This is a genomic window from Roseovarius sp. M141 (genome assembly GCF_024355225.1).
In the GTDB taxonomy this organism is placed as follows: domain Bacteria; phylum Pseudomonadota; class Alphaproteobacteria; order Rhodobacterales; family Rhodobacteraceae; genus Roseovarius.
Window position 1 is genome coordinate 166,646 of record NZ_VCNH01000001.1, and the last position, 57,081, is coordinate 223,726.

Sequence of the window (57,081 nt, forward strand, 5' to 3'; positions counted from 1 at the left end):
AGCTTTGACCGCAGGTCGATATGGGCAGTTTGAAAAATGGAAATAAACTGATGGATGCCGATATGAAGCAAGCTCAGCCGCGGGTGCGCCTTCCTGTGTTCACTTGGCTGTTTCTGGCTCTTGGGCTGATCTTGCCTATGCAGGGGGTAGGGGCTGCAAGTTCCGACATTTTCTCCAGCACATCCGTTTCCGCCCAACTTATCTCGGCCGAGAATGGGGTCGGACCGGATACAGGCTCGATCTCGGCTGGGTTGCATCTCAAGCTCGGGAAGGGTTGGAAAACCTACTGGAAATCACCGGGCGAGGTGGGCATTCCGCCATCGATCGACTGGACTGGGTCGGAAAACATTGAGGATGTCGATTTTCTCTGGCCCGCGCCCGAAAGATTTGACGCGTTCGGGATCGAGAATTTCGGCTATCACGACGAGGTAGTGTTTCCGCTGCGGATCACGCTTGCGCAGCCTGGTGAGCCGGTAGGATTGGCGGCAAGTGTGAACGTGTTGGTTTGCTCCACGGTGTGCATTCCGCAGGATTTCAAACTGCAATTGAAGCTACCCCGGGCCAGCGGAATCGATAAGAACGCCGCAACCCTGATTTCCGCCTATGCAGACAAGGTGCCCGACAACGGCGCGACCAGCGGTATCTCGGTCGAAACGGCCCATCTGAGCCGCGACATGACCGCGCTGACTGTAACCGCCCGCAGCGTTCGCCCTTTCAACCGTCCGGACGTGTTTCCCATATTGGGCGATGGCACGGCCTTCGGTCAGCCAGATATCCGACTGGGTGACGGTGGCCGTTTGCTATGGGCCCGCCTGCCTATACTGGCGGCAGCCGACGATCCGCAGCAGTTGAGCGTTACGGTGACAGATGGCGATCGCGCAGCAACCTTCGCACCTGTTTTGACAGACGCCGCCGTCCCACCACCCTTCACTCTGGAGCGCGCGGGGCCCGGGTTGGCCGATCTTGCCTGGATCGCTGCGATCGCCTTTCTGGGCGGTCTCATCCTCAACGTGATGCCTTGTGTCCTTCCGGTGTTGTCGATCAAACTTGCCTCTGCGATGCAGGCGCGTGAACAGTCGCGTGTCCGCGTTCGGGCGGGATTTGCCGTCTCAGCCCTCGGAGTACTGGCGTTCATGTGGGTTCTTGCGGCCGGAACGCTGGTCGCGCGGGGATTTGGCTTGACCGTGGGCTGGGGGCTGCAATTCCAGAACCCCGCTTTTCTGACGCTCATGGCCGTCATTCTGGTTGTATTTTCTGCAAACCTTTTCGGCGCGTTCGAGATTGCCCTTCCCTCGTCGATGCAGACGCGGCTGGCCAGGGCGGGCGGCGGGCGCGGCTATGGCGGGGATTTCGCCACAGGAGCTTTTGCGGCCATTCTTGCCACGCCCTGTTCGGCACCGTTTCTGGGCACGGCCGTTGCCTTTGCGCTGGCTGGGCGGCCCGTCGATATAGCGGTGATTTTCACGGCGCTCGGGCTTGGGCTGGCGTTGCCGTATCTCATCGTCGCGACCTTTCCCGGCATGATCGGACGGCTTCCAAGGCCGGGCCGATGGATGATCTGGCTGAAACTGGTGCTAGGGCTTGCTCTGGCGGCGACGGCTGTCTGGCTCTTTTGGGTGCTAAATGGCGTGGCCGGCATATGGTCGGCGTCATCAGGTGCGGGGGTGAGTGCAATCATCGTCGCACTTCTGTCCTTGCGCCGCGGGTCTGTGGTTTTGCGGGGATCAGCGGTGATGATCTTGGCTGGGGTCGCTCTGGTGCTTACCAGCTTTCTATCGCAAAGCGATGTGCCGACAAACCGCGTCGCCACAGACTGGACCGCCTTCGAAAGATCCGCGATCGCCAGACACGTCTCGCGAGGCGAGGTGGTATTCGTCGACGTAACCGCCGATTGGTGCCTGACCTGCAAGGCCAACAAGGCGCTGGTGCTGGACCGCGAGCCTGTCGTCTCGGCCCTGCGCGCGCCGGGTGTGATCGCGATGCAGGCGGACTGGACGCGGCCAGACGAGGCCATTTCTCGCTACCTCGAGAGCTTTGGCCGCTACGGGATTCCATTCAACGCAATCTATGGGCCGGGCGCGCCGGAAGGTATCGTCCTGCCTGAGTTGCTGACAGCACAGGGGGTGTTGGAGGCCTTGCAGGACGCGGCGAGGGTGCGCGTAGAGGCAAAGCGATGAGCCACTTCAATCACTCTTTGCACGACCTGACAATCTGGCTTTTGGGTGGGCGAATCGATGTAGGCAAACGTCTTGCAATACCTCTCGCCGAGGACGTTTCCCGACCCTTCGTCATCTGCAGTCGGAACGAGATGGCCGCTGTGACAACTGCCCGCCAGATCGGACCCTCGGCTACGGCACTTGGGATCGACACATCCGCCACCTGCGCTGCGACAAGGATTACCATTCCTGTCGGTTTTTGAGCGCTGGCGCTTGGGCTCGTTTCGACCAGTTTTGCTTATTTCGGTATCTCGATCGCACTCAAGGCCCTGAATGAAAATGCTTATCCTCTGGTGGACAGCATCGTATGTCACCCATCGTTGCGAGTACGCTGGGAATTTAGACTTTCGGAGAAATGTCGGCGAAGGGCGTAATCTATGGCGGCGGTCTGTTGCTGGCAGCCGGGTTTCTGCTGACGCCGGTGAGTATCATGTACCTGCCGCCAGCGCGGTCACGGCGAACACTATCGCTCCCCATTTTGTCCTCTGATATTCTTCACTCTCGATTAATTGGGCTTTTCCCATGGCGGTGGTCGAAGGGAGCGCGCCGATCCGCATCGCCGCGCCCCATGTTGCGTCACTTCATCTGGGTCACTGTCAGCTTGCCGTCGATGCGATCCGCGACAAATTCGATCTCCTGACCTTCCGACATGCCAGCAATCATCGCCTCATCGGCGCGGAACACCATTGTCATCGCGGGCATGTCGAGGCCGACCAGCGGGCCATGAATGATGGTCACCTTGCCCGCCTTGGCGTCTATCTTCTTGATCGTGCCAGTGGTGTATTCCACATCCGCCTGCGCCATTTTATCGCCCACGATGATCGGCCCTTGCATGCCGGATTCGTAATGGCCGGGGATCAGGCAGGCGAATTCGAATGTGCCTGCGTTGGCAAAGGTCCAGACCACTTCGCCGGACGCGCCCGCGTCCAGACGGACGGAATTGGGATCGTCATGCTCCATGTCCATCCTGGCCATGAGTTCCTTGTGCTTGGCATTGCCGTCAGCCGTGTCGAGCACGAATTCATGCTCAAGCGCGCCCTCATTCGTGATGTTGAAGCGGATCGTTTCGCCCTTGACAAACGTCATCTCGCGGGGGGCAAACAGCATTTCGCCGTCGTCGGTCTCGCTCATCGTCACGTCGATGGTCCGGTCGATCGATGCCGCATCGCCCGGCATCCCGATCGGCATTGCAGGCATGTCGCCATCGTGGCCACCGTCGTGGCTGCCCGACGCGAACGCCGGAGCGGTGAGAGTGAATGCCAGTGCAGTTGTCAGAAGGAGGTTTTTCATCAGTTTTTCCTGTGATTTCAAAATGGAAGAGAGCAGAAGAGCAGATCAGCCCTTCGAGGTTGGCTTGGGGGTAATCACGGTTTTCGGGCTGTTGTTGGAGGCAAATTCGGGCAACTCGCCCGTCCATTCATAGGCCTGCTCACCCGGAGGGTTCTCATACCAGCCGGGGTCGGAATAATCGTCCGCATCGATGCCGTCCCGGACCTTTACGACCGAAAACATGCCGCCCATCTCGATCGGGCCATAAGGCCCCCAGCCGGTCATCATCGGGACGGTATTGTCGGGCAGCGGCATTTCCATCTTGCCCATGTCGGCCATTCCAGCCGTGCCCATCGGCATGTATTCGGGCTGGAACTGGCGGATCTTCCGGGTCAGCGGCTTCTTGTCGACGCCGATGAAAGTCGGCACATCGTGGCCCATCGCATTCATCGTGTGGTGCGATTTGTGGCAATGGATCGCCCAGTCGCCGAGATGGTCGGCGGTGAACTCGTAGGCGCGCATGGCGCCCACGGGGATGTCGATGCTGACCTCGGGCCATTGCGCGGCCTCCGGCACCCAGCCGCCATCGGTGCAGGTGACCTTGAAGTCGTAGCCGTGCATGTGGATCGGGTGGTTCGTCATCGTCAGGTTGCCGACGCGCACGCGCACCCGGTCGCCCTTGTTCACGACCAGAGGGTCGATGTCGGGGAAGATCCGGCTGTTCCAGGTCCACAGATTGAAATCCGTCATCGTCATGATGCGCGGCACATATGTCCCGGGATCAATGTCGAAGGCGTTCAGCATGATCAGGAAATCGCGGTCCACCGGCATGAAGGTCGGGTCCTTCGGATGGACCACGAACATGCCCATCATTCCCATCGCCATCTGCACCATCTCATCGGCGTGCGGGTGATACATGAAGGTGCCGGATTTGATCAGGTCGAACTCGTAGACATAGGTTTTGCCCGGTGGGATGCCCGGATGGCTGAGCCCGCCGACACCGTCCATGCCAGACGGCAGGATCATGCCATGCCAGTGAACGGTCGTGTGTTCAGGCAGCCTGTTGGTCACATAGATGCGCACCCGGTCGCCTTCGACCGCCTCGATCGTCGGCCCGGTCGACTGGCCGTTATAACCCCACAGATGCGCGATCATGCCATCGGCCAGCTCGCGTTCTACGGGTTCGGCAACGAGGTGGAATTCCTTGATGCCGTTGTTCATCCGGTGCGGCAGGGTCCAGCCGTTGAGCGTGACGACCGGATTATAATCCGGCCCAGAGGATGGGCGCGGCGTGATCGCCGTGGCGGCGCTGTCCATCTGGGCGGCTTCGGGCAGGCCCATATTCGTGGTCTTGCCCCATGCCTGCGAGGACACCAGTGCGGCCCCTGCGGCGCCGGCCCCGAGTAGTTGACGTCTGTTCATCATGTCATCGTCCTTTCAGTGTCCTGCGCCGCCACCGGCGGCAAGTGTCGCACCCTCTCCAACGGCACCGCCGCTGCCTGCGCCGCCGCCATAGATCGCGGCGGTCAGATCAGCCTGAGCCATGAAGAATTCACGTCTTGCATTGGCAGATTCCAGCGATGCGGCGAGCTTCTCGCGAACGTCCGCCAGCAGCTCGAACGTGCTGGTGATCATGCCGTTGTAGGACAGCAGGCCCTCCTCCTCGACGGTGTTGCGCAGTGGCACCAGAACGTCGCGGTAGTGCCGCGCGATCTTGTAGGAGGCGTGATAGGCAGCCTCTGCGCCGCGTGCTTCGGAGCGCACATTGACGGCCTTTTCGGCAAGGACGTTGGCCGCCTGCAGATAGGCCAGCTCTGCCTTGCGCATCCGCGCCTCGCCGGTGTCGTAGATCGGAATGGCGAACTCCAATTCCAGCTGCGGGGTGGTTTCGGTGCTCGTCCCGCCATCCTCTGCCTCGCGCTCGGCCTCAAAGCCGGCGATGAGTTCGAGGTCTGTCACCAGCCGGGTCTGGTCAGTCAGTCCGAACGCCGCCGCCTGCGCCTCAAGACCCAGCTTTGCCACGCGCAGATCGAACCGATTTTGCAATGCCTTGGCCTCGACATTGGTGATCCGACGGGCAGAACGCGGCAATGCGGGCAAGGCATCGGGCACGTAGTAGTCCACGTCGGCCCCCCAAAGCCCCATCAGCCGCGTCAGGTCTTCCTTGGCGCGTATCGCATTCAGCCGCGCCTGCGCCAGTTGCCCCGCCAATTCGGCGTTGAAAGCCTGCTCTCGCGCCTGCCCGGCCTTGTTCAGTGCGCCGGTTTCCCCCAGCTTGCGCGCCAGTTCGGACCCCGCATCCGAGGTCGCTTTGGCGCGCTTGAGATAGCTGACCGTCTCAAAGGCGGCGACGGCATTGATCCATGCCTGCCGTGTCTGGTTGGCCAGCGTCAGCGTGTCATTCGCCGCCGTCAATTGCGCGGTGCGGAAATTCACATCCGCCAAGGCGACCCGCTGCTTGCGCGTTGTTGCGTCCAGAATGTTCGCGCGGAACAGTCCTTCGATCGCCCGGTAAGCACCGAGTTCAGGCGCACCGATCCCCAGGACGCCGATCGACACAATGGGGTTCACTGGCGTCGCCTGCTGCCATGCTTCGGCGGCGGACAGGCCCACATTCGCATAGGACGCCTGCAGTCCTTTGTTGTTGAGAAGGGCGGCCTGAACGGCGGTATCGGCCGAAATCGTCTTGCCCTGCACCATGCCCTGCACCTCACGGGCCAATGCGTCGTTCTGGGCCTGTGTTTGCGCGAACGCGGTGCGCTTGCCGATGGCGGCCGAGGTCTGGCCCGACACTGTGGCAAAGCCTGCGTTGGGATCGGTGTAGGCGCCCGGAATGGCGGTGGCGCAGGCGCCGAGGACCAACGGGAAACCAAAAATAACTGGGAGGCTCTTGAAGCGCATCAATTGCCCTCCGACTGTTCTTGGTTGACGGATCGCCAATCGCGCGGGCCGGTGGGGCCGCGATAAATGTATCCTGCCAGCGGGTCCTGATATTTGACTGGCGAGGATACTGCCGTGTTGGTGACCGCCTGCTGCGCCGTCACGTCAGGCAGCGGTGCAGGCGCGTTGGCACATGCGCCAAGCGCGAGGGCCGAAGCCCCCATAGATAAAAGGATTTTCATGATGATAACCTGATGATGGACGTCGAGTTCACGCACGGTCATGCGCAAAGCGAAAAACCCGCTAAGGGCTTTGGGTCAGATCAGGTATAATGGGGGCCGCAAAAAACCGGTCGGTTCAATCGAGTCCGGCTGGGCGAGTACCATCAGGTATTTGTCACGCGTAGCCTGTTTAACGAAAGGGATATCGGTATCGTCAAGGACAACCGAAACGCAGAGTCCATTGCAACACTGGCCAGACGCCTGGTCCTTTTGATCCGCTTGGGAAGCAGACCCGCTGGCACCATGCATAGATTCTGACGAAGCGGCCTCATGCGCATGTTTCGGAACGGCTTGATCGGAACTGACGGACGCGGCGTGGTGATCGCCGTGTATGCCAGAGGCAGCGTGGGTTGCAGAGGATGGCAAGAACATCAAAGCGCAGATGATCGCAAGGTACGAGAGGGCCTTGAGACATGCAGCAATGGTTTTTTTGGGCTTCATACGCTGCGTTTTGAGGGTAAAACGGGGCAGCTGTCAATTCATTTGAGGGCGGCGGCCACCAAACTTTTCGTGAGGCCATTTTGCCAAGCGGCCTTGTTCGGGACCGTCCTGTGAACGTGTCGGAGCGAACCGGCGCCTTAGCCCGATCCTGCTCAATGCGCGCCAGCACATCCAGAATGTTGGATTGATTGGTTCCTTGAGACATTGATGTTTCCATCTGCTGGCAAGCAATGGGACAGACGTAGGACAAACCAGACATTGCAGCGCATCTTTGTCGGTATGAATAACGCGGTCGCAACAACGGTTCATCTCAGCGCGGGATAGAGAACCACTTTCGTCATCAGCGGAACGCGCAGATAAAGCTCGACCATCTGATCGTTGATCAGCCTCGCGCATCCGTTCGAGACCCGGCGCCGCAAGGTTGAGGGATCATTGGTGCCGTGAATCCGCAGAAACGTGTCACCGCGTTCGGGCGTGAACAGATAAAGCGCCCGGGCGCCAAGCGGATTGTTCAGCCCTCCGGGCATTCCGTCCTTCCATTTGGAGTAAAGCTCGGGCTCACGGCGCAGCATTCCCGGTGTCGGCATCCAACTGGGCCATTCCTTCTTGGCACCCACATAAAATTCACCTGCCTCATAGAGGCCCGGCCGTCCGATGCCGACCACATAACGCAGTGCCCTGTTGTCCGGCAGCGTCCAGTAGAGCGCGAATTCATCGGGGTTGACGTGTATTTCATACGGCGCAAAGCTGCCCGCGATGGGCACGGCCCTTGGCAGCAATTCTTCTGGTAGATTGTAGTCTGGCACCTGCTTTACCGGGTGGGCTGCTGCGTTTCTCACTGAAAACGCCGTTGCCGCCGTCGCAAGCCCTGCAATGAATTCTCTTCGCTTCATGCTCGCTGCCTCCACTTCACTGTTCGAGACCGGTCAACGCCTCTCGTATGGTCTGTCTGCGAGGATCATCATCGGGCAAGGTTTGCGCCAACCTCTCCGCTTGATGATAGGCTACCTGCGCCTTTTGTGTGTCGCCCAAGACCTGATAGGCGCCGGCCAGCCGCAGCCACCCGTCCAGATCATCCGGCGTGTTTTCCAGTCGGTCCGCCAATCGATCGACCATCGACCGGATGAACGTATCGCGCTCGCTCTGGCTCATCTCGGCGGCCGCGGCCATGTCGTCCTCGGTCGGCCCTGATGACGGGGCAGCGTCCATCGGTGCGATGGGGGCCGGTCTGACAACGTCACGTCCAAGCGTTTCGCCGATGCGATTGGCCTGTGCGACGAAAAGCTCCACCCAGGATTCCGATCCTGTCGCGCCATTCAACCGGGCAAGGAGCAGGTCGTGCGCCTCTTCGCCGTCGCCCGCCTGATCAAGCGCGATGGCCTCATAGTAGGACGCAGCAGGATTCGCCGGGTCCATCTGTCGTGCGCGGGCGATGACGGTGCGGGCATCTGGGGTCACGATGCCACCCTCGGCTACAATCAGCGCCTCGGCGTATTGAGACAAAATCGCCGAGGTCACATCTTTGCGCTCGGTGACATTTGCGATAGCTGCCGCCGCGTCGGAATAGCGTTCCATACGCATGTATGTCTGCGCCAGCAGCATCCAGCCCTCGGTTGGCCCGCCGTTCGGGTCATTTTTCAACCGCTCCAGCAGGCGCTCCGTCAGATCGGTGATTTCGACCCTCTGGGTGCGCTCATCTTCACGGTCAGCGAAGGTCATGCTGGACATTTGCGGCGAACCAAGTGACGCATAGAGCGCCCCAGCGGTCGCAGGAACGGCGAGGGCCACGACCACCAAAAGTGCCCGACCGCTCTTGATCCCATCCATGCGTTTGGTTTCTGGGAGACGGGAAAGCGCCAGAAGACGGCGCTTGATTTCGACACGGGCTGCCTGGGCGTCAGCTGCGGAAATCAAGCCGCGCTCGTGATCAGCGTCGACCTCGCGCAGCTGATCGGCAAGGATCGAGACCGAGCCGGCCTGACGGTTGGCTATCCTTGTTTTCGCACCGAATAACGGCAGTACCATGAAAAGCGCGGCCGCGACGGCCAGCGCAGAAAAAATACCCCAGAGCATCATGGATCACTCCTGTTTTCTTGCGCCAGAAGCTCAGCGACGGCGGACTCTTCGGAGTCGCTCAGGGCTTCATTCGGGCGGCGCGTCCGAGCACGGGACAGAACTAGGATGCATACCCCTATCCCGAAGAGCAGAAAAACGCCCGGGGCGAGCCAGAGCGCGTAGGTGGACGGCTGGAACGGCGGCTTGAGAAGGACGTAATCACCATAGCGGGCCTGGATGAAGTCGAGCGCCTGCTGGTTTGTATCGCCTGCAATCAGCCGTTCCCGGACCAGCAGGCGCAGATCGCGCGCGACGCCGGCGTTCGAACTGTCAATATTCTCGTTCTGGCAGACGACGCAGCGCAGGTCTTGCGAGATATCCCGCGCTCGCGCCTCCAGCACCGGATCGTCCAGTATCTCGTCCGGCTCGACCGCCGCCACAGCAAAGGGCAGGATGAAAAGTATCAAGGTTGCGAACAGCGTTTTGCGTATCATGTGCGCGGCGCCTTTGCAGCGCGGGCCTCTGCCAGCGCCGTAGAGAATTCCGCTTCTGCTTCGGGCCCGACGACCGGACCGACATAGCGGTAAAGGACGGTGCCAGCGCCGGAGACGATAAAGGTTTCAGGCACGCCTGAGATACCCCATTCGATTCCAGCCCGCCCGTTCAGGTCCGATCCTATCCGCTCATAGGGGTTGCCCAGTTCATCCAGCCAGGCAAGGGCGTCCTCGGGCTTGTCCTTGTAGTTGATGCCCATGAGCCGTACGCTGTTGCGTTCGACCATCCGCGTCAGAACCGCGTGTTCGGCTCGGCAAGGCACGCACCATGAAGCAAAGACATTCACCACCACCGGCCCCGGATTCCCTGTCAGATCCGCACGGGCAAGACCGGGAATATTCACGCCCGCAACAGGCGCCAGATCGAATTCGGGAACCTGCTGGGAAATGAGAACCGAAGGGATTGCGTTTGGGTCCCGATCAGGATTCAATCCCCAAAGAAAGAAGCCGCCAACCATCAGCGCGATCAGGATCGGTAGGGTTGCGAGAATACGTGTCATGAGCTCACTCCGCTGGGGTCGCTTGTGCGGCAGGTGTGATCGCACGTCGCGGAACGCCCACCCGCAATCGTCGGTCAGACAGTGAAAGACCTCCGCCGAGAACCAGCATTGCGGCACCGATCCAGATAAAATTTACCAGCGGCTCATAGAGAATACGCAAGGTCCAAGCACCGGACGCGGCTGTGTCTTCCGAAGCCGGTTCGGCCAGAGAGGCGTAAAGATCGCCTGCGAGTGTCGAACGGATGGCGGATTCGGTCGTGCTGCTCTGTGCAACCGGATAGAACCGGCGCTCGGGGAACAGTATCGTCACAGGCTCCTCATCACGGGTTACTGTAAGTGTGCCTCGATCGGCGACATAATTAGGTCCCTGAACGCGCTCGACCCCGTCGAAGCGGACATCAAAGCCCGCAATCGCGATTTCGGCCCCGGGTTGAACGAAGACGATTTCCTCCGATTTCCATGCGCTCGACCCGATGAAACCAAGCATTGCAACTGCCAGACCGGCATGGGCCAATGTCATGCCGTGAGATGATCGCGGCATATTGCGGGCCCGGCGCATCGCATCTCCAAAAGGCACCTCAAAAAGCCTGATGCGGGTCGTCCACTCGCGTAGCGTCGCCAGCAATAGCCAGACAGCGATTGCAACCGACAGATAGGCAAGGACAGGTCCGCCCTCGGTCAGATACCAGACGGCGAGGCCCGATAACCCTGCAAGCACCGCGACAAAGCGAAGGCGCTGAAAGATTCCCTTCAGGTCTGCTCGTTTCCAGGACAGAAACGGACCAAAACCCATGACAACAACAAGCGGCAGCATCATCGGAATGAAAGCCGCATTGAAGAAGGGCGGGCCGACCGAAATTTTGGTGCCGACAACAGCTTCCATGAAAAGTGGATACAGCGTGCCAAACAGGACCGTACCTGTCGCAGCCCCCAGAAGAAGGTTATTGACGAGCAACCCAGCCTCGCGGCTGATTGGCGCGAAGAGTCCGCCCCCCTCCATCGCTGGCGCGCGCCATGCGTAAAGCCCGAGAGACCCGCCGATGGAAACACCTAGCAGGCCGAGAATATAGAGCCCACGTTCGGGGTCGACCGCGAAGGCATGAACGGATGTGAGCAATCCTGAGCGCACAATGAACGTGCCCAGCAGAGACAGTGAGAAGGTGAGGATTGCCAGAAGGATCGTCCAGCTTTTGAAGGCGTCGCGTTTTTCCGTCACGATGGCCGAATGCAAAAGCGCCGTGCCCAGAAGCCAAGGCATGAAACTGACGTTCTCAACCGGATCCCAGAACCACCAGCCACCCCAGCCCAGTTCATAATAGGCCCACCACGACCCCAGAGCGATACCGGCCGTCAGGCTCATCCACGCGGCCAGTGTCCAGGGGCGAACCCACCGCGCCCAAGCCGCATCAACCCGCCCTTCAATCAGCGCTGCGACGGCGAAGGAGAAGACGATCGAGAAACCGACATAGCCAAAATAGAGCAGCGGTGGATGCATCGCCAACCCAACATCCTGCAAAAGCGGATTGAGATCATTGCCATCAAGCGGCGGAGGGAAAACCCGCTCGAACGGGTTGGACGTGAGTATCAGAAATGATAGAAATCCGGTGCTGATCCACGCCTGAACCGACAGCGTTCGCGCCTTGAGCGCATCCGGAATATTCGACCCCAGAAGCGCGACACCGGCACCGAAGGTCGCCAGTATCAAGACCCAGAGCAACAGGGAGCCTTCATGGCTCCCCCAGGTGCCCGCGACCTTGTAGAGCATCGGTTTGAGTGAGTGGGAATTCTCGACCACATTCACAACCGTGAAATCGCTGACGATGAAGGACCGCATGAGGGCCAGGAACGCGATGCCGATGAAGACGAACTGCGCGACCGATGACGCGCGCGCACTTCGCATCCACAGCAGATTGCCATGCGCAGCACCCAGGATGGGCAAAATGCTTTGAACCACCGCAATCATAAGCGCGAGAGCGAGAGCGAATTGCCCAATTTCCGGTATCATATTTTATCTCAAATGTCAGGTTATGAGGAAGCGTACGACTGTCCAGTGCTGGAAGGTCAACCGAGCCTTTGCTTGCAGACCTCACATTATTGTCAACAGCCCCGATCTTCTCGCAATTTCAGCGCTCCAGGTTCGCCTTGCGCCGCTCGTATTCGTCTTCTTCAATTTCGCCCCGAGCGTAGCGTTCCTTCAGGATGTCGAGCGCACTTGAACCAGACGGCGCGTCGGATCGGCCCGAGAAGCTTCGAACGCCCAGCACGATCAATCCGATGATCACCCCCCAAAAGACCAACATCATCAGACCGCCAAGCAGCCCGTGGCCTCCGCTCCACATCATATGCCCATATCCTCTGCTCCAGTCGCCGTCCGGGGTTGCGGACGCAACATTTGCGTAAGCCGTCATCGAGATTGAAATTATCGAAAAAGTGAGGTGTTTCATGTTGCTCTCTCGTATTAGCCGAACCTGTTGCTTGCCGGGCCGAAGGCCTTTTCCGCTGGATCATGAGGGGCACAAACCGGCCCCTCATGATCCGAGGCAAAATCAGTGTCCGGAGAACGCTATCTTACCGACCATGCCGCCTTCGAGATGGCCCGGCACGTTGCAGGCAAATCCCATTTCGGTCGTGTCGGTAAAGGTCCAGACCACCTCAGCGGTCTGACCGGGCTCCAGGAGGACGCTATTGGGGTCGTTATGCATCATGCCGCCTTCCATCATCTTGGCATGATCGAGCTTTTTCATCGTCATCATGCCGGATTTCATCATGTCCTTCATCTCATCCTTGTGATCCTTCCACATGGCCTCGGTGCCGAGATTGAATTCGTGGATGATGTTTCCGTCGTTGCGCACGACGAACTTGATCGTCTCGCCCTTCGCGACTGAAACGGACTTGGGCTCATACTTCATCTCGTCCATGCTGACCTCGATCACGCGGTCGACCTTGTCCGGATCGCCAGCCTTGCCGATGGACGAGCCGTGCCCTGCACCCGCCATTGCTGATCCTGCAAAAAGGATGAGTGCAGTCGTTGCTCCGATAGATTTCATAAACGTCATGTTGTGTTCCTTGACTGTGTTTTGATCTGCTGGGGCAGATGATGTCGCATGCCGCGAAACCCCTTCCCCGACGTTGTGAAACGAAATCATTCCAGCGCAGGAGGATCAACTCACCCGGCGCGCTTTTAATGTAATCAAGTGTAAGCTTGCAATTTCCGCGGGTCTGACCGATTTTCCGGCGATCGGCAGGCGTCGATGTTGATGGAGTGGCATGACACAGCGGCACAGCATATTCTGGGGATGGCTTCTGGCTGCGATCTTAATGTTTGCGGCATCGTTTCCGCATATGTCGTTCGCACGTGCCCAGCCGGATCATTCCCAAGGCGCGCATCAAGCTGTGCCAGCTTCAAGCAGCTGTGGTTTTGCCATGACATCGCATGAGAAGACTGGTGGTTGCGCATCCATGACGGCGCATTGTTCGCCCTTACTGCCACAGCCATTTCTACTGCCGGCACAGATGCGCATGCAGATTTCGGTCGAGTACGATTTCGACGTCGTGGCGCCTTATAAATTGGCGTCTTTTAGCGAGACACCGCCTCCGCGAGGCTGATCCGTGTCGTTTTGGATCCCGTCGAATAGGCAGCCCAAACGGAACATACGCAACCCTTTGCATCACTCGGACGCGCCTTGACGCGACATGATCATTTGCAGGGCTGCAATCATCAGCACGCTACGCGGCGCAAATGCACCGCTTTCAAATCAAATCTGAAAGGACCGGAGATGAAACCCATCCCCCTTATCAAGACGGCCATCCTGGCCGCCGCGCTCGCCGTATCCGGCAGCATGGCGCTGCCCGGCACCTATAATGTCAGCGTCGACAAGATCCGCATAGACACCGGAGAGTTCAAGAAGACCGGCATCGGCTATAACCGCAGCCAGACCCCGACCGTGCTGCGCTTCAAGGAGGGCGAGCAGGTTACGATCAACGTCACCAACAACCTGCGCGAAAGTACCTCGATCCACTGGCACGGGCTGATCCTGCCGTTCCGGCAGGACGGCGTTCCGGGCATCAGCTTCAACGGGATCGCGCCGGGCACGACGTTCACCTACCAGTTTCCGATCCAGCAGGCCGGCACCTACTGGTTTCACAGCCATACCGGTTTTCAGGAGCCTGATGGAGCTTTCGGCGCAATCGTGATCGAGCCGAAGGGCGGCGAGAAGACGCGCGCCGACCGCGATTATGTCGTGCAACTGACCGACAAGCATCCGCACGATGGCAGCCGCATTTTCCGCAATCTGAAAATGTCGGCCGACTACTACAACCGCGCGCAGCGCACGCTGGAGGATCTGGTGCGCGACTCGCGCGAGGACGGTTTCAAGCAGGCGCTTCAGAACCGTGCGATGTGGGGCAAGATGCGCATGATGCCGACCGATATCGAGGACGTGCAAGGCTTTGCGCCCCTGATCAACGGCATGGGAACCGATCAGAACTGGACGGGCCTCTTCAGCCCCGGCGAAAAGGTGCGACTGCGGCTGATCAACTCGTCGGCGATGACTTATTTCGACGTTCGGATTCCGGGGCTGAAGATGACTGTCGTTCAGGCCGACGGTAACGATGTGGATCCCGTCACGGTGGACGAACTGCGCATCTCGGTGGCCGAAACCTATGACGTGATCGTGCAGCCGCGCGAAGCCAAGGCGTATGGCATCATTGCCGAATCCATGGGCCGTACGGCCATGGTCCGCGGATCGCTGTCGCCCAAGCAGGGCTATGCCGGCCTTGTTCCGCGGATGCGCCCGCAACCCCTGCTGACCATGGCCGACATGGGCGGCATGATGGACGGTATGGACATGAGTGGCATGGAAATGGGTGCCATGGACCATAATGCCATGACGATGTCCTCGCAAAGCAGCGCTATGCCCGAGGGCATGGACCACAGCCAGATGGATATGTCCGGAGACATGGACGGAATCGATCACAGCCAAATGGACATGTCCGGCACCACAAAGGAATTGGACCACAGCCAGATGGACATGCCCAGCGAGACGAAGGAGATAGACCATAGCCAAATGGGCATGTCCGGCGGCATGACTGGCATGAACCACAGCGCGCGTGACAGCAAGATTGGCGAATTCTACGCACCGGGCAGCGGTCTGATCCCAAGCGCGGCGAATGGCGGCAAGTTCCTGTCCTACAACGATCTGAAGGCACTCCGGCCGCTTTACCGTGATCGCCCGGCGACCCGCACGATTGAGCTGCGCCTGACCGGCAACATGGAGCGTTACATCTGGTCCATCAACGGCGTGAAAATGGATGATGCCGAGCCGATCCGCCTGAAATACGGCGAGCGTGTCCGCTTCAAGTTCGTCAACGAAACGATGATGTCACACCCGATGCACCTGCACGGCATGTGGTCGATCCTCGATACCGGCAAGGGCAAGTGGGACCCGATCAAGCACACGGTCAGCATCGCGCCCGGTACCACCGTCTATACCGAAACCGAGGTCGATGCGACGGGCCAATGGGCTTTCCACTGCCACCTGTCCTACCACGCCGAAGCGGGCATGTTCCGCAAGGTAATCGTCGAAGGTGGCCCGGCATGAACAGCGTTAGCAAAACAAGGATTGAACCGATGAAAACGATCTACCTGCCCGCTCTCGGTTCGGTGCTGGTGTCCATGGCGTGGACGCCGGCGGCGGCCGAGCCGATCATCTGGGGCCTTCAAGCCGAGCAACTCGAATACCGGTTCAACGATGGCGAAGACGCGTTCGTCTGGGATTTCGACGCGCTTGCCGGGTCGGACGAGCTGCGCTTTGTCTGGCGCAGCGAAGGCGAGGTTGGCGAGTCCTCGGGTGACTTTGAGGGGTTGGAGAACCAGCTGCGCCTGCAAATGCCGATCTCGACCTTCTTTGACGCGGTCGTCGGCATTCAGGCCAGCACGCCGGACGGGGCGCCGGACCGTTACAACGCCGTCTTTGGCGTCAAGGGACTGGCACCGCAATGGTTCGAGATCGACGCGGATCTCTATGTGTCGGATCACCCGTTCTTCCGGGTCGAGGCGGAATATGAGGCGCTGCTGACGAACCGCCTGATCCTGACGCCCAGCGTCGAGATGACCTTTCCTCTCAAGGACGATGCCGCCCGCAATCAAGGCGCTGGCGGGCCGACATTCGAGATCGGGGCGCGCGTCAGCTACGACCTGATCGACCGCGCCGTGTCGCCCTATGTCGGCATCAATTACGAGCGGTCTTTCGGGGATACCGCAGACATGCTGCGCGCGGCGGGCGAGGACAAGGACGCGTTCTCCGTCGTCGTCGGCACGCGCATCATGTTCTAACGGGCGCAATGACAAGAGTGCATCCCGCAGGCCTGCGGGATGCGAACCGGGGGACAAGTCAACTCTGGTCGCTGCCCTTTCGGGGCAGAACCAAAGTCGCGATCAACCCACCTTCCGGCCGGTTTTCCAGACGAACATCGCCCCCATGGGCACGCGCAATCGTCCGGGCGATCGACAGGCCCAGCCCCGTCCCGCCGGTATTGCGCGAACGTGATCTCTCGAGCCGAAAGAACGGCTCGAAGACACGCTCCATTTCGGCTTGGGGAATGCCGGGGCCGCTATCCAGAATTTCGATGGCCACAGTTTCCGTGCCGCCCCGAGCAGACACGGTGGCGCCCCCTCCGTATCGCTGCGCATTCACAATGAGGTTGCGCAAGGCGCGGCGCATCGCATTTGGGCGCAGCCGGACATGTATTAGGCCAACATCGCCAATCTCGAAACCTCCGTGCATGTCCTGCTGCAGTTTTTCAAGAAAGTCGCGCATGTCCACCGTCTGAGCTTCCTCTGAGGTGGCCATGCCGCGCGCGAAGGCCAGGGTCCTTTCGACCATGTCCTGCATCTCTTCGATAGAAGAGATCATGCTGACGCGAATATCCTCGTCGTCGACGATTTCGGCATGGACGCGGAGCGCCGTCAGCGGTGAGCGCAGATCATGCCCCAGCGCCGCCAGAACCCTGGTGCGATCGGCAATGTGGCGGGTCAGGCGGTCCTGCATATCGTTGAAGGCCACCGTCAGATCGCGCACTTCGCGCGGGCCCATTGCAGGCAGCGTGCCCGGCGCTTCGCCCCTGCCAAAGCTTTCGGCGGCGGACGCCACGCGCCGCAGCGGCCCCGTCAAACGGCTCAACAAAAACCATATCGCAGCAACCAGCAGCAGAGCGGCGGTGATACCGAAACTAAGGGTCGAGACGAGCGGCCACTGAAGCGGCGGGCGATTGAACCGCGTATCGACGTTCAGCCATCGCCCGTCCTGCAGCCCCACCGATACGGTCATCTCGAGCGTCAGCAGCCCGCCAGGAACCATTTGCAGATGCATATTGGTGCCGTCTGCGTTGATATGGGACATTGGCATCAGCGTCCCCTCGGCCTCGTGCAGTTCGACCCTGATCGGGCGATTGTCCTTTGGCCCCAAAAGCGCGCGCATGCGGGCCTCGACACTGCCACGGTCGACATGATCGAGATGATCGACAGCCGGCTCGGACGTCACATCAAACCGCACCAGAGGCGAGTCAGCCGCGCGCAGGATCGACGCCTGCAGTTCCAGCGGCGCCTCCTCGATGAGACGGGCGACATTCGCAGCGCGTCCCGCCGCTTCGGCCCCGAGGGCCGCGCGAACTGCAAGGCCGCGTTCGTCCACGAAGAGCCACAGGCTGATCGCTTGCGCCAGCATCAGCGCACCGATGATCAGCAGCACCAACTGGCCCCGCAAGCTTCCCAGAAATCTGCGCATCAGCTTGCGTCCTCAACTTCGGCAGACAGGCAATATCCCTCGCCCCGCACGGTCGTGATCAGCTTGGGTCGCATCGGATCCTTTTCGACGCTGCGCCGCAGCCTGCTGATCTGATTGTCGATCGTCCGATCAAACAGTCCGGGCGTTCGCCCAGCAGTCAGATCCAGAAGCTGCTCACGCGTCAGGACAAGGCGCGGCCGCTCCAGAAGGACGGTCAGAAGTTTGAATTCGGACACGGAGAGCTGTGCTTCCACACCCTCGTCATCTACCAGAACGCGGGTGTCGGTATCCAGCATCTGGTGCCCGAACCTGATACGCTTTCCAGTCAATGTTCCCCCAAACACTTCGGGCCGGGCCGAGCGTCTGACGATGGCCTTGATGCGCGCCAGCAATTCACGCGGATTGAAAGGCTTGGCCAGATAATCATCCGCACCGACTTCGAGGCCGACGATACGGTCCATCTCTTCTCCCAAGGCCGTGAGCATCAGGATGGGTATCGAGCCGTTGGAGGATAGACGCCGACAGACAGAAAGTCCGTCCTCTCCGGGCATCATGACATCCAGCACAATAAGATCGAATCGGCTTTTCGCCAATTCCGCATCCATTTCAGACGCATTTTCAGCCTTCGTCACCCGCATCCCGTTCTTCACGAGATAACGGGACACTGCGTTTCGAATTTCAAGGCTGTCGTCAACGACAAGGATATGAGGCACATCTGACATATGGCGTTAGTATAGGTTCTCCGGTGAGATGTATCTGCTACTTGCCTGAAAAATGTAACGAAAAGTATCATAGGGACGCCACGTTACAAGCCGTTACAAAGCCGCCTGCGAGGCCCATTGCGAATGCCTGTGCAATGCTCAATTTGAGGTCATCGACAACGAGAGCAGAAGGAAGCTTCATAATGAAACGCAATATCATCCACGTCTTCGCACTGGCCAGCGCCATTTTCGCAGGCGGCGTTGCCTTGGCAGATTCGGGTTACAGAACAGGCCATCACGAATTTCGTGCGCAGAGCGCCGGATCAAACTCCGGAGTAATGACGAAAAGCAGCGTCGGGCATAACGGCGCTTTCCTTGACGGAAAGGTTAACCCAAACGACGCCGATGTCCACCCCCGGAACATGCAACGGCGCGATATGAGGACGGGACGCGATAGAGAGTACAGTAGCCCGCTGCCTCCGAATGCCGGTAACGACCGCTGAACAAAGAGACACTTTTATGCACGGCGCACAAAACGCGCCGTGCAGCTTAACCCAGAAAGGAATGCGTCATTTCCAAGTGCCACTGTGAGAAAGCAAGCAAAGTTGCCCGCGATCTGCGTATCGCTCTTGGGCACTCGTGACCTTAAATCTGAACCAGATCAAGAAAAGCCACCGATCAGAAGCTAATACTTGAATACGCAATACAAGAAAAGAACGGAAGCATGTTCAGATCAATGCAGAGAAATTGGGCCATTTGGATGCGGGCGGTGACAGTTGCTGCCGCAGTCACGGCCATTCTTGCCTCTGCGTTGGCTGTGTCGCCAAAAATCAATCATCGCGACTTAACCGCGCAACCTGCCGTCGCTTCGGCGGCTGGCGGCGGCGTGATCGTTGACCGCGCCGCGCAGCCCGGGTCCGACAGGAACTGCCATAGCGGGCACAGCTGCATTCTGGTGAATCTGCCTACCAACGATTTGGCTTTGACGCGTTTCGATAGCGCGCCGGAGATCTCCCGAGAGACGGATTTTCTACCATCCGCGGCAGAAAAGATGCGCTTCCATCCGCCGCGAATCCTTTCACACGTCTGACCGCTAGTACCGGATTCCGGTGCTGCACGAAACCATGTGAAAGGAGCGAAACATGTTCGCTGAACCAAGACCCGCAATGCCAGAGGTCTCGCGTTGTGACACCGAGGCAAAACTCATCGAAGGCCGCAACAAGTTTCTCGGGTTTCTTCGCAAACGCCTCAGCTCTGCGCAGGATGCCGAAGATGTTTTTCAGGATTTCTGCGTCAAGGTGCTGCAAAGCCACGCCACTATTAGGAGCGGCGAGCGACTGGATGCCTGGATGGGCATCACCTTGCGGCACACTCTGACCGACTATTATCGGCGTCGGGCGACGAGAAATCGAGGGGCAGAAGCCTATGCAAACGAGGCCAAAATACTGGCGCCGGAGACAGAGGATTTCGATGGCCGCGCCTGCAGTTGCGTTTCTGCCGCGATGCGAAAGCTGGATCCTGCCCAAGCCGAATTGCTGACGCGTCTGGATTTGAGGGACGATTCACGCAAAGAGATTGCGGCTGATCTGGGGGTGAGTCTGAACGCCTTGGGTGTCCGCGTCCATCGAAGCCGAGCTGCATTGAAGACAAAGATTGCCGAGTTCTGCCCGGTCTGCGGCGAAGGCCGGTTTATGCAGTGTGACTGTAACCATTCGCGCAATATACGATCCTTGTCGTCCCCGCCTCAGAGGGAATTGATGCCCCAGATGTAAGGATCTTTCATGCCGCGCGTCTCTTGATCAACAGCAGCTTTTATCGGGAGGTGTCAATGACTGGACCGGGCGAGAGCCGTCGTGAAGCTGATATGCACGATCAGCCGATTGGGCGTCCTGCGGCCCTCAGACGGGCAGGGCGGCATGGTTTCAAGAGCGCTGATGCTTTAACGAGCAGAGCACCTTCGCGGAGAAAGCATCATTGCAGCTCTGTCTGCGGAACATGCTCGTGAAATCACCGAGCAATGCAGATCCAATTCGCGACGAGGAGCTAGGAGCGCTGATATGCGACTGCCTCGACTTGCTCTTGTCGACGCTTCCACCGCAACAGGCAAACGTTGTTCGCGCCATCGATTTGGAAGGGGCGGTGCCCAAATCGGTTGCTGACAAACATGGGCTCAGCCTGAACGAGGTGACCATGCATCTTGCCCTCGGGCGGCAAGGCCTGAAGGATCGGATTGGCGAGATGCACATGATTTGCCGACAGCACGGCGTTGCGGGCTGCGGTTGCCAGTTGAACGGCGATGCAAAAACCTGAGCTGCTTGCTGTCTGTAATGCTGGGCCGCCCGGCGCGTCTTAACTCTATAGAAGTCAATTCCTGATGGAGGATATGAACATGTGCGCGAAGGCGAACACACAAACCGCAATACCTGAACAGAAACAAGGTGGCTGTTGCTGCGAGTCGGCCGTGGATGCGCCGAAAAGTACCGCCGATGAAATTCGCAAACCCGCTGTGGCAGAGGGGCAGGGTGCTTCGGTTAAGGAGAGTGCTGGTGTTCGATCCAAAGGTTGCTGTGGCGGGCATTGATCCGTCCAAGCTCGATCATTTGCACAAGGCTATGAGATTCAAGGAGACCCAACATGACACTTATTCCGTTTATCCTCGCATTTGGCATGTCCCTCTTTCTTGCAGGCTGGGCCGCTCATCGGCGGGCTGAAATCACAGCTTTGGCGAGGGTTATGTGCCCACACAGAAATCCTACAAGCAGATCAAAGGACCTATTCTGATGTTCAGAGAAATCACGGCCGCAACCTCGGCGTTGCTAATGACGACCGCCATAGCAGTCGCTCAGCCCAGGCCCGCATTTTACGCGGTGGATGCGGATGTGGGTAACGTACCGGAACTGTCGCCGAAAGACGTCTCTGTTTTGCGCAGATTTACCGAAGGCGGCGAGTTGCATGGGATGCCAACATTCGGCCGGGATATAGATGGATCAAACCATGAATGAATCGTTTAACCACGCTGGAGCCTGGGGCATCACACTGATCGTTATCGTCTTGGTGTCTTGGTTCTTCTATCGTTATTTCGCGCCGAAGAACTGGCGGGAATGGGTCGGCGCCGGGGTGGTTCAGGCCTTTATCATCGCGCTTTATGCGGAAATGTACGGCTTTCCGCTCACTATCTATCTGTTGGTGCGCTTCTTCGGTTTGGATAGCGAATATGTCAGCGCCAGTCTTTGGTCGACCCTGGTAGGGTTCGGCGAAACCGGCATGCTAATCTCAATGCTGCTAGGCTATGCGCTCGGCTTTATCGGGATAGGTCTCTTTATTCAGGGGTGGCGTCAGGTCCACAAGGCACGAGGCGAAAACCGTCTGGTGACAGACGGTTTGTATGCGTATGTGCGGCATCCGCAGTACACAGGTCTGTTTATTGCTCTGTTCGGAGAAGGCGTGGTGCATTGGCCGACGCTTTTCTCGGTCGGCTTTTTTCCGGTGATCGTGCTTGTCTACACATGGCTGGCTCTGCGTGAGGAACAGCAGGTACTCCAGCAGTTTGGCGAAGCCTACCGCGCCTATCAGCGGCAGGTGCCAATGTTCATCCCTCGTTGGGGCCGCTGGCGTCAACTCGCGGCCGCTTCACGAGACAGCAGTGATGACTAGGCAGCGTGAAGCACTATCTCATGCCGCACGCCCATTGGTTGGACGGGTTGACAACCTCTCCGCTGGTTTATGAGTGGGATGAGCAATATCGAAAGAGCTGGCTCGGTTTGTCTGAGCAGTTTCCGAGCGTTTCGTAAGTGGTTTTCCGCCTTGGTTATGCCGCGACCGCTTGGGGCCGGGGCATGTTGAAGTAAGCCTGATCGGGGGTTTTCCCGTCAAGCGATGAATGGGGGCGTCGGCTGTTGTAGAAGCCGAGATAGCGGCCGATGGAGGCACGGGCCTCCGGGACGCTGGCGTAGGCGTGCAGGTAGACCTCCTCGTATTTGATGCTCCGCCAGAGCCGTTCGACGAAGACGTTGTCGCGCCAGGCCCCTTTGCCATCCATGCTGATTTTGATCTCCCGGCTCGCCAGCACCTTGATGAACTCGGTCGAGGTGAATTGGCTGCCCTGATCCGTATTGAAGATATCGGGGTTGCCGTGGCGCACCAACGCCTCCTCGACGGCTTCGATGCAGAAATCGGCTTCCAGCGTGATCGATACCCGCCATGCTAAAACCCGGCGCGTGAACCAGTCCAGCACGGCGGCCAAGTAGATGAACCCTCGGGCCATGGGAATGTAGGTGATGTCCATCGCCCAGACCTGATTGGGCCGGGTGATCGGCAGTTTCCGCAGCAGGTAGGGGTAGATCTTGTGCCCCGGCGCCGGTTTCGAGGTGTTGGGCTTGCGATACAGCGCCTCGATGCCCATCCGTTTCATCAGCGTGGCGACCATGCAGCCGCCCGACCTTGAATCCTTCCTGCACCAGCAGCCCCCGCAACATCCGGCTGCCCGCGAACGGGAACTCCATGTGCAGCTTGTCGATCCGGTGCATCAGCTTCAGGTCGGCATCGGCCACTGGCCGGGGCTGGTAATAGACACTGCCCCGGCTGATCCCCAGAACGATGGCCTGACGGCTGACGCTGAGCCTCGCGGTGTGATCGATCATCTTTTTGCGCTCGGAAACAGACCCGCCTTGCCGAGCGCGCCGGACAAAAAATCGTTCTCCAGCGCCAGCTCCCCGATCTTCGCATGCAGGGTCTTCACGTCGATTGCCGGTTCTGCATCCGACTTTATCGCGGCTCCGAAAACGCCCGTGGCGCCTTCAAGAAGTTGATCTCGCCATTGCTTGATCTGGTTCGGGTGGACGTCGAAATCCTGCGCCAGCTCGATCAGCGTCTTCTCACCCTTGATTGCGGCAACAGCCACTTTCGCCTTGAATGCCGGGCTGTGGTTCCGGCGTGGTCGTCTTGTCATGGTTCTCTCCTTGCTTGCAGCATCATGCTGCTGTTGCGCGGAAAATCCACTTATCCCGGATGTTCAGTTTTCCCGAGCCACCTCTGAAAGAAGAGTTTAGTCATGGTCGACCCAAATACAGCCACACATTCTTTACGAACCAACCCGTTGGGCAAAAGTTTGTCGTTGCTTCCGTTTATCAGTTACTTGGAATACCGCCCAGAGCACTATGTAATTGTTCCCACGAGTCATGACACGCTTTGTCGGCTCGGAAATCAGGTATATTATCGGAGCCGGAAAGTAAGATTTTCATGTGGTAAAGGGATTCCAGAAAGACCGTCTCGACCCAAGTACCCATCGTCAGGCAAGCCTCGAAATAGTCCACCCGCGCGTCAGATCTCAGAAGAGATTCCTTTGCAATCGTCTAGCCATGCTGGTTTCGCTATGAAATGCGTCAATTCGGTGCGATGCTGAGTGGCGTCGGCGCATTGGCCTCCGGTGCGGCACCTTTTCGGGTCACCAGAACGACGCCAATAATCGCCAGCAAAATTCCGAGGAGTTTCAGCAGGCCCAGGGATTCGCCATAAAACAACACTCCCATCGTCAGGCCGAAGACCGGAATAAGGAAACTGAACGCATTGGCCTGATTTAGCGGCACTTCACTTAGAACCGACATCCAAAGAATGTAAACCAGTGCCGAGCCGAACAGGGCGAGCGTAAGCAAGACCGTGATGAAGGTGAACGACCACTGGATTGCCGCAGGGTTCTCCATGATCCCCGCCGCGAGAGCCAGCGGTATGCTCCCGATCAAAAACTGCAAACCCATTGCCATGAGCAGATCGACCCGGCCAATGATCTTCTTGATCGTCACATTGCTGACAGTGACACCAAGTGCCGCAAGAACGATATACGCGATGCCAATGGCGTAATTGTCCCCGCCGCTGGAAAAAAGCTGCGGGGCTGCGATGACGACAATCCCCAGAAAGCCGATGAACAGCCCCACCTTCCCCCGGCGACTCAGACGTTCCCCCAATATGATACCGCCCAGTCCCGCCGCCAGCAGAGGCTGGGTGTTCGCAATGACCGTGGCGATCCCGGGCGAGACGAATTCCGCCGCGTGGAACATGCCCAGAAAGCCGAGGCTGGTCCCCCCGAGGCCCATGACAGCCAAAGTCATCCAAACTCTGGCATCGCGAGGAAACGGGCGGCGTAGCGCACAGGCCACCCCGACCAGAACCAGACCGGCGATAACGGCGCGCAGTGTGGCAAAACTCAGGTGTGGTGCGAGGACAATGCCGATCGTTAAGAGTGGGTAGCATGCTGCCCAAAGCAGCATTACAATGATAATTTTGAACGCATTTAAGACTGTCATGTTGTCGCCCCGATGCCCAAGAGGCCCAGATTCGGGCGTGAGTGGAATCTCATACGTCTTTATCTGCAAGAGCGTTACCAAGAGGGGACCGGCCGTAATGGGACCCTTTCATTCTCTCAGGGTTGTTTTGTCGCATTTTGCAAATTCCAAATTTCAAAGGGGGCGCGTACGAATTGACGCACATATGGCGTCTTTGTTACGGCGCATACTGTAGACGCTTTGAGCCTTTGCTGTTTGGCTGAACCTGAACCGTATCGCCCTGATCCTCGTTTCGATAGCAATCACGGGCTCCCACTCCCTACGCTTTGTCGATATCATATGTTATTGACTGCTTGCCGGACTCGGCACTTTGGACCCTATCCACATCATAGTACACTACCCAACGTGCGCACGACTGTCCGACATTGTTTTCCTGACAAGCGACCATACATTTCTTTGGAAGGATGTGTCGATCATGACAGAAAAACCGCAAAACGAGACGCAGGTTAACGACAGCGCAGCCGAAACAGCACTATCGGACGGGCGACAGGCCTTTCTGGGTTTTCTAGTGCGGCGGCTGCGCAACCGGGCCGATGCCGAGGATGTCCTGCAAGAATTCTGCATTCGGGTGCTGACGCGCAAAGATCAGTTGCGGGATGTGGAGCGGATGGATGCCTGGCTTTACGCGATCTTGCGAACGACGATGAACGATCACTTCCGCAAATTGGCAAGGCGCGGGCGTCTGAGCGAGGCTTATGGCCGGGAACCAGAGGAGTGGTCGGATGATGCGCCCGGGCAGATGGCGCAATTTTGCCTGTGTCTGAGCGGCCTGATACCCGCGCTGCGCCACGCCGATGCCGACCTGATCCGGCGGATTGACTTCGGCGAGGAAGGCCACGCTACGGTTGCTGCCGACTTGGGATTAACCCGAAATGCGCTTGGAGTACGCCTGCATCGTGCGCGTGCCGGCCTACGTGATGCGCTGACGGGCCATTGCGGCAAGTGCTGCAAGACAGGCTGGGACGATTGCTACTGTCCGCCGGTCGGGTGCGAAAGTCCGGAAAACGAAACGCACTGCGCGCCGGAGGAAGCACCCACCTGAGGTTGGCTATTTCTTTGCCTGTAACAGATGCCGCCAGGCAGCGTCTACTCCCATGAAGATGCCCGTGTTCGGGTACTCCAAAGGGAGAAATCGAGACAATGTGCAAAAACGCGCCCACGTCGGATCCAGAAACGCAAGAGCGCTTTGCGGCCGCTACAGAATTGTTCAGCCTCGTTCACCGGATGAGCTGTGCGTGTGCGGCGCATCCGCGCCACGTCGATGCGCCACTGTCGCGCGACCTGTTTCGCCGGATCGAAGATCAAGGCCAGAGCCTGACTGAGGCCGCAAAGGTTTTGGGCCTGGGACCAAAAGACTGCGTCTATCTTCTTGCCGGATTCCGCCGGGACCTGGCCGTCGAACTGGTGGCTTTGCTCGTAGCGGCCGAGATACCGCGCTCTGTTGTGGAAAAAGGAAGCCGGGATTTAGAGGTGCGGAACGAAGGTCATTGATCAGGGCTGTTTTATGGGACTGGCGGTGACGTGACGGATGGTGTCACCACAACCGACCGGGAACAAATGATGGAGAGCAAGATGCCCGACGCAGAGCAAAAAACGGAAGAAACCGGCAAAGCCGAACGCCGCGACTTCCTATATTATGCAGCCGCCACCACGGGAGCGGTCGCGGCAGGTGCTGGCATCTGGCCGCTGATCGATTCCATGAATCCCTCGGCCGATGTGGTCAGCCAGTCGACGATCTCCATCGACCTGACGGAGGTGGCTGTAGGCACTCGAATCACCGCCAAATGGGCCGGTAAGCCGGTCTTCATCTGGCGCCGCTCACCCGAGACGATCGCAAAGGCACGCGCCACGCCGCTTGATGACCTTATCGACCCGATTGATTACACGGATGAAAATCCCAACAACGCTCAGGATATGCCAGCGCTCGATGTAAACCGGTCTGCAGATGAGGCCGGCGAGTGGCTGATCGTGATCGGGATCTGCACTCACCTGGGTTGCGTACCGGTCGGCCAGAATGGCGCCAGCGTTGGAGAGTTCGGAGGCTGGTTCTGCCCGTGCCACGGATCCCACTACGACCGGTCCGGCCGCATCCGCAAAGGGCCTGCACCGCGCAATCTTGATATTCCGCGCTATAGCCTTGGGACCGATCTGATGCTGACTATTGGCGCTTGAGTAATTTCACAGAACCCCAGGAAGAGTCAGGAGGACTTCATGAAAGCACAGGACTTCATGACCGCGACGGTCATCTCGGTCCCGCAGAGCGCGACGGTTGCCGAGGCGACCGAACTTATGCTGGCGCATCATGTCAGCGCGCTGCCGGTCACCGATGCCGACGGAAAGCTTGCCGGACTTATCAGCGAAGGCGATCTGATGCAGCGCATCCGTGACGAGAATGGCCCCCGCCGATCTTGGTGCCTCGATCTGTTCAAAGGCACCGGGGAATCGGCACAGGATTTTGTGAAGGTGCGCAGCCACAAAGTTTCGGACATGATGACAGGCGAGTGATCCGCATCGACGAGGACACCTTCGTTGGAACTATCGCACGGCTGCTCAAAAAATACCGGATCAAGCGGGTTCCGGTAACGCGCCTTGGCGCAATCGTGGGTATCGTAAGCCGCTCAAACCTGTTGCACGCTCTCTCTGCGATCGCGGGCGGGGCGTTGCCCGAGCCTTCCCAAGACGACCGTGACCTACGCGCCCGCATCGAGACCGCATTGAAAGAGGTGCCCGATATCACGGTTAGCCTTGTCAATTTCACAGTGGAGGATGGCCACGTTTCTGTCTAGGGCGTCGTGGACAGCAAGTTCGAGGAAAACGCCGTGCGCGTCGCAGTCGAAAACGTGTCCGGCGTGCGCGAAATCGACATGCATTTGGGTCGCATGTCATCCTGGGCCTACGGCTACGGGGCTTGAAACGGCATCGCGGATTTCTGCTTCGGCCCCGTTTCTTTCACGAGGTGAACCGCTCTGTCGCTGTGACGCAACGCCCCGGCCGACGTCTACATTACGACCCCTTAATGCACAGGAGGCTTAAATGGAAAAAAGAAGACTCGTACAGATCAATCCCCAGCCGAACCCACCAAGCCCGGAGGGTGCTGCGGTGGAGAGGGATCTGGTCGCGATGCTGATGTCGGACCGGAAATTCAGGAAACCGTTCAAGCGTCGGCTGCAAAGTCGGGCGCCTGCGGTTGCGGCACCAACTGAGTGGGTATTGCCAAGTTGTTTTCAGCCGACCGCAAGATGGCTATCGACCACGCTCAAACTGCCATTTCAGCGGTGTAGTCGCCCCACAGGCTGAAAGCATCTTTGCGAGAATGGCGATAAGAAATTGCAGTGCGTTGATAACGGCGGGGACGGAAGATGAGATTGATCTGGTCATGCGCCGATAGAAATCTCTGGGCTTGCCGGTGTTACTTGAACCGGCCGAACACCTTCTCCCTTTTGCGGGTCGGTCTGTGCGAGACTTCGATTGCGTTGTTCAGTCCTGTGTGCGCGCGATGGTCAGCCTGCGATGCCAGCGCGCTGACCGGCTTTATGTAGCTGCGCAATTTGTGGGTAATGACAACCCTCAGCTTACCAAACTGGTCGATCAAGCGCCGGAAGATCCGCTTTGCCGCCTTTGCGTTTCACCGAGTTTGTACGAGGATATCCAACACATCATTGTCTGCATCGATGTCCCGCCACAACCAATGCTTCTTGCCGCGGATCGTGATGCCGACTTCGTCCAAATGCCACTTGTCGTTCGGTCGTGGACGGTCTCGGCGAACGCATCGAGCGAAATGTTCGCCAAACCGATTGACCCACAGGCGGATGGCCTCGCGGCTGACAATGACACCCCGCTCTGCCAGCAGATCCTCAACATCCGCCGTATTCAAGGCGAAGCGATGATACACTCAGGCCGAGTAGGCAATGATCCCACGAGGGTAGCGAAAGCTCTTCAGGCGCGACATTGAAGTCGGTAGTTACATCGCCATCAACTAACCGCTGCTTAAGCCGAAAACAACTTGGCAATACCCGCACGCATCTCACCGACTTCATGGCAGCCTAAAATTTCGCGCGCAGGCGCAAGACCCTCGGCGGCCTTACGCCTTACGCCTTACGAATACATCTGCAAGATATGGGCTTCAGAGCCAGACAGATTAATCGTCAATCCGATCCACCACGTTCAGGAACGTCCAGCACGCGTTTTAGCTGGCGAGGCCAGCGAAACACAGCTGCTCCCGCTCACTCAGTTCCAGACCGGCACGCGGTTTTACTCCGGCACCATAGCGCCAATGGCATACATGCCATCTTCGCCCTTGATCAGCATCAGAGTGACTTTGTCTCCGACCGAAACCTCGCCCATCATCTGCGCCTCGGCAGTGAGGGCAAAATCCATGGTCATCGCGGGCCAGCCTATTTCGGGGATCGGATCATGGCTGACATTGACGGTGCCGTCGCCGATGGAATTCAGGGTGGCGGTGGTATGCACCGCGCCTTCCATTTGCGTATCGCTCATCTGCATCTGGGAATGATCCGTCCTGTCGCTGGTTTGCGCCATCGCCAGGGGCGCTGACAACACAAGGGCGAGGATCGAAAGTGAGAGGGTTTTCATTGGTAGTCCTTTCAGTGGAGTTATGGCCAAGCGTCATTCGGCTAGGGTGGCAATTGCATCGGTCGGGGCCGGGCGCTGCAACTCACGGTTGACCCGTTTCAGGGCCAGCCGTTTCCAGATCACGAAGATTGACGGGATCACGAACAGGGTTAGCAAGGTCGCGGTTGCCATACCGCCCACCATTGGCGCGGCGATCCGCTGCATGATCTCCGAGCCGGTCCCCGTGCCGTACATGATCGGGATCAGGCCTGCGAAAATTGTCGCGACGGTCATGATCTTGGGACGCACTCGCAAGAGCGCGCCTTCGAACACCACCTCCTCGACATCGGTCGCGGTCATCAGCCGCGATTCAAGTATCGCCCGCTCCTTGCGCTTGTCCCAGGCGAGGTTGAGATAAAGCAGCATCACGATGGCTGTCTCGACCGCCACGCCCGCCAGCGCGATGAAACCCACCAGCACGGCGACGGAAATGTCGAAGCTGAGATACCACAGAAACCACACGCCCCCGGCTAGGGCCACAGGCAGGGCCGCAAGGATGATAGCCACTTCGATGATCCGGTTGAACGCCAGAAACAGCATCAGGGTTATGATCAGCAGTGTCGCGGGGGCAACCAGCGTCAGCCGTTCCTGCATCCGTTCGATATATTCGTACTGGCCTGACCAGGTGATCGAATAGCCCGGCGGCAGCGTGACCTGATCGGCCACGAGTGCGCGGGCCTCTTTCACATATCCGCCCAGATCGCGCCCGGCGATATCGATAAAGACGAAACCGGTGCGCCGCGCGTTTTCGGAGCGGATCATGGCAGGACCGTCAACGATCTTTACCTCGGCCAACGCCCCCAGCGGGATATGCGCTCCCGAGGGTGTGACGACGGGCAGATCGCGCAGGGTTTCGGGACTGTCGCGCCATTCCTGCGGATAGCGCATATTGATCGGATAACGCTCCAGTCCCTCGACGGATTCCGAAACCTGCATCCCGCCGATGGCGGTCTGAACCACGTCCTGAATGTCCCGCACGCTCATCATATAGCGGGCGGCCGCATCGCGGTCGGGCGTGATCTCGATGAAACGTCCGCCGATCGGCCGTTCTGCATAGGCCGAGGCGGTACCTTCCACGTTGGCGACCGTGCGTTCCACCTCGATCCCGATCTCTTCGATCACGCGCAGATCGGCGCCGGATATCTTGACACCCACCGGCGTCTTGATGCCGGTGGCCAGCATGTCGATGCGGTTCTTGATGGGCTGGATCCAGACGTTGGTCACGCCGGGAATCTGCACGGCCTTGTCCAGATTGTTGCGAATTCCTTCCATGGTCATGCCCTCGCGCCACTCCGCCTCGGGTTTCAGCTGAATCGTCGTTTCGATCATCGTCAGGGGCGCGGGGTCGGTAGCGGTGTCCGCGCGGCCCAGCTTGCCGTGAACGGTCTTAACCTCGGGGATCGTGGCGATCATCCGGTCGGTCTGCTGCAGAACCTCACGCGCCTTTCCGATGGAGATACCCGGATAGAGTGTCGGCATGTATAGAAAATCGCCTTCGTTCAGTTCGGGCATGAACTCGCTTCCGATCCGCTGCAAGGGCCACCACATCGACGCCACCACCAGACCCGCCAGCAGTGTCGTTGCCCAGGGCCAGGCGACGGCAGCATCCAGAAACGGGCGGTAGATCCAGATGATGATCCGGTTCAGCGGGTTCTTTCGCTCCGGCACGATGTGCCCACGCACGAAATATCCCATCAGTACCGGCACAAGCGTGATGGACAGGATCGCCGCCGCGGCCATCGCGTAGGTCTTGGTGAAGGCCAGCGGTTTGAACAGCCGTCCTTCCTGGCTTTCCAATACGAAGACAGGCAGGAAACTGACCGTGATGATCGCGAGGGAGTAGAACAGCGCCGGTCCTACTTCGGAGGCGCATTCGCCGACGATCCGCCATCGGTTCTCGTTGGTCAGTTTCTCCTTTTCCAGCCTTCGGTGCATCGCCTCGATCATCACGATGGCCGCATCCACCATCGCGCCGATGGCGATGGCGATCCCGCCCAGAGACATGATGTTCGCATTTACGCCCTGCAATTTCATGACGATGAAGGCGGCGGAAATGCCCAGTGGCAGCGACACCAGAATGACCAGCGATGAGCGGATATGCAGAAGGAACGCCGCGCAGACCAGAATGACGACGATGAATTCCTCGGTCAGCTTCTTGCGCAGGTTGTCGATGGCGCGTTCGATCACGCCCGCCCTGTTATAGGTGGTGACGATCTCGACCCCCTCGGGCAGGCTGGTGCGCAGTTCTTCGATGCGCGCCTCGACGGCCTTGATAGTGGCCAGCGCGTTGCCGCCCCAGCGCAGGATGACGACGCCGCCCACCGCGTCGCCCTCACCATTGAATTCTCCCACGCCGCGGCGCATCTCGGGACCGAGGCGGATATGGGCCACGTCCCCCAATGTGACGGCCGCACCGCGCGCGTTCACCATCAGCGGGGCCTTTGCAAGGTCGGACAACTCGTTGATGTAGCCGGTGGAGCGGACCATGTACTCGGCCTCGCCCATCTCGATCACGCTGCCGCCGGTCTCGCGGTTTGCGTCCTCGATGGCGCTGCGGATCTGTGCGAGCGTCACGTCGTAGGCGCGCAGCTTGTTCGGGTCGACGACGACCTGATATTGCTTGACCATACCGCCGATGGTGGCAACCTCGGACACGCCATCGACGGTCTGCAATTCGTATTTCAGGAACCAGTCCTGCAATGTGCGCAACTCGGACAGATCATGTCCGCCGGTTCGGTCGATGAGGGCATATTGATAGATCCAGCCCACGCCAGTCGCATCGGGCCCGAGCTGAGGTGACACGCCTTCGGGCAAGTTTGCCGTGATCTGGCCGAGGTATTCCAACACTCGTGTGCGTGCCCAATACAGATCGGTGCCATCCTCGAAGACCACGTAGACATAGCTGTCACCAAAGAACGAAAAGCCGCGCACGGCGCTGGCGCCGGGTACGGCCAGCATGGCGGTAGCAATCGGGTAGGTGATCTGATCTTCGACGACTTGTGGCGCCTGACCGGCATAGGGGGTGCGCACGATCACCTGCACGTCCGACAGATCGGGAATGGCATCCACCGGTGTTTCTCGAATGGCCCAGACGCCCACGACGCCCATCATGATCGCCAGCGCCAGGATGATGACGCGGTTGGCAATCGACGCACGGATTATGGCACGGATCACTGGACGGCCTCCGTCTCTTGCGCGATTCCGACGAGGGTCATCGAGAAATCGGGGTTTTTCTGAAACTTCAGGGTGACCTCGCGGCCCTCGGGCAGGGCCGAGGCATCTACCGAAGGGTCAATCGCGAAATCCATCGTCATGCCGGGCATCCCGGTTTCGGTGATTGAGCCATGGGTGATGGTTGCCGTTCGCGCGGCCGGATCGATGGCGTCGATGGTGCCGGGTACGGTTATGGGCGGTGTCGTGCCTGCGTCCGGCGCGGCCTTGGCTGCAGAATCCGTCATCGGCGTGTCATGTGCCATGTCATCGCCGCTGTCCGTGCCTTCGCCGCGAACGGCCACCACCGTGAAAACGCCGCCCTGGCCCTTGGACAGATCAAATTCGACCGGCGCATCCAGCGGAACCGAAGCAGGGTCAAACCCCGCGACGGGCATGTCCATCTGCATCGCAGGCCAGCCTAGTTCTGGAATGGGATCATGGGCGAGCGTCAGTTTTCCATCAGCCGTGAGCGCGACAACCCTCCCGTTGCCTGTTGCCGCAACACCATCATCGCTCCCCAGCGCAATGAGCCCCAGCAGCCCGTCCGCGCCTCGCGCGGCGCGAAAGGCGACGTGCTGGCCGATCTGCAAACCATCCAGCGCGACATCCGCGCGCACCGCAAAGCGCGAGCTCATCGCAGGCCAGTCCAGCGCGTCGAGCGCGCCGTGCCGGATCGTCGCGATCCGCGCCTCTTGATCCAATGCAATCAACTCACCCATCCCGTCGGCAGGCGCGTCGTCCGTTGGCGCCATGCGCTTCAATCCGGCGCTCAGCGCGCTTTCGCTGTCGATCAGGAATTGCGCCGACGCGACGACCTCTTCGCCCGGAGCGAGGCCCTGAACCACTTCGGTACGTCCGCCTTCGCCGAATTCGTCGCGCAGCCCCGTCGTGACGAGGCGCGGTTTGTACGTACCTTCGCCGGTTTTCAGGATGACGCGTTCGGCGGACCCGGTGCGGATGATCGCTTCGGTTGGGATTGTCAGCGCCATGCGCGTCTCGTTCGGGATCAGGCTGACAGTGCCGAACATGTTGGGCCGCAAGAGCCCTTCGGAATTGTTGAACTGCAGACGCACGGGCAGAGTGCGCGTCTCGGAGTCGAGCTCGGGGTAGACGTAATCGATTTCACCTTCGAAGGTGCGGCCACTCAGATGGTCGAACGTGGCGACGGCACGCATGTCTTCGGTCAGCCGCGCGATGTCCCGCTCGAACACGTCAACGATCAGCCAGACGGCACTGAGATCGGTCAGCGAGACGGCACGGGTTCCAGGTTGCAGGAACATCCCGTCCGCCGCGTCAAGCGAGATGACGACGCCGTCCTGTGGCGCCAGAACTTCGAGATTGCGCACAGACGTGCCGCTCGCCTCGATCCGGGTGATCTGCTCATCCGACATCCCCTGGCTGCGCAAGGCGTTTCGCGCGGCATCGATGATCCTTTTGTCACCGGCCTCTATCGCGCGGACCAGATCGCTGCTGGACGATCCGATCACGGGCGAGAACATCTCGAACAAGATATCGCCTTTCTCGACGGGGTCGCCAACAGCCCGCACGTTGAGCGCCTCGATCCAGCCCTCGACACGGGTGTGAACGTGGCTCGTCAAATGTTCATCATAGCCGACGAAGCCGACCGTCTCGATCCGCCTTGAAATCTCGGATGTTTTGGCGATCGCCGTGCGCACGCCGATTGCATTGATCTCGCCAGCGGACAAAGTCACTTCTGCGGGATCGCCCGCTTCTTCCTGCCCAGAGTAGACCGGAATCAGATCCATCCCCATGGGCGACTTGCCGGGGCCAGGTTGCCTGAAGTTCGGATCCATCGGAGCGACCCAATATAGAATGTCCGGCCCGGCCGCGTCGGTCGTGCCTGCCGGGTTCAGATGAACCCTTTCCAGATAAATCCCGCCTGCCGCGCCCGCAGCAAGCCCCAGAACGGCCAGGGCCGAATATCGTCCACGCATGGGTACCTCAATTTCGGCTCCTGCAAAGGTGCCGCTTCCAATCAATCAGCATCGCATGATCGCAGGATGCGACCACGCGTCAGGCAATCGATCAGATGTCGCGCGGAGGACGGTCTTGAGTGGTTCCCGAAAGGGACGCAGGCACCGCGCCGCCTTCGATCAAACGATCTGTAGCCAGCGGCGTGCTCACAGAAACGGGCATCGACGCATTAAAGGATACATAAACGCTGCACATCGACGGCCCGCAGTGCATGGCGCTGCCGGCCTCACCTTCGGCTTTAGAGCTGACATCTGCCGAGTCATCTGGCTGGGCCGCGTGCATTGTGCAGTCGTCGACATGTTGGGATTCGACTTGATGGCGGGTATGGCATTGCAGCGAATTGGATGCTGAAGCGGGAAGTATCGCCTGGAGCAACAGCATGATTGTCAGCAGCAATAAACCTGCCGGTCTCAAAACCGCTTGAACATCGAAATTTCGATATAGCCATGCCATGCTGGTCGTGTGTCGATAAAATGCGCCACGGTCAACTCAGAAACTTGTGATGGTATCGGGCCGACGGAGAGACCTAACCTGTGCCAACCACCATCAGATCAACCCACCCTTTTGCCAAGAAGGCATCCGCTTCATACACGTCTGTGGCCTTGAAAAACAGCATGTCGGCCTTCTCAGGACAGCGCGAAGTGAGGTTCGGGATCGCTACGGGATTGGTAACGCAAAAAGCTGCACGATCAGCCCACCGTTACAATGCGTTACAAAAGAATTCACCGTGAAGCCGTGCAGGCCAAGTCTGAGATGCCTAGGTTAGCGTCATGACAACGGAAAAGGAGTTTACCATGTCACAACGTTTCATTCTTGCCCTCTCGATGGCTGCTGCAACCGCACTTGGCGGTGCTGCCTACGCTCAAAGTGGTCACGGCCACGGCGGCAAAGCAAAACCCGCTGATGGCGCTATGATGATGCAGGGCGGTGGTTCCGGCATGATGGGCGATATGTCGGGCATGATGCAGAAAATGCACGGCATGCACGGCAACAAGATGGGCGGCATGGGCAATATGGGGTCCGGTATGATGGGCGGCGCCATGATGCAGATGCTCGATGCCGATGGCGACGGCAACGTGACGCCCGAGGAGATGCGCGAGCAGATGCAGGCCAAGCTGACCGAGTATGACAGCGACGGCGACGGCACATTGTCGATTTCCGAGTTCGAGGCGCTGCACAGCGCGATGATCCGCGAGAAAATGGTAGACAAGTTCCAGCATCTCGACGCGGACGGCGACGGCGCCATCACCAGCGACGAAATGACCGCACCGGCCAAGAAAATGGAGCGTATGCAGAAGATGCGTTCGGGCATGATGGAGCAGATGCAGGGTCAGCCCGGCGCGGGCCAGGGTATGGGGTCCGACATGAACGATGCTGACGACGCCGGCGACAATTGAGGATTACGGCGTCGGCCGATGGCCGGCGCCACCTCTTCGCTGACCGGAACTGGAGGTCGACATGATGGGTTTCGCAATGGGCGGCTTTTGGATGCTGCTCGGCATCATTTTGGTCCTGCCGGGAATCCTGAGCTTCGTCAATTACCTGTCACAGTAACCGAAAGGAGATCGAAATGAGCTATACCTATGACCGCATCCTGAAAGACGTCGCCATCGACGACGCCGAATTGCGCATCCGCGATGCGCTGGCAGAAAAGGGCTTCGGCATTCTGACCGAGATCGACGTCAAGGCGACGATGAAAAAGAAGCTCGACGCCAATATGGAGCCCTATCGCATTCTTGGAGCCTGCAACCCGAAAATGGCTCACAAGGCCATCGGGATCGAGCCGCGGGTGGGCGCGATGCTGCCCTGCAACGTCATCCTGCGTGAAGTGGACGGTGGCACCGAGATCAGCGCAATCGATCCGGTGGCCTCGATGCAGGCCATCGACAACGAGGAGTTGCACGAGGTCGCGGGCGAGGTGCGGGACATGATGCGCGCGGCTGTTGACGCCGCCTGACAGAAGTATTTCCCGACAATACCTTGACCTTCCAGCGACCGGAATCATTAGGGTTGGACGGATTTGAACGCAACCGGCTGGATGGGGAGGCGTCGCAGCATGTCAGTCGATGGAGGTCAGATCCCCGCGCTCGCCCAGAAAGCTAGCGCCAGTTTCGTCGGCGTGGGACTGGTCATAGCCATTTTTCCGGTCCGCTTGTTGGCGCCTGAAGAAGCCTCTGTGGCGATTGCCGTATTGACGCTCGCATTGATCGATAGTGCCTGTATCGGCTTTGGCGCTTGCCGGGCTGTCCCGGAATCCGCTTGTTCAACTGCTGGGATTTGCGGCTCTTGCCGTCTTGGGCTCCCCGCCGAAGAGCAGGGCATCTGGCACGTCGATGCTGAAACGGTAATTTCCGTTCTGCGTCGTTTTGGATCTGCTCGCCGCTGCATTTCTCTTCGTTCGCTGTCTTCCGTGAGGTGTGTTTAGTAATGCGCGGCATTTTAAGCGGGACAACCGCAAAAGCGGTCCTTGCAGCTGCCATTGTCCTTGCTGCTCTGGCGCTGTTTGTCAGCCCGCTGTCCGACCTTATAGAAAGCCTTGATGGCGAGCGAATATCCCACTGGGTAAGCGCCGTCGGCGGGTGGGGGCCAATCCTCATCATTGTCTTGATGACCGTCGCGATTGTCGCGTCGCCCATTCCAAGTGCGCCGATTGCGCTGGCCGCCGGGGCTGCATACGGCCATACGGCTGGCACCGTCTATATCGTCATCGGTGCTGAACTCGGCGCTTTGGCGGCCTTCTCCCTGGCGAGGTTTCTGGGGCGTGGCGTGCTTACCCGATGGTTGGGCGACAAGGTGGACAAAGGCTGGCTTGGCTCTCAGAATGCGCTGACCTTCACGGTTTTCGCCAGCCGGTTGATGCCGTTCATCTCTTTCGACATCGTCAGTTACGCCGCCGGGCTCAGTCGTCTGCACTTCTGGCGCTTTGCGGTGGCGACCCTCGCCGGAATCATTCCAGCAAGTTTTGTTCTGGCCCATTTCGGCAATGAAGCCGTCAGTGGAGAGCCGGGGCGCGCCGCCTGGGCCGCCATTGGACTGGGCGCGCTGACGCTGACACCTCTTGTCATCGTTGCGGTAAGGGACCGGCGCAGAAAGCGACTACATCGTGACTGAACAGCGCGATCATCCGCCGCATGCGGTTCCCTCCGGAAATCCGGTTTGCGACATGTGTCGGGCCGTTCGAGACGCGAGGCACATGATGGCGACGAACAACAACCGCGATCCGGCGAAGGAGCAAGCCAAATGACTTCAGAATACAAGGCGAACAGCATTACATTATCCGGAGCAATCGCAATGGGCACCGGCGTGATGATCGGGGCCGGTATCTTTGCGCTGACAGGGCAGATCGCGCAGCTTGCCGGGCCGCTTTTTCCGCTGTCTTTCGTGGTCGGCGCTATCGTGACCGCGTTCAGCGCCTACACTTACATCAAGATGTCCAATGCCTATCCGTCGGCCGGTGGGATCGCGATGATCCTGCAAAAGGCCTATGGTCCGACAACCATCGCAGCTGCGGCCGCGCTGCTTATGGCGCTGTCGATGGTGATCAACGAAAGCCTCGTTGCGCGAACCTTTGCCACGTATCTCCTACGCGGTCTGGGCCTCGACCAATCCGGCTGGTTGGTGCCAGCCCTCGGCGTGGGCCTCATCGTCTTTGCCTACCTTATCAATGCAGCGGGCAACCGATCCGTCGGGCTGTTCTCTATCGTCATGGCCATCATCAAGGTCGGCGGCATCGCGCTGTTCGGAGCTGCGGCGCTTTGGGCGGGTGGCATCTCTTTCGAAGCCGCTTCTGATCAACAAACGACGCAAATCACAGGCTTTATAGCGTCCGTGGCGCTGTCGATCCTCGCGTTCAAGGGGTTCACCACGATCACCAACAGCGGTGCCGAAGTCACCGACCCGCATCGCAATGTCGGACGGGCGATCATCGTATCCATCGGCCTTTGCGTCATTGTTTATCTGCTGGTGGCATTTGCCGTGGGGTCCAGTCTGACACTGGAGCAGATCATCGCCGCCAAGGATTATGCCCTGGCAGAAGCCGCAGGCCCGACCCTCGGCCAGACCGGTTTCTATCTGACTGTCCTTCTGGCCATCGTCGCCACCTCATCGGGCCTGATCGCAAGCATCTTTGCCGTTTCCCGCATGTTGACCATGCTGACCGACATGAAGCTGATCCCGCACAGCCATTTCGGCCTGCCGGGGATGATCCGCGATCATACGCTGATCTATACCGTGGTGATCGCCAGCTTTTTGACGGTGTTTTTCGATCTCAGCCGGATCGCGTCGCTCGGCGCGTTCTTCTATCTGGTGATGGACATCATCATCCACTGGGGTGTGTTCCGCCATCTGAAACAGGACATCAAGGCGAGCGGATGGGTGATGCTCACTGCGATCGCGCTGGATGTCGTGGTGCTGTCGGTCTTTGGCGCACTGAAATGGCAAAGTGACCCGCTTATCGTGCTTGTGTCGCTTGGCCTGATGGCCGCTGTCTTTGCGTTTGAATGGCTGTTTCTGCGCCAACGCCCAAATGACGAACCCCATTCAGAATCTCACTCCCACGATTAGGAAGACCAGCAATGTTTCCCACCGCCATTCCCTTCCCAGATATCGGCTCGGAACTCTTCGCGATCGATATCGGTACGTTTCACTTCGCGCTGCGCTGGTATGCCCTCGCCTATATCGCGGGTATTCTCATTGGCTGGCAGATTTGCGTGAGGGCCGTCAAAACTCCTGCGCTTTGGCCCAAAGCCGGGCCTCCGCTCAACCCAAGTCAGATCGGGGATCTAGTCACGTGGATCATCCTCGGTGTGATTATCGGCGGTCGCCTGGGATTCGTCCTGTTCTATCAACCGCAATACTACCTGCAAAATCCGCTCGAGATTCTCATGGTCTGGCAAGGCGGCATGTCGTTCCACGGCGGCTTTACCGGTGTGGCCGTGGCCGGTCTGGTGTTTTCTATCCGCCAAGGTGCGCCGCTTCTCGGCACTGCAGACCTTCTGGCGATCGCGACGCCGCCCGGGCTATTGCTCGGGCGGCTGGCCAACTTCACAAACAACGAACTCTGGGGCCGCGCGACTGACGTTCCCTGGGCCGTTATTTTTCCGGGAGAGGCCGCGCAGGCCTGCCCGGGTGTCGAGGGACTGTGCGCGCGGCACCCATCCCAACTCTACGAAGCGCTGCTGGAAGGCCTCTTTCTGGGCGCAGTATTGCTTGTCCTTGCCTGGCGGCGCGGCTGGCTGAAATGGCCCGGTGCCCTTACCGGGACATTCTTGGTGGGCTATGGCCTGTCCAGAGCCTTTGTCGAGTTTTTCCGGCAGCCGGACATGCAATTTGTGACCGAAGGGAACCCCATTGGACATGCGCTGCAGTTCGGGAGTTGGGGGCTGACGATGGGCCAGACACTCTCGGTGCCGATGATCCTATTGGGGGTTCTTCTTCTCTGGTTTTCAAATCGACCAACAGCGGTTCCTGCATGAGAAAAGGCAGGGTCGATGAAACAGAGAACGGCGCAATGTATTTTGGAGCGGTCGATTGGATATCGCCGCTCTGATGGAGCATTCAGGCGTGGCCGTACGCTGCCCAAACACCGACTAGATATCCAGGGGCCTATGTGGCTTGGCAGCTTTGCCAGAAATCACCACTTTCGGCGGAATAGCCGTCCCCACCCCGATCCATGGAATAAGGAATTACCTATGTTCACCCGACGCAGCTTCGTTGCTCTCGGCGCGATGACAGGCCTTGTCGCCTGCGCCCGCCCCAATGCAGGTCCCGTACCGCGCGCGATTGCCGCACCGGTCAGTCCGATATATCCGCCCCTTCCCGACTTTTATGGTGAGATCACCGGCGAGCCCTACCCGATTCCCGCCATTCCGGAGGGCAGTTTGGCTCCCGAGTATTGGCGTCAGGAGGTTGTGAATCCATGGCCCAACTATGCACGCGGTACGATTGTCGTCGACCCAGATGCGGCCATCCTTCACTTCGTCCAGAGCCGCGAAAAGGCAACGCGGTATGGTGTCGGTGTCGGAGCGGCGGGCTTTGCCTGGGAAGGCACGGCGCGGCTACAGTTCACCCGTAAATGGCCCCGGTGGAAAGTGCCGGCCAGCATGATTGAGCGGCAACCCAAACTGGAGCCCTATTCTGTGGCCAATGGAGGTATGGATCCGGGGCCCGGCAACCCGCTGGGGGCGAGGGCGCTTTACCTCTTTCAGAACGGCGTCGATACGCTCTACCGTATCCATGGCGATGCTGCGCCTCAGGAATTGGGGAAAGCCGTCTCCTCGGGGTGCATCCGGATGCTCAACCAGGATGCGATTGACCTGTACGACCGGTCTGTTCACGGTGCTTCGGTGATCGTTTTGCCGTCGATGAAACCCTCAGGGCTATCCCCGCTGTACTGAGCCTGAGGCCCTCAGTGGATCTTAACGGGTCTTGCGCGCTTTCGCGTGGATTTCTGTCTCTGTTATAATGCTGCCAAGAATAGCGCCATCAAGCACGCACCTTTCCAGAATGTCAGTTATGGTGGTGCTCTTGAGACCCTCTTCTTGCGCTTTGCCTATGTCAGAAGTCCCGCTGACGCGCGACTAAATTGCCAATGCGGAAGCAAATCTTTGACACGGTACAGATGCACGCAGGCATGGCCGACTTCACGGACTGCTTCTATTGCGGCGTTGCGGTCTGCTGGGGGCGTAACTGCCTTGACTGGAGACGTGGTCGGAAAGAAATGGACCCAAATTGACCGTTGAGTCCCTAACCCTCGACAGGATTTCCAGCGTGTTGATACTCAGCGCCATTGTGCTTGCGCTGGTCGCTGCAAATTTGCCGCTAAGGGAGCTAAAGCCTTGCGCGGCTGGGCGATCCCGATGGCGACCGATATTGCGCTGGCCCTCGCGCTCCTGTCTCTGTTGGGGCGTCGCATCCCTGTGGGTCTCAAGATATTTCTGATGGCCTTGGCGATTTTTGACGACCTCGGGGCGGTTGCGATCATCGCGGTATTCTACGGCGAGGAAATTCAATTCCTGCCAATGATCCTGGCCTTTGTAACGTTCGGGGTCATGATCGGCCTGAACCGGCTTGGTCAGGCTCACCCGCTGGCGTTGGCGGTTCTGGGCGCGATGCTTTGGGTGGCTCTATTCGAAGCAGGGATCGAGGCCGCCCTTGCAGGCGTCCTGATCGCAGCCGTCATCCCCAATGGGATCAAAGATTATCGCGGAAATTCACCGCTGCTGACAACTCACCGAATGCTGCATCCCTGGGCAAGTCTCCTGATCGTCCCCCTATTCGGTTTTTTCAACGCCGGCGTCACGATCGAGATCGAGACCTTGCGCAATGTTTCCAGCGGCGTGTCTATGGGGATCTTTTTCGGGCTGTTTCTGGGCAAGCAGATCGGCGTGCTTGGCGCGACCTGGTGCGCTGTAAAACTGAACATCTGCTTGCTGCCACCGGGCATCAGGTTCCGACATATCTATGATGTCGGCCTTCTGGCTGGCGTGGGGTTTACCATGGGCTCTTTCACCGCTCTTGCGTTTGATACGCCGACACTGGCCGCCAGCGCGCGTCTGGCGATACTTGTCGGCTCCAGCCTGCCGGCCTTTGTCGGGCTTGCCGTCCTGTGGTTTGGGCAGGGCGACCCCGAAATGCAGAGGTCACGGCATCAAGGTGGCGGCACCTGATTGTCAGGCCTGCCGGTTTTCTGGCAGAAATCGCCGCGTGTTCGCCGTTTCTGCCCGGGCACATGGCAATAGTTTGACGTAGGTCAATATCATTTGGACCCGTTTCGTGCTATGTTGCGCGGATGGGCCACAGCAATCGACATTTTGTGCTTACGCAGATCGTGCGGAATTTCCGTTTTTTGATGGCAACATTTCTGACAGCTATTTTGATTGCTGGAATAGTTCACACCGATGTCCATCAGACGGCTGATGTCGATCGAAATGGCATCGATTTGCTCGTGCATGCTCAGGATGTGGGTCCTGACAATCACGCTGCCGTGGAATCGTCACATGATGCATCTTGTCCTTCACAATCTTTCTGTCACAACCAGCAGATGATAAGTGCCGATACTCTTGGGTCCAGACAGCCCCTGATTAAGAGCTTCCGGCTCCCAATGCCGGACCCGGTTTTTGGCAGAAGCCAAATGGTTGCACTGGACATTCGCCCGCCGATCGCTTGACGATCCGGCGTTGGCACCGATTTTTTCACAGGTTTTGATTTCTGAGCCTGTAATGATCTCCCTCTGACAACGTCTTGATATTGAGCCCGTGGAAACACGGAACCGGTCGCGCTTGCGCGACGTCAAGTTTCAAGGAGTGATTCATTTGTCAAATCCAAATCCCATTCGCATCTATCCGGTCGGCATGACCCTTGGCCTCCTGCTGGCACTGAACTTTGCGTTGTGCGTGGTGTTCGGACTGCTGTTTCCCGGGGCCACAATGTACCAGGCGTGGTTGCCGTTGCTGCCCGGCGTAACCTGGATCAGCTGGACAAGCGCACTTCTGGGTCTGGCCGAGAGCTTTGCCTATGGCTGGTACATCGCCGTGATCTTTGTGCCGACATTCAACTTCTTTTCCCGGAGGACACAAGCATGAACACCCAAGCCAAGTTCGACAAATTAGTAGCTGCAAACACGGATCCTGAAGCTAAATCCGCTGGGGATCATCAAGCGTCACCTGATCCCGTCGCCTATGGCCGCGATCTGTGGGAACGCTCGGTGCTTTTCATGGACACGCTGCGTGAACGTGCCGACAACATGATCGCCCATGACCGCGCGGGGATGCCGCCCCTGCTGGATTTCAAATACGAGACGCTGCTGGATGCGCGCCAGTTCGATCAGCCTGCCAATTACGCGCTGCTGCGGATCACCGAAATTGATGGAAATTGCTGGGACGATTGCGTCGATGAGGCAAAGCCGCCGGTGATTGTTGTCGATCCGCGCGCCGGCCATGGTCCCGGCATCGGCGGGTTCAAACGCGACAGCGAGGTCGGGATGGCGATGGCCGAGGGGCACCCAGTCTATTTCGTTATCTTCTTTCCCGAACCCATCGCAGGCCAGAAGCTCGACGATGTTCTGTTCGCCCTGCGTCGCTTTGTCGAGGAGGTCTCGGCTCGTCACGACGGCGCGGCACCGGTGCTTTACGGCAACTGCCAGGCCGGTTGGGCTGTTACGATTCTGGCCGCGCATTGCGAAGGTCTGGCGGGGCCGGTGGTGCTGAACGGCTCGCCCCTGTCCTACTGGGCGGGTGAGGAGGGTGTGAACCCGATGCGGGTGACGGGCGGATTGCTGGGCGGATCATGGCTTGCTCATCTTATCGCCGATCTGGGCGACGGCCGCTTCGACGGCGTCTGGCTTGCGCAGAATTTCGAGAGCCTCAAGCCGGAAAAGGCGATCTGGGAGAAATACGCAAACCTGCTGACCAATATCGATACCGAACGCGAGCGCTTTCTCGACTTCGAGCGCTGGTGGAACGGGTTCTACGCACTCAGCCGCGAAGAGATCCTGGAAATCACTCAGGACTTATTCATCGGCAACCTGCTTGAAAACGGCGAGTTGCACATTGGCGATCACTGCATCGCCGACCTGCGCAAGATCAAGAATCCGATGATCGTATTTGCCTCCTACGGTGACAACATCACACCGCCCGCGCAGGCGCTTGGCTGGATTCCTGCGGTCTACAAGGACACTGCCGATCTCAAGTCTGCCGGACAGAGGATCGTCTACATGACCAACGCCCATGTAGGGCACTTGGGGATTTTCGTGTCCGCCTCGGTGGCGCGCCTCGAACATCGGGCCATTCTTGAAAGCCTTGAGCGGATCGGCAAACTGAAACCCGGGCTTTACGAGATGAAGATCGACAATCCCTCGGGCGATCCCGATTGCCACGCGCCGGACTACAAGGTGCGGTTCGAGCCGCGCGACGTCGCCGATCTGCGACATGATGTGCCGACGGAGGCCTTCGAGAAGGTCGCCCGCCTGTCGGAGAAAAACGAGGCGTTCTATTCCGCCTTTGTCAGTCCTTGGGTTCGGCTGATGACCTCCCCGGCCAGTGCAGAAATGCTGAAATCGATGCATCCGATGCGCACCAGCCGCCTGATGTTCTCGGAACGCTTCAATCCCTGGATGCGTCTCGTGCGGCAGACGGCGGAGAGTATTTCCAAGACCCGTGAGCCCCTTGAGCGCAACGACCCCATGCTTGCGCGCGAGCGGGCCGCAATTGATGCGGTCGGTGACGCCATCGAACGGGCACGCATTGCCCGCGACGCCCGCTTTGAGCGCACATTCAGGACGCTCTTCGGCGCTGGCGATGACGAGACTGACAGCGAAAACAACGCGCACATGCCAAGCTGACAGGAAGGGACACTAGAGATGCAATGGATTTTGGAAAATTGGGTGCTCCTGCTTGTCGGTAGTGCAATGGTGGCGATGCATCTGTTCCGCCACGGGCACAAAGACCGAGGCCACGTCTCACATCCGGGCTGCGCCAAACGCGCTGAAGCCGTTGAATCCGAGGCTGCTATATCGGCCAAGGACGGCACCAATGTCTGAACAGGTCATCCTGACACTGAATGCGGGTTCGTCCTCGCTAAAGTTCGCGCTGTTTTCCGCAATCAGAAACCCCAGACGGCTCTGGTCGGGGGCGATTGATCGGATCGGGTCACCAAATGCCCATTTCCGATTGAGCGACGCGCGCAAAACTGTCGTGGTCGATGAACCGGGTTCGCTCGACAGTCATGAGGCAGCGCTCACCCGGTTGCTCACAGCCATTGCAAGCCTTCCAGGATCGCTGGATCTGGTTGCGGTCGGCCACCGCGTTGTTCATGGCGGGCCGGAATGTGATTGCCCCAAACGCGTCACACCCGCGCTGACGGAGCGACTGCGTCGCCTGACGTCGCTGGCGCCGCTGCACATCCCACCCAATCTGGCAGGGATCGACGCGGTGCTGGCGGCTCGGCCCGATCTGCTACAGGTGGCCTGTTTTGACACCTCGTTTCACCACGATATACCCCGCATGGCGCGGATGACGGCTCTGCCCCGCGCCCTCACTGAATCCGGGGTCCGGCGCTACGGCTTTCACGGGCTTTCCTACGAATACATCATGGAGACGTTGCAAAAGGATGGCGTGAATACCGGTGCTGAACGCATCATCATCGCGCATCTTGGCAACGGTGCGTCGATGGCCGCGATCCGCAATGGCCACCCCGTCGAAACCAGCATGGGATTTTCCACTATCGCAGGCCTGCCGATGGGCACGCGGTGCGGCGACCTTGATCCCGGCATCCTGCTCTATCTGATGCGCGAAGAGGGGATGACGGCGGACGAGATGTCCGATCTGCTCTACAACCAAAGCGGACTTTTGGGGATCTCGGGTCTGAGCCGCGATATGCAGGATCTGCTCGACAGCCGTGAAAAAGCCGCCGCCGAGGCTGTCGATTACTTCTGCTATCAGGCTCGGCTGCATCTCGCGCGACTGACCGGTGCGCTTGGCGGGTTGGACCGGGTCGTGTTCACCGGCGGCATCGGCGAAAATTCAGCCGGAGTTCGCGGCCGGATTTGTGCGGAACTCGGATATCTCGGGGTCTGCCTTGACAGTGGCGCCAACCAGGCAGGGATCGGCGTCATTTCAAAACCGGGTGCCGGAGTGACAGTCGAGGCCCGCGCCACTGACGAAGAAAAGATGATCGCCTGCCATGTGGCCGCGAAACTTGCGGTCCATCCGGCGCCGCAATCTGCACAGACGGAGGCCTGAACCATGTCCCCAAATTCTGAAAAGCTGCAACACCTGATCGAAAGAGCCTGCGCTCTGACCCCGGTTCGGGTGGCTGTGGTCGATGCGGCACAATCGGTGGTTCTCGAAACCCTGCGCGATGCTGTGACACTTGGTCTTGTCGAGCCTCGATTGCTGGGCGAACCGGATGCGATCCTTGCCCTGTGCCGCGATCTGGGCTGGGACGTCGATCCCGCTTGGATCATCCCGACCACGTCCGATGCCGATGCCGCGGCCCGCGCCGTGGCCATGGTGCGCCGTGGCGAGGCCGATTTCCTGATGAAGGGCAACCTGCATACCGATGTGCTGCTGCGCGCGGTGCTGGACAAGGACAGTGGCCTGCGTCTGCCCGGTCGCCGGGTCAGCCATGTCTTTCTGGTCGATGTACCCGGCCATGACCGGCTGATTGGCATTACCGATGCCGCGATCAACATCGCTCCCGACCTGACTGCAAAGGCCGAGATCTGCCAGAACGCCGTCGATCTGTTTCACATCCTTGGAAGTGCAGAGCCGAACGTCGCCGTTCTTTCGGCGGTCGAGACGGTCGCAAGCAGCATCGCCTCGACGCTGGATGCGGCCTGCCTGACGCTGATGGCGCGGCGCGGTCAGATTACCGGCGCGCACGTTGACGGACCGCTGGCCTTCGACAACGCAATTTCGGCGCTGGCAGCGAAGGAGAAGGGCATCCTGTCAGATGTCGCAGGCCAGGCCGACATCCTTCTGGTGCCTGATCTCGTTTCGGGCAATATCCTTGCCAAGGCGCTGGAGTATCTCGGGCGGGCAGTTGCCGCCGGCGTTGCTGTCGGGCTGTCGGCCCCCGTCGTGCTGACCTCTCGTTCTGACCCTGCTTCCGCCCGGATGGCATCTCTCGCCGTGGCGGCATTGATGCACCATCAAGCCAGGTCGGACAACGCGCGCCAAGAGCCGCAGGAGAACAGCGTCGCCGCTGCACCGCAAGCAGAGCAGTCCTGTTGCCCCCTGAGCGTGACCGCCGCCTTCAGGGAGGCCGCAGAATGAAGGATTCTCCCCTTGCGGTCAGCCCCGCCAGATTGCTCGACATGACCGGCAAGAAGGGGCTGGTCATCGGCATCGCCAATGAGCACAGCCAGGCCTGGGCGGCGGCGCGCAATTTCCACGCGGCGGGCGCGGACCTCGCGGTGACCTATCTCAACGACAAGGCCCGGTCGTTCGTAGAGCCGTTGGCTACCGCGATCGACGCCCCCATTCTGCTGCCCTGCGATGTGGCACGGGACGGTCAACTGGAGGCAGTCCTTAACGCCATAACCCAAGCCTGGGGGCGTCTCGACTTTGTACTGCATGCGATCGCCTGGTCACCACCCGAAGATCTGCACGGTCGGTTGATCGACTGTTCAGCCGACGGGTTCGCACAATCGATGCAGGTGTCCTGCCATTCTTTCATCCGCACGGCGAAACTGGCCGAACCGCTGATGGGAGAGGGCGGTAGCCTGATGACCCTCAGCTTTCTTGGGGCCGAAAGGGTCGTGGATCATTACGGTCTCATGGGTCCGGTCAAGGCTGCGCTCGAGTCGTCGGTGCGTTATCTGGCGCATGAGCTCGGGCCAAAAGGCATTCGCGTCAACGCAATTTCGGTGGGTGCGGTGAAGACCCGCGCCGCCTCGGGCATCCGGCATTTCGATGAGCTGATCGACGAGACCGAGCGGAAATCGCCGCTGCGCCGCACCGTTACAACTGACGAGGTCGGGCGCGCCGCGCTTTTGCTCGCCAGCGACTACACAACCGCAATCACTGGCAAAGTCTTACATGTCGACGCCGGATTCCATGTCAATGGCATGGTGTTTCACTGAGGTCCGAACCCGTCGCGGAAAACCCGCGGTGAGAGCAGGACAGGAAAGGACACGAGATGAACGTAACCAAGGGTAAATTTGGCAAGAGGGTGGACGACATGGAGAGCATTGATACAGTTCCGGACGGCTATTCCGGAACGGTCTACACCTGCTCCATGCATCCCGAAATACGCAGCACTGAGGAAGGACGCTGCCCAAAATGCGGCATGAACCTGATACCGGAAGGGGAAGTTGCGGAGCACGGGCATCACGACCATTCTGGTCACGCCGACGCGCATGGTGGCGTAAGCGTGAATGTCAAGGACGGCGAATACGATACCGTGCCCGACAGCTACAACGGGACGGTCTATACCTGCCCGATGCACCCGCAGGTACGTCATCCCGGACCGGGGTCATGTCCGCTCTGCGGCATGGGGCTGGAGCCGGAAACGGTGAGCCTGGAAGATGACGGCCCGAATCTCGAACTGGTGGATTTTACCCGGCGGTTCTGGGTCGGTGCTGTGCTGACGGTCCCGCTCCTGGTTCTGGCGATGGGTCCGTTCGTCGGATTCACATATTTGATGGAACTGTTGGGGGAGCGCACTTCACTCTGGGCAGAACTCGTTCTTGCAACGCCGGTGATCCTCTGGTCGGGATGGCCGTTTTTCGTCCGCGGCTACAATTCGTTCCGCACGTTGAATCTCAACATGTTCAGTCTGATCTCGATGGGGGTCGGCGCGGCTTGGATATTCAGCGTCGTGGCCGTCATCGCACCGGGGATATTCCCCGAAGGCTTCCGCGACCAGAACGGCAATGTTGGCGTCTATTTTGAAGCGGGCGCCGTGATCGTGGTCCTGGTCCTGCTGGGACAGATGATGGAGTTGCACGCCCGCGAAGGTACCGGCAAGGCGATCCGCGCTCTGCTGGATATGGCCGCCAAGACGGCACTGGTCGTCCGGCCCGACGGCACCGAAGAAGAAATCGAGCTGGACCAGGTGCAGCTGGGCGATCACCTGCGGGTGCGCCCGGGTGACAAGGTGCCGGTGGATGGCGTGGTTGTCGAAGGTCGCTCCTCCGTCGATGAATCGATGATTTCGGGCGAACCCATGCCGGTTGAAAAGGTCGCAGGAGAGCCTGTCACGGGCGCGACGATCAACGGCACCGGTAGTCTGGTGATCGAGGCGACAAGGATCGGCGCCGACACCATGCTGTCCCAGATTGTGCAGATGGTCGCGAATGCGCAGCGCAGCCGCGCCCCCATCCAGAAATACGCCGACAAGGTGGCGGGACTGTTCGTGCCCGCCGTCATCATCGTCGCGATCCTGTCGTTCATTACCTGGGCGATCTGGGGACCGGATCCTGCGATGGCCTATGGCCTCGTCTCCGCCGTGGCCGTGCTGATCATCGCCTGTCCCTGTGCACTTGGCCTCGCTACACCGATGTCGATCATGACCGCCACGGGCCGCGGCGCGCAGATGGGCGTGCTGATCAAGAACGCAGAGGCGCTGGAACGGTTCGAGAAGGTCGACATCCTGATCGTGGACAAGACAGGCACGCTGACCGAAGGAAAACCCAAACTGGTCGCGGTTTTGCCGGAGGCAGGACATGATGAGGCCGAGGTGCTGCGCCTTGCTGCGTCGCTGGAGCGGGGATCGGAACACCCGCTGGCCGAGGCCATCGTGCGCGGTGCCGAAGAACGTGGCATTAAATTTTCTAAAGCCGAAGATTTCGAGGCCGTGACCGGCAAGGGCGTCAAGGGTCGGGTGGACGGCAAGTCCGTCGCGCTCGGCAACGCGGCCCTGATCCATGATCTGGGGCTGGACAGTGGCGCGCTGGTCGACACCGCCAACGCCCGGCGCGACGAGGGCGAGACGGTGATGTTCATCGTGCTCGACGGGGCCATTGCCGGGCTGGTCAGTGTGGCCGATCCGGTCAAGGAGACCACGCCGGCCGCGCTCAAGGCGCTGCATGAGCAGGGCTTCCGGATCATCATGGCGACGGGCGACAACGAACGCACGGCGCAGGCCGTCGCGAGCCGGCTGGGCATCGACGAGATCCGCGCCGACGTACTGCCCGAAGACAAGGCCCGGATCATCAAGGAGTTGCAGGCCGAGGGTAAAAAGGTCGCGATGGCTGGCGACGGGGTCAATGACGCGCCTGCCCTTGCCCAGGCCGATGTCGGTATCGCCATGGGCACCGGGGCCGACGTGGCGATCGAAAGTGCCGGGTTCACACTGGTCAAGGGTAACCTCGATGGCATCGTGCGGGCCCGGAAACTGTCCCACGCGACCATGCGTAACATCCGTCAAAACCTCTTCTTTGCGATGATCTACAACGCTGCGGGCGTCCCGATTGCGGCAGGTGTGCTTTACCCGTTCCTCGGCATCCTGATCGGCCCAATCTTTGCCGCCTTCGCAATGAGCGCATCGTCCCTGTCGGTCGTGCTGAACGCGCTCCGACTGCGGCGGCTGAAGTTCTAACGAGCGGGCGCGGCGAGGCTTTGTATCCGCATTAGTATGCAGCGTTGTCGATCCGAAACAAATTTGGAAATCCGATCATCGGGTTTCTTACGGAAGCAACCAAGCAAGCAAAGGAGACAAACAAATGGCAGGTCACGAAATCCATGACGCGAACACCCCTGAGAGCGAGGCACAAGAGGTCCCGCAACAGGCGCGGGGTCAAGGCCTGAGCCGCCGGAACCTTCTTGTCGGTTCGGCTGGAGTGACACTCGGAAGCATGGCCGGCGCATCGGCGACCATTGCGCAGAGCAATCAGTCGGGTGCAGGATCCCGTATGCGCCCCGCTGCGAGTCTGGGCGACCGGATCTACAGCGCTAACCCAAGTCATCCCGGCATGGCCGACGTGAGCGAAAATCCCGCGAACGTACCGTCGCCGATCACCCGGACCGAACCCGCCACGGTACGGATCGAGTTGGAGACGATCGAAATCGAGGCCCATCTCGATACCAACAGCCGTTTTCGGTTCTGGACTTTCAATGGCACCGTGCCCGGCCCCTTCCAGCGCGTACGTCTGGGCGATACCGTCGAGGTCTACCTCAAGAACAACGAGGACAGCTGGTTCGCCCACAACGTCGATTTCCACGCTGTGACAGGTCCTGGCGGCGGCGCGTCTCTGGGTGCGCCCGGCCCGGGAGAAAGCTACAGCTTCAAGTTCAAGGCGCTGAACCCCGGCCTTTACGTCTATCACTGCGCGGTTGCTCCCGTGGCGCTCCATATTGCCAACGGGATGTACGGCCTCATCCTGGTTGAACCCGAAGAGGGGCTGACCCCAGTCGATCGCGAATTCTATGTGATGCAGGGCGAAATCTATACCGAAGAACCATTTGGCAGCGTCGGAGTGTTGACTGAAAGCTACGACAAGCTGATTGACGAACGTGCCGAATATCTCGTCTTCAACGGGCATGTCGGAGCGTTGACAGATCACTATCCCTTGCAGGCCAAAGTGGGCGAGACGGTTCGCATTTACTTTGGCGTTGGCGGTCCGAACTATACCTCCGTCTTCCAAGTAATCGGCGAGATATTCGACAAAGCCTATTTGCACGGCTCGCTGATTTCGCCGCCTCTCGAAAGTGTGCAGACCATCGTGGTGCCTCCGGGAGGCTCGGGAATCGTCGAGTTCAAGTGCGAGGTGCCGGGGCGTTTCGTGCTCGTCGATCACGCGCTGTCGCGTGCCGAGCGCGGTCTCGCCGGTTACCTCATCGTCGAAGGCGACGAAAACCCCGACATATTCTCATCCCTGGACGAGACACCCGGCGCGGCTGGCCCAGACGATCCCGAGTGATCTTACTGCCCCCGCCGTTGATCGCAGCGGGGGAAACGCAAATGGCGAAATTGAGCGTAAAGAGAAAGCGAGCAGCACATGACCCCGGATGACTCCCACCAGATCGAGCCGACCCGGCCCCCAAAACCCGCGCAATCCTTCTGGCGGTCGCGTTTCGGGATCAGCCTCATTATCGCGCTTGCGATTGCCGCGATTCTGCTCGGGTTCGAGCACCGGATCCACATCTTTGCCGGTAACGGTTTTCTCGCGCTTCTTCTGCTCGGCTGTGTCGTCATGCATCTGTTCATGCACGGCGGACATGGCGGCCACGGGGGTGGTGACAAATCATGATCGACACTCCCGGCTATGGCTTGTGGCTGTTCGCACTGCTCAATGCCGCGATCTTCATCATGTTCGCATTTAGCTTCTTCAAGCCGCAGACAGCGCGCGACTGGCGCAGCTTCGGGGCTTTCAGCGCGTTCCTCGTTGCTCTTTTCTCGGAAATGTATGGTTTTCCGTTAACCATCTATCTGCTGTCCGGTTGGCTGCAGACCCGTTTCCCGGGGGTCGATTGGTTTTCCCATGATGCCGGGCACCTGCCGGAAATGATGTTTGGCTGGCAGGCCAATCCGCATTTCGGCCCCTTCCACATGCTCAGCTTCGTGTTGATCGGGCTTGGGTTCTGGATGATCTCGGCGGCGTGGCGGGTGCTTTATCAGGCGCAGCGAAGCGGAGCACTGGCCACGACCGGGCCCTACGCACGTGTCCGTCATCCGCAATATGTGGGGTTCGTTCTGGTGCTGACAGGGTTTCTTGTTCAGTGGCCGACCCTGCTGACGCTCGCGATGTATCCGGTGCTGATCTGGATGTACGTGCGGCTGGCCCGTGCAGAAGAGCGCGAGACGCGGGCGCAATTCGGCGGTCAATTTGATGCCTACGCCCGAAATGTCCCCGCGTTCATTCCATCTTTGGGGCCGACCTCAAAGCAAACAAACTAAAGGGGAGCGATAAAAGTGCCGAACAAACAACTGGAGAAAACACCCGATGATGATCAGATCCTCGAATCGCGTTTTCCGACCGCCTACACGATCCTCTTCGCGTTGATCATCCTGATCGCTGCACTGACATGGATCATCCCCGCCGGCCAATATGAACGTGTGATGGATGCCGCTTTGGACCGCGAGGTTGCCGTTGCAGGCAGTTACGCGCTGGTCGAGCGCAACCCGCAGGGCTTTGTCGATGTGATGCTGGCGCCTATCGCCGGATTCTATGATCCCGACAGCTATGCCGCCAACGCGATCGACGTTGCGCTGTTCGTGCTGTTTCTGGGTGGTTTTCTGGGTGTCGTGAACGCCACCGGCGCCGTTGATACCGGCATCAGGGCAGCCATGACCCGCATGAAAGGTCGCGAGATCTGGATGATTCCGATCCTGATGACGCTGTTTGCGCTTGGCGGCACGACCTATGGCATGGCCGAGGAAACGCTGGCGTTTTACGCCATTTTGATCCCCGTAATGATCGCCGCAGGCTATGACGCCGTCACAGGTGTCGCGGTCATACTGATTGGCGCCGGCATTGGCGTTCTGGGATCGACGATCAACCCATTTGCAACGGTCATTGCGTCCGATGCGGCAGGCATTCCCTTTACCGACGGTATCGCGCTGCGGCTGATCCTTCTGGTCGCGGGCCTTGCCATCTGCGCCGCCTTCGTCATGCGCTACGCCGCACGGGTCAAGGCCGATCCTTCCCGCTCGGTCGTGGCGCATCAGGCCGAGGCACACAAGCGTCTGTTCCTTCAGGACGCCAAGGAGGGCGAGGTGGATGACGTCCTGTCCGGCACCCAAAAACTGGTGTTGATCCTCTTTGCGGCGACGTTTGCCGTAATGATCTGGGGCGTGGCCAGTCAGGATTGGTGGATGGCCCGCATGGGCGCGCTGTTCCTTGGCGCCGCCATCGTCACCGGCGTGATCGCCCGCATGGGCGAGAAGAAACTGACCGGCAGTTTCGTCGACGGCGCGCGTGACCTTCTGGGCGTGGCGCTGGTCATTGGACTGGCGCGCGGGATCGTCGTCATCATGGAGCAGGGCATGATCGCCGACACGATCCTGCACAGCGCCGAGCAGACATTGGCCGGCGTGGGCGAGTTGGCCTTCATCAACCTGATGTTCTGGATCGAGGCAGGGATGAGTTTTCTCGTGCCGTCCTCATCAGGCCTCGCTGTCCTCTCGATGCCCATCCTCGCGCCGTTGGCCGATTTTGCCAATGTGGGCCGCGATCTGGTGGTCACCGCGTATCAATCGGCCAACGGCCTTGTGAACCTGATCAATCCGACCTTTGCGGTGGTGATCGGCGGGCTGGCGATTGGCCGGGTGTCCTATGACCGCTGGCTGGTGTTCATCTGGCCGCTGCTGGTTCTGCTCATCATTCTGATTACGGTGGCGATCAGCATCGCCGCCATTCTCTGAGACAAGGAAAATACCATGACTGATCATAAACTCGGCGTTCATTCTGAGTCCGGTAAACTTCGGCAGGTGATTATCTGCCGCCCCGGCCTGGCCCATCGCCGCCTGACACCGGATAATTGCGAAGACCTGCTGTTCGACGATGTGTTCTGGGTCAAGCAGGGCCAGAAGGATCACGATGCCTTTGCGCAGGCGATGACCGATGAGGGCGTCGAGGTGCTGGAAACCGGCGCGTTGCTGGCCGAGACGATGGAGATCCCCGAGGCGCGCAAATGGGTGCTGGACCACCGCATCGCCGCCATTCATGTCGGCGTTGGAATGCGCCGCGAGCTGCGCGAGTGGATGGACGAGCTGCCGGGTGCGGAGTTGTCGAAATGGCTGATCGGCGGGCTGACCGTGGCCGATGTGCCGTTCGAGGCGACCGGCATGTTTGGTGCCTATCTGGGCAAGCACGGCTTCATCCTGCCGCCATTGCCCAACTTCCTGTTCACCCGCGACAATTCGGCCTGGATCTATGGCGGCGTCACGCTGAACCCGATGTATTGGCAGGCGCGTCGCCCCGAAACGCTGCTGACTGCCGCGATCTATGAATACCACCCCAAATTCAAGGGCCAGGTCGAGGTGATCTGGGGCGATCCGCTGAAGGATTACGGCCTTGCCACGCTGGAAGGCGGCGACCAGATGCCGGTCGGCAACGGCGTCGTTCTGGTCGGCATGGGTGAGCGGACGTCGCCGCAGGCCGTGGGCCTTCTGGCGCAGGCGCTGTTCGACCAGGGCCGGGCGGAACGTGTCGTCGCCTGCCAGATGCCCAAATCGCGCGCGGCGATGCATCTGGACACGGTGTTCACTTTTTGCGGCGGCGATGTCGTTACCAGCTTCAAGGATGTGGCCGATGAGATGACCTGCTATGACCTGCATCCCGGCGAGGGCGGCAAGCCGCTGGATATGCGGCACGACAAACGCCCGATGTTCGACGTTGTGGCCGATGTCATGGGCTTCAAGAAGCTGAACGTCGTCGATACCGGCGGCGATAACCCGTTCGAGCAATCGCGCGAGCAGTGGAACGACGGCAATAACGTGCTGGCGCTGCGCCCCGGTGTGGTGATGGGCTACGACCGCAACGATGACACCAACGCCGCCCTGCGCGCCGAAGGCATCGAAGTGATCGAGATGCCGGGCGCCGAGTTGGGCCGGGGCAGGGGCGGCAGCCGCTGCATGTCCTGCCCGACCATCCGCGATGCGGTTTAAAAAGGAGTTAACGATATGGCTTTCAATCTGAAAAATCGCAGCTTCCTGACCCTGCGCGACTTTACCCCTGCCGAGATTGCATTTTTGCTCAAGCTGTCGGCAGATCTCAAGTCTGCCAAATACGCCGGCACCGAGGTCGAGACGCTGAAAGGCAAGGAAATCGCACTGATTTTTGAAAAAGACAGCACGCGCACCCGCGTAGGCTTTGAGGTGGCAGCCCATGATCAGGGCGCGACGGTCACATATCTTGGCCCCTCGGGCACCCATATCGGCGGCAAGGAAACGGTCAAGGATACCGCGCGCGTTTTGGGCCGGGTGTATGATGCGATCGAATATCGCGGATTTGGTCAAAAGATCGTCGAGGAGCTGGCCGAATGGTCCGGCGTGCCGGTCTATAACGGGCTGACGGACGAATTTCACCCGACGCAGATCCTGGCCGATTTCCTGACCATGCAGGAACACGGCGAAAAACCGCTGCGCGAGGTCGCGTACTGCTTCATGGGGGACGCGGGCAACAACATGGGCGACAGCCTGCTGATCGGCGGGGCCAAAATGGGCATGGATGTGCGGCTCTGCGCGCCGAAATCGCTGTGGCCCGAGCAGTCGATTCAGGACGAGGCGCGATTGGTGGCGGCGGACACCGGCGCGCGTATCACGATCACCGAAGGTGTGGACGAGGCCGTGCGCGGCGTCGATTTCGTCTATACCGACGTCTGGGTGTCTATGGGCGAGAGCAAGGACAAATGGGCCGAGCGGATCGAGCTGCTGAAACCCTATCAGGTCAATGCCGAAATCATGGCAAAGACGGGCAATCCGCGCGCGAAATTCATGCATTGCCTGCCGGCCTTCCACAACACCGACACCGATGTCGGCAAGGACATCAAGGAGCAGTTCGGCCTTGATGCGATGGAAGTCACGGAGGAGGTGTTCGAAAGCCCGGCCTCTATCGTCTTTGATCAGGCGGAAAACCGGATGCACACGATCAAGGCGGTCCTTGTCGCCACATTGGGGGGCTAGAATATGCTGGTCGTTGCAGCCCTTGGCGGCAATGCGCTGCTGGAACGCGGTCAGCCTTTGACGGCGGCAAACCAGCGCGCGAATGCGCGCATTGCCGCCACGTCGCTGGCCGAAATCGTGCGCGCCGGCCATGATCTGGTGATCACCCACGGCA

Annotated in this window: 54 protein-coding genes and 4 pseudogenes (1 of these 58 running past the window's edge); 37 read left to right on the top strand and 21 right to left on the bottom strand. The window is 59.5% G+C overall.

Annotated features, from left to right (window positions below):
* Positions 1–50: 50 nt before the first annotated feature.
* Positions 51–2,177 carry a protein-disulfide reductase DsbD gene (locus tag FGD77_RS00915; protein ID WP_255005590.1) on the top strand — a complete coding sequence of 709 codons (2,127 nt, stop codon included), beginning with the start codon at positions 51–53 and terminating at the stop codon, positions 2,175–2,177.
* 615 nt (positions 2,178–2,792) lie between these two features.
* Here FGD77_RS00915 and FGD77_RS00920 read toward each other — a convergent pair.
* From FGD77_RS00920 to FGD77_RS00970, 11 genes are all read right to left on the bottom strand, one after another.
* The gene (locus tag FGD77_RS00920) at positions 2,793–3,506 is read right to left on the bottom strand and encodes a copper-binding protein (protein ID WP_108693188.1); all 714 of its coding nucleotides are present in this window, start codon (positions 3,504–3,506) and stop codon (positions 2,793–2,795) included.
* Between the two features lie 45 nt (positions 3,507–3,551).
* Entirely contained in the window at positions 3,552–4,910 is a 1,359-nt protein-coding gene (locus FGD77_RS00925; RefSeq protein ID WP_108693187.1) for a multicopper oxidase family protein, read from the bottom strand.
* Positions 4,911–4,922: 12 nt separating this feature from the next.
* Complete coding sequence (locus FGD77_RS00930; protein WP_108693186.1) at positions 4,923–6,386, bottom strand: TolC family protein; 1,464 nt, start codon at positions 6,384–6,386, stop codon at positions 4,923–4,925.
* The gene (locus tag FGD77_RS00935) at positions 6,386–6,649 is read right to left on the bottom strand and encodes a hypothetical protein (protein ID WP_108693185.1); all 264 of its coding nucleotides are present in this window, start codon (positions 6,647–6,649) and stop codon (positions 6,386–6,388) included. The genes FGD77_RS00930 and FGD77_RS00935 overlap by 1 nt, the downstream gene beginning before the upstream one ends.
* 743 nt (positions 6,650–7,392) lie before the next feature.
* Positions 7,393–7,980, bottom strand: a complete 588-nt coding sequence (locus FGD77_RS00940; protein ID WP_108693183.1) for a L,D-transpeptidase — start codon at positions 7,978–7,980, stop codon at positions 7,393–7,395.
* Positions 7,981–7,996: 16 nt separating this feature from the next.
* Positions 7,997–9,163: a c-type cytochrome biogenesis protein CcmI gene (ccmI, locus tag FGD77_RS00945; protein ID WP_207768739.1), complete on the bottom strand. Its 1,167-nt coding sequence runs from the start codon at positions 9,161–9,163 to the stop codon at positions 7,997–7,999.
* The gene (locus tag FGD77_RS00950; protein WP_108693245.1) at positions 9,160–9,633 is read right to left on the bottom strand and encodes a cytochrome c-type biogenesis protein; all 474 of its coding nucleotides are present in this window, start codon (positions 9,631–9,633) and stop codon (positions 9,160–9,162) included. Before FGD77_RS00950 ends, ccmI begins: the two co-directional genes overlap by 4 nt.
* On the bottom strand, positions 9,633–10,196 hold the full coding sequence (locus FGD77_RS00955) for a DsbE family thiol:disulfide interchange protein (protein ID WP_108693182.1): 564 nt from the start codon (positions 10,194–10,196) through the stop codon (positions 9,633–9,635). The genes FGD77_RS00950 and FGD77_RS00955 overlap by 1 nt, the downstream gene beginning before the upstream one ends.
* A gap of 4 nt (positions 10,197–10,200) precedes the next feature.
* On the bottom strand, positions 10,201–12,201 hold the full coding sequence (locus FGD77_RS00960) for a heme lyase CcmF/NrfE family subunit (protein ID WP_108693181.1): 2,001 nt from the start codon (positions 12,199–12,201) through the stop codon (positions 10,201–10,203).
* Between the two features lie 118 nt (positions 12,202–12,319).
* Positions 12,320–12,538: an SHOCT domain-containing protein gene (locus FGD77_RS00965; RefSeq protein WP_255005606.1), complete on the bottom strand. Its 219-nt coding sequence runs from the start codon at positions 12,536–12,538 to the stop codon at positions 12,320–12,322.
* 204 nt (positions 12,539–12,742) lie between these two features.
* Positions 12,743–13,252: a plastocyanin/azurin family copper-binding protein gene (locus tag FGD77_RS00970; RefSeq protein ID WP_243405167.1), complete on the bottom strand. Its 510-nt coding sequence runs from the start codon at positions 13,250–13,252 to the stop codon at positions 12,743–12,745.
* A gap of 720 nt (positions 13,253–13,972) precedes the next feature.
* Between FGD77_RS00970 and FGD77_RS00975 the strand changes: the two genes are divergently transcribed.
* Together FGD77_RS00975 and FGD77_RS00980 are read left to right on the top strand one after the other, a co-directional pair.
* Positions 13,973–15,796, top strand: a complete 1,824-nt coding sequence (locus FGD77_RS00975) for a copper resistance system multicopper oxidase (RefSeq protein ID WP_255005609.1) — start codon at positions 13,973–13,975, stop codon at positions 15,794–15,796.
* Positions 15,797–15,825: 29 nt separating this feature from the next.
* Positions 15,826–16,530, top strand: coding sequence for a copper resistance protein B (locus tag FGD77_RS00980; protein WP_165802955.1), 705 nt, complete (start codon positions 15,826–15,828; stop codon positions 16,528–16,530).
* 58 nt (positions 16,531–16,588) lie between these two features.
* Here FGD77_RS00980 and FGD77_RS00985 read toward each other — a convergent pair whose 3' ends face one another.
* Together FGD77_RS00985 and FGD77_RS00990 are read right to left on the bottom strand one after the other, a co-directional pair.
* On the bottom strand, positions 16,589–17,980 hold the full coding sequence (locus FGD77_RS00985) for an ATP-binding protein (protein WP_108693513.1): 1,392 nt from the start codon (positions 17,978–17,980) through the stop codon (positions 16,589–16,591).
* Complete coding sequence (locus tag FGD77_RS00990) at positions 17,980–18,702, bottom strand: response regulator (RefSeq protein ID WP_108693514.1); 723 nt, start codon at positions 18,700–18,702, stop codon at positions 17,980–17,982. Before FGD77_RS00990 ends, FGD77_RS00985 begins: the two co-directional genes overlap by 1 nt.
* Positions 18,703–18,884: 182 nt before the next feature.
* Here FGD77_RS00990 and FGD77_RS00995 point away from each other — a divergent pair, with 182 nt between their 5' ends.
* The 6 genes from FGD77_RS00995 to FGD77_RS01020 all read left to right on the top strand — a co-directional run bounded on the left by FGD77_RS00995 (position 18,885) and on the right by FGD77_RS01020 (position 22,335).
* Complete coding sequence (locus FGD77_RS00995; protein WP_133176237.1) at positions 18,885–19,184, top strand: hypothetical protein; 300 nt, start codon at positions 18,885–18,887, stop codon at positions 19,182–19,184.
* Between the two features lie 221 nt (positions 19,185–19,405).
* Positions 19,406–19,771, top strand: a complete 366-nt coding sequence (locus FGD77_RS01000; RefSeq protein WP_108693515.1) for a hypothetical protein — start codon at positions 19,406–19,408, stop codon at positions 19,769–19,771.
* 52 nt (positions 19,772–19,823) lie between these two features.
* On the top strand, positions 19,824–20,453 hold the full coding sequence (locus FGD77_RS01005; protein WP_108693516.1) for an RNA polymerase sigma factor: 630 nt from the start codon (positions 19,824–19,826) through the stop codon (positions 20,451–20,453).
* 229 nt (positions 20,454–20,682) lie between these two features.
* Positions 20,683–20,991 carry a hypothetical protein gene (locus tag FGD77_RS01010; RefSeq protein WP_133176238.1) on the top strand — a complete coding sequence of 103 codons (309 nt, stop codon included), beginning with the start codon at positions 20,683–20,685 and terminating at the stop codon, positions 20,989–20,991.
* Positions 20,992–21,461: 470 nt separating this feature from the next.
* Positions 21,462–21,683: a hypothetical protein gene (locus FGD77_RS01015; protein WP_133176239.1), complete on the top strand. Its 222-nt coding sequence runs from the start codon at positions 21,462–21,464 to the stop codon at positions 21,681–21,683.
* Positions 21,676–22,335: an isoprenylcysteine carboxylmethyltransferase family protein gene (locus FGD77_RS01020; RefSeq protein ID WP_108693543.1), complete on the top strand. Its 660-nt coding sequence runs from the start codon at positions 21,676–21,678 to the stop codon at positions 22,333–22,335. Before FGD77_RS01015 ends, FGD77_RS01020 begins: the two co-directional genes overlap by 8 nt.
* Before the next feature lie 154 nt (positions 22,336–22,489).
* Here FGD77_RS01020 and FGD77_RS01025 read toward each other — a convergent pair.
* Positions 22,490–23,629 (bottom strand): annotated as a pseudogene (locus FGD77_RS01025) (IS3 family transposase).
* Positions 23,630–24,062: 433 nt separating this feature from the next.
* On the bottom strand, positions 24,063–24,980 hold the full coding sequence (locus tag FGD77_RS01030) for a DMT family transporter (RefSeq protein ID WP_255005617.1): 918 nt from the start codon (positions 24,978–24,980) through the stop codon (positions 24,063–24,065).
* Between the two features lie 454 nt (positions 24,981–25,434).
* Between FGD77_RS01030 and FGD77_RS01035 the strand changes: the two genes are divergently transcribed.
* The 5 genes from FGD77_RS01035 to FGD77_RS01055 all read left to right on the top strand — a co-directional run bounded on the left by FGD77_RS01035 (position 25,435) and on the right by FGD77_RS01055 (position 27,805).
* Positions 25,435–26,061 carry an RNA polymerase sigma factor gene (locus FGD77_RS01035; protein WP_255005619.1) on the top strand — a complete coding sequence of 209 codons (627 nt, stop codon included), beginning with the start codon at positions 25,435–25,437 and terminating at the stop codon, positions 26,059–26,061.
* 98 nt (positions 26,062–26,159) lie between these two features.
* On the top strand, positions 26,160–26,510 hold the full coding sequence (locus tag FGD77_RS01040; RefSeq protein WP_255005622.1) for a hypothetical protein: 351 nt from the start codon (positions 26,160–26,162) through the stop codon (positions 26,508–26,510).
* An 81-nt stretch (positions 26,511–26,591) separates the two neighbouring features.
* Positions 26,592–27,191 (top strand): ubiquinol-cytochrome c reductase iron-sulfur subunit, encoded by a 600-nt coding sequence (petA, locus tag FGD77_RS01045; RefSeq protein ID WP_255005631.1) that lies wholly within the window; start codon positions 26,592–26,594, stop codon positions 27,189–27,191.
* 39 nt (positions 27,192–27,230) lie between these two features.
* On the top strand, positions 27,231–27,524 hold the full coding sequence (locus FGD77_RS01050; RefSeq protein ID WP_255005633.1) for a CBS domain-containing protein: 294 nt from the start codon (positions 27,231–27,233) through the stop codon (positions 27,522–27,524).
* Positions 27,521–27,805 (top strand): CBS domain-containing protein, encoded by a 285-nt coding sequence (locus FGD77_RS01055; RefSeq protein ID WP_255005635.1) that lies wholly within the window; start codon positions 27,521–27,523, stop codon positions 27,803–27,805. The genes FGD77_RS01050 and FGD77_RS01055 overlap by 4 nt, the downstream gene beginning before the upstream one ends.
* A 470-nt stretch (positions 27,806–28,275) precedes the next feature.
* Here the strand turns inward: FGD77_RS01055 and FGD77_RS01060 are convergent.
* A pseudogene (locus FGD77_RS01060) lies at positions 28,276–28,968 on the bottom strand (IS6 family transposase).
* 65 nt (positions 28,969–29,033) lie between these two features.
* On the opposite strand from FGD77_RS01060, the pseudogene FGD77_RS01065 reads away from it, so the two are divergent.
* Positions 29,034–29,181, top strand: a pseudogene (locus tag FGD77_RS01065) (IS481 family transposase); the annotation flags it as partial.
* An 89-nt stretch (positions 29,182–29,270) separates the two neighbouring features.
* On the opposite strand, the gene FGD77_RS01070 reads toward FGD77_RS01065, so the two are convergent.
* The 4 genes from FGD77_RS01070 to FGD77_RS01085 form a co-directional block, all read right to left on the bottom strand.
* A complete protein-coding gene (locus FGD77_RS01070) occupies positions 29,271–29,612 on the bottom strand; it encodes a copper-binding protein (RefSeq protein ID WP_255005637.1) in 342 nt (113 codons plus the stop codon).
* A gap of 33 nt (positions 29,613–29,645) precedes the next feature.
* A complete protein-coding gene (locus FGD77_RS01075) occupies positions 29,646–32,825 on the bottom strand; it encodes a CusA/CzcA family heavy metal efflux RND transporter (RefSeq protein WP_255005639.1) in 3,180 nt (1,059 codons plus the stop codon).
* Positions 32,822–34,819: an efflux RND transporter periplasmic adaptor subunit gene (locus FGD77_RS01080; RefSeq protein WP_255005641.1), complete on the bottom strand. Its 1,998-nt coding sequence runs from the start codon at positions 34,817–34,819 to the stop codon at positions 32,822–32,824. The genes FGD77_RS01075 and FGD77_RS01080 overlap by 4 nt, the downstream gene beginning before the upstream one ends.
* Positions 34,820–34,910: 91 nt before the next feature.
* Positions 34,911–35,312, bottom strand: a complete 402-nt coding sequence (locus FGD77_RS01085) for a hypothetical protein (RefSeq protein WP_255005643.1) — start codon at positions 35,310–35,312, stop codon at positions 34,911–34,913.
* Between the two features lie 341 nt (positions 35,313–35,653).
* On the opposite strand from FGD77_RS01085, the gene FGD77_RS01090 reads away from it, so the two are divergent.
* The 8 genes and pseudogenes from FGD77_RS01090 to FGD77_RS01125 all read left to right on the top strand — a co-directional run.
* Entirely contained in the window at positions 35,654–36,256 is a 603-nt protein-coding gene (locus tag FGD77_RS01090; RefSeq protein ID WP_255005645.1) for an EF-hand domain-containing protein, read from the top strand.
* Between the two features lie 173 nt (positions 36,257–36,429).
* Positions 36,430–36,816 carry a DUF302 domain-containing protein gene (locus FGD77_RS01095; protein WP_255005648.1) on the top strand — a complete coding sequence of 129 codons (387 nt, stop codon included), beginning with the start codon at positions 36,430–36,432 and terminating at the stop codon, positions 36,814–36,816.
* A gap of 99 nt (positions 36,817–36,915) precedes the next feature.
* Positions 36,916–37,284, top strand: a complete 369-nt coding sequence (locus FGD77_RS01100; protein WP_255005650.1) for a hypothetical protein — start codon at positions 36,916–36,918, stop codon at positions 37,282–37,284.
* 2 nt (positions 37,285–37,286) lie between these two features.
* Positions 37,287–37,970, top strand: coding sequence for a TVP38/TMEM64 family protein (locus FGD77_RS01105; protein WP_255005652.1), 684 nt, complete (start codon positions 37,287–37,289; stop codon positions 37,968–37,970).
* Positions 37,971–38,099: 129 nt separating this feature from the next.
* Complete coding sequence (locus FGD77_RS01110) at positions 38,100–39,422, top strand: APC family permease (RefSeq protein WP_255005654.1); 1,323 nt, start codon at positions 38,100–38,102, stop codon at positions 39,420–39,422.
* Positions 39,423–39,433: 11 nt separating this feature from the next.
* Positions 39,434–40,333: a prolipoprotein diacylglyceryl transferase gene (lgt, locus tag FGD77_RS01115; RefSeq protein WP_255005656.1), complete on the top strand. Its 900-nt coding sequence runs from the start codon at positions 39,434–39,436 to the stop codon at positions 40,331–40,333.
* Between the two features lie 216 nt (positions 40,334–40,549).
* Complete coding sequence (locus tag FGD77_RS01120) at positions 40,550–41,254, top strand: L,D-transpeptidase (RefSeq protein ID WP_255005658.1); 705 nt, start codon at positions 40,550–40,552, stop codon at positions 41,252–41,254.
* A gap of 438 nt (positions 41,255–41,692) precedes the next feature.
* Positions 41,693–42,526: pseudogene (locus FGD77_RS01125) on the top strand (Na+/H+ antiporter NhaA); the annotation flags it as partial.
* 89 nt (positions 42,527–42,615) lie between these two features.
* On the opposite strand, the gene FGD77_RS01130 reads toward FGD77_RS01125, so the two are convergent.
* Positions 42,616–42,810: a hypothetical protein gene (locus tag FGD77_RS01130; RefSeq protein ID WP_255005660.1), complete on the bottom strand. Its 195-nt coding sequence runs from the start codon at positions 42,808–42,810 to the stop codon at positions 42,616–42,618.
* Positions 42,811–43,171: 361 nt separating this feature from the next.
* Here FGD77_RS01130 and FGD77_RS01135 point away from each other — a divergent pair, with 361 nt between their 5' ends.
* The 14 genes from FGD77_RS01135 to arcC form a co-directional block, all read left to right on the top strand.
* Entirely contained in the window at positions 43,172–43,441 is a 270-nt protein-coding gene (locus FGD77_RS01135; RefSeq protein ID WP_255005663.1) for a DUF5676 family membrane protein, read from the top strand.
* A complete protein-coding gene (locus FGD77_RS01140) occupies positions 43,438–45,198 on the top strand; it encodes a DUF3141 domain-containing protein (protein WP_255005665.1) in 1,761 nt (586 codons plus the stop codon). The genes FGD77_RS01135 and FGD77_RS01140 overlap by 4 nt, the downstream gene beginning before the upstream one ends.
* 18 nt (positions 45,199–45,216) lie before the next feature.
* Positions 45,217–45,396, top strand: a complete 180-nt coding sequence (locus FGD77_RS01145; protein WP_255005667.1) for a hypothetical protein — start codon at positions 45,217–45,219, stop codon at positions 45,394–45,396.
* On the top strand, positions 45,389–46,597 hold the full coding sequence (locus FGD77_RS01150; RefSeq protein WP_255005669.1) for an acetate/propionate family kinase: 1,209 nt from the start codon (positions 45,389–45,391) through the stop codon (positions 46,595–46,597). Before FGD77_RS01145 ends, FGD77_RS01150 begins: the two co-directional genes overlap by 8 nt.
* A 3-nt stretch (positions 46,598–46,600) precedes the next feature.
* Positions 46,601–47,632, top strand: coding sequence for a bifunctional enoyl-CoA hydratase/phosphate acetyltransferase (locus tag FGD77_RS01155; protein WP_255005671.1), 1,032 nt, complete (start codon positions 46,601–46,603; stop codon positions 47,630–47,632).
* A 41-nt stretch (positions 47,633–47,673) separates the two neighbouring features.
* Positions 47,674–48,441, top strand: a complete 768-nt coding sequence (gene fabI, locus FGD77_RS01160) for an enoyl-ACP reductase FabI (protein ID WP_255005673.1) — start codon at positions 47,674–47,676, stop codon at positions 48,439–48,441.
* 98 nt (positions 48,442–48,539) lie between these two features.
* Complete coding sequence (locus FGD77_RS01165; protein ID WP_255005707.1) at positions 48,540–50,900, top strand: copper-translocating P-type ATPase; 2,361 nt, start codon at positions 48,540–48,542, stop codon at positions 50,898–50,900.
* 124 nt (positions 50,901–51,024) lie between these two features.
* The gene (nirK, locus tag FGD77_RS01170; RefSeq protein WP_255005674.1) at positions 51,025–52,221 is read left to right on the top strand and encodes a copper-containing nitrite reductase; all 1,197 of its coding nucleotides are present in this window, start codon (positions 51,025–51,027) and stop codon (positions 52,219–52,221) included.
* Positions 52,222–52,299: 78 nt separating this feature from the next.
* Positions 52,300–52,551, top strand: a complete 252-nt coding sequence (locus FGD77_RS01175) for a DUF2933 domain-containing protein (RefSeq protein WP_255005675.1) — start codon at positions 52,300–52,302, stop codon at positions 52,549–52,551.
* Entirely contained in the window at positions 52,548–53,198 is a 651-nt protein-coding gene (locus tag FGD77_RS01180; protein ID WP_255005678.1) for an isoprenylcysteine carboxylmethyltransferase family protein, read from the top strand. Before FGD77_RS01175 ends, FGD77_RS01180 begins: the two co-directional genes overlap by 4 nt.
* 15 nt (positions 53,199–53,213) lie before the next feature.
* Positions 53,214–54,665, top strand: coding sequence for a YfcC family protein (locus FGD77_RS01185; protein WP_255005680.1), 1,452 nt, complete (start codon positions 53,214–53,216; stop codon positions 54,663–54,665).
* A gap of 15 nt (positions 54,666–54,680) precedes the next feature.
* The gene (locus FGD77_RS01190; protein ID WP_255005682.1) at positions 54,681–55,910 is read left to right on the top strand and encodes an arginine deiminase; all 1,230 of its coding nucleotides are present in this window, start codon (positions 54,681–54,683) and stop codon (positions 55,908–55,910) included.
* A 15-nt stretch (positions 55,911–55,925) separates the two neighbouring features.
* Positions 55,926–56,927: an ornithine carbamoyltransferase gene (gene argF, locus FGD77_RS01195; protein ID WP_255005683.1), complete on the top strand. Its 1,002-nt coding sequence runs from the start codon at positions 55,926–55,928 to the stop codon at positions 56,925–56,927.
* A 3-nt stretch (positions 56,928–56,930) separates the two neighbouring features.
* Positions 56,931–57,081: the start of a carbamate kinase gene (gene arcC, locus FGD77_RS01200; RefSeq protein WP_255005684.1), read on the top strand. 770 nt of this gene lie beyond the right edge of the window; only the first 151 of its 921 coding nucleotides appear in the window; its start codon is at positions 56,931–56,933; its stop codon lies off the right edge, out of view.

What these genes read in the sequence shown, in the direction of transcription:
- FGD77_RS00915 (WP_255005590.1), top strand. Translation starts at nt 51, where the DNA reads ATGGATGCCGATATGAAGCAAGCTCAGCCGCGGGTGCGCCTTCCTGTG.
- FGD77_RS00920 (WP_108693188.1), bottom strand. Translation starts at nt 3,506, where the DNA reads ATGAAAAACCTCCTTCTGACAACTGCACTGGCATTCACTCTCACCGCT.
- FGD77_RS00925 (WP_108693187.1), bottom strand. Translation starts at nt 4,910, where the DNA reads ATGATGAACAGACGTCAACTACTCGGGGCCGGCGCCGCAGGGGCCGCA.
- FGD77_RS00930 (WP_108693186.1), bottom strand. Translation starts at nt 6,386, where the DNA reads ATGCGCTTCAAGAGCCTCCCAGTTATTTTTGGTTTCCCGTTGGTCCTC.
- FGD77_RS00935 (WP_108693185.1), bottom strand. Translation starts at nt 6,649, where the DNA reads ATGACCGTGCGTGAACTCGACGTCCATCATCAGGTTATCATCATGAAA.
- FGD77_RS00940 (WP_108693183.1), bottom strand. Translation starts at nt 7,980, where the DNA reads ATGAAGCGAAGAGAATTCATTGCAGGGCTTGCGACGGCGGCAACGGCG.
- ccmI (WP_207768739.1), bottom strand. Translation starts at nt 9,163, where the DNA reads ATGATGCTCTGGGGTATTTTTTCTGCGCTGGCCGTCGCGGCCGCGCTT.
- FGD77_RS00955 (WP_108693182.1), bottom strand. Translation starts at nt 10,196, where the DNA reads ATGACACGTATTCTCGCAACCCTACCGATCCTGATCGCGCTGATGGTT.
- FGD77_RS00960 (WP_108693181.1), bottom strand. Translation starts at nt 12,201, where the DNA reads ATGATACCGGAAATTGGGCAATTCGCTCTCGCTCTCGCGCTTATGATT.
- FGD77_RS00965 (WP_255005606.1), bottom strand. Translation starts at nt 12,538, where the DNA reads ATGATGTGGAGCGGAGGCCACGGGCTGCTTGGCGGTCTGATGATGTTG.
- FGD77_RS00970 (WP_243405167.1), bottom strand. Translation starts at nt 13,252, where the DNA reads ATGACGTTTATGAAATCTATCGGAGCAACGACTGCACTCATCCTTTTT.
- FGD77_RS00975 (WP_255005609.1), top strand. Translation starts at nt 13,973, where the DNA reads ATGAAACCCATCCCCCTTATCAAGACGGCCATCCTGGCCGCCGCGCTC.
- FGD77_RS00980 (WP_165802955.1), top strand. Translation starts at nt 15,826, where the DNA reads ATGAAAACGATCTACCTGCCCGCTCTCGGTTCGGTGCTGGTGTCCATG.
- FGD77_RS00985 (WP_108693513.1), bottom strand. Translation starts at nt 17,980, where the DNA reads ATGCGCAGATTTCTGGGAAGCTTGCGGGGCCAGTTGGTGCTGCTGATC.
- FGD77_RS00990 (WP_108693514.1), bottom strand. Translation starts at nt 18,702, where the DNA reads ATGTCAGATGTGCCTCATATCCTTGTCGTTGACGACAGCCTTGAAATT.
- FGD77_RS00995 (WP_133176237.1), top strand. Translation starts at nt 18,885, where the DNA reads ATGAAACGCAATATCATCCACGTCTTCGCACTGGCCAGCGCCATTTTC.
- FGD77_RS01000 (WP_108693515.1), top strand. Translation starts at nt 19,406, where the DNA reads ATGTTCAGATCAATGCAGAGAAATTGGGCCATTTGGATGCGGGCGGTG.
- FGD77_RS01005 (WP_108693516.1), top strand. Translation starts at nt 19,824, where the DNA reads ATGTTCGCTGAACCAAGACCCGCAATGCCAGAGGTCTCGCGTTGTGAC.
- FGD77_RS01015 (WP_133176239.1), top strand. Translation starts at nt 21,462, where the DNA reads ATGTTCAGAGAAATCACGGCCGCAACCTCGGCGTTGCTAATGACGACC.
- FGD77_RS01020 (WP_108693543.1), top strand. Translation starts at nt 21,676, where the DNA reads ATGAATGAATCGTTTAACCACGCTGGAGCCTGGGGCATCACACTGATC.
- FGD77_RS01030 (WP_255005617.1), bottom strand. Translation starts at nt 24,980, where the DNA reads ATGACAGTCTTAAATGCGTTCAAAATTATCATTGTAATGCTGCTTTGG.
- FGD77_RS01035 (WP_255005619.1), top strand. Translation starts at nt 25,435, where the DNA reads ATGACAGAAAAACCGCAAAACGAGACGCAGGTTAACGACAGCGCAGCC.
- FGD77_RS01040 (WP_255005622.1), top strand. Translation starts at nt 26,160, where the DNA reads ATGTGCAAAAACGCGCCCACGTCGGATCCAGAAACGCAAGAGCGCTTT.
- petA (WP_255005631.1), top strand. Translation starts at nt 26,592, where the DNA reads ATGCCCGACGCAGAGCAAAAAACGGAAGAAACCGGCAAAGCCGAACGC.
- FGD77_RS01050 (WP_255005633.1), top strand. Translation starts at nt 27,231, where the DNA reads ATGAAAGCACAGGACTTCATGACCGCGACGGTCATCTCGGTCCCGCAG.
- FGD77_RS01070 (WP_255005637.1), bottom strand. Translation starts at nt 29,612, where the DNA reads ATGAAAACCCTCTCACTTTCGATCCTCGCCCTTGTGTTGTCAGCGCCC.
- FGD77_RS01080 (WP_255005641.1), bottom strand. Translation starts at nt 34,819, where the DNA reads ATGCGTGGACGATATTCGGCCCTGGCCGTTCTGGGGCTTGCTGCGGGC.
- FGD77_RS01085 (WP_255005643.1), bottom strand. Translation starts at nt 35,312, where the DNA reads ATGGCATGGCTATATCGAAATTTCGATGTTCAAGCGGTTTTGAGACCG.
- FGD77_RS01090 (WP_255005645.1), top strand. Translation starts at nt 35,654, where the DNA reads ATGTCACAACGTTTCATTCTTGCCCTCTCGATGGCTGCTGCAACCGCA.
- FGD77_RS01095 (WP_255005648.1), top strand. Translation starts at nt 36,430, where the DNA reads ATGAGCTATACCTATGACCGCATCCTGAAAGACGTCGCCATCGACGAC.
- FGD77_RS01100 (WP_255005650.1), top strand. Translation starts at nt 36,916, where the DNA reads ATGTCAGTCGATGGAGGTCAGATCCCCGCGCTCGCCCAGAAAGCTAGC.
- FGD77_RS01105 (WP_255005652.1), top strand. Translation starts at nt 37,287, where the DNA reads ATGCGCGGCATTTTAAGCGGGACAACCGCAAAAGCGGTCCTTGCAGCT.
- FGD77_RS01110 (WP_255005654.1), top strand. Translation starts at nt 38,100, where the DNA reads ATGACTTCAGAATACAAGGCGAACAGCATTACATTATCCGGAGCAATC.
- lgt (WP_255005656.1), top strand. Translation starts at nt 39,434, where the DNA reads ATGTTTCCCACCGCCATTCCCTTCCCAGATATCGGCTCGGAACTCTTC.
- FGD77_RS01120 (WP_255005658.1), top strand. Translation starts at nt 40,550, where the DNA reads ATGTTCACCCGACGCAGCTTCGTTGCTCTCGGCGCGATGACAGGCCTT.
- FGD77_RS01130 (WP_255005660.1), bottom strand. Translation starts at nt 42,810, where the DNA reads ATGCACGAGCAAATCGATGCCATTTCGATCGACATCAGCCGTCTGATG.
- FGD77_RS01140 (WP_255005665.1), top strand. Translation starts at nt 43,438, where the DNA reads ATGAACACCCAAGCCAAGTTCGACAAATTAGTAGCTGCAAACACGGAT.
- FGD77_RS01145 (WP_255005667.1), top strand. Translation starts at nt 45,217, where the DNA reads ATGCAATGGATTTTGGAAAATTGGGTGCTCCTGCTTGTCGGTAGTGCA.
- FGD77_RS01150 (WP_255005669.1), top strand. Translation starts at nt 45,389, where the DNA reads ATGTCTGAACAGGTCATCCTGACACTGAATGCGGGTTCGTCCTCGCTA.
- FGD77_RS01155 (WP_255005671.1), top strand. Translation starts at nt 46,601, where the DNA reads ATGTCCCCAAATTCTGAAAAGCTGCAACACCTGATCGAAAGAGCCTGC.
- fabI (WP_255005673.1), top strand. Translation starts at nt 47,674, where the DNA reads ATGACCGGCAAGAAGGGGCTGGTCATCGGCATCGCCAATGAGCACAGC.
- FGD77_RS01165 (WP_255005707.1), top strand. Translation starts at nt 48,540, where the DNA reads ATGGAGAGCATTGATACAGTTCCGGACGGCTATTCCGGAACGGTCTAC.
- nirK (WP_255005674.1), top strand. Translation starts at nt 51,025, where the DNA reads ATGGCAGGTCACGAAATCCATGACGCGAACACCCCTGAGAGCGAGGCA.
- FGD77_RS01175 (WP_255005675.1), top strand. Translation starts at nt 52,300, where the DNA reads ATGACCCCGGATGACTCCCACCAGATCGAGCCGACCCGGCCCCCAAAA.
- FGD77_RS01180 (WP_255005678.1), top strand. Translation starts at nt 52,548, where the DNA reads ATGATCGACACTCCCGGCTATGGCTTGTGGCTGTTCGCACTGCTCAAT.
- FGD77_RS01190 (WP_255005682.1), top strand. Translation starts at nt 54,681, where the DNA reads ATGACTGATCATAAACTCGGCGTTCATTCTGAGTCCGGTAAACTTCGG.
- argF (WP_255005683.1), top strand. Translation starts at nt 55,926, where the DNA reads ATGGCTTTCAATCTGAAAAATCGCAGCTTCCTGACCCTGCGCGACTTT.